Here is a 57671-nt window from a genome sequence, read left to right on the forward strand (position 1 = left end):
CCAGGATCAAACTCTCCAATAAAGTTAGTTTGTCTAGCATCTAAAAATAAAAATTGACGTTCACGTTGTTTGTTTCGTTCAGTTTTCAAAGAACTTGTCCGCCGCTTCAGAAGCGACTTCATCATATTAACATCTTCATTTTTCGATGTCAACTATGTTTTTTAATTTCTTTTTTGTCGTTTTCTGCGTTTCCGCATCAGCGACATTTATTAATATACCATCATGGTTTTTAAATAACAAGTGTTTTTTATAAAAAAATACAAAAAGTTATCTATCCTACTTTCTTCTATAGAAAGAACCATTATCCTTTCTACTGAAAACATTCATTTTGATTGTATACAAATTACTATACACTATCATCAACCAGGCGATATTTCACAATAAGTTCCTAACCTTTAGTCCTCTCCTTTTTAAATTTTACAATTACCACAGTTCTACTTAAGAAGGACAAATAACCATTTAAATGTAGAGTAACAAAAAACGAGACCACTATACTAAAGCAAAACTTTAATTAATGCTTTTTCTCGCCAATCAGGAACTTTACTTCCACAAATAACGAACTTCCCCTCGAAATATTAACTTAAGATTATTGTTAGAATTTTTTTACATTTAATTAATGAAAGATATCCAATTTTTGTTATATAGTAAGGAAGTGCCCACAAAACTATAAATAAACTAATGGAGGAATTATCTTATGGATAGGTTAACAAAATTTTCATTAAAAAACCGCGCCGCTATTATTATCATGGTTTTTCTCATTTCCATACTTGGCGTTTATTCCGGCTCTAAATTACCTATGGAATTTTTACCAAGCATCGATAGCCCCGCAATAACTGTCACGACATTATCTCAAGGGCTCGATGCTGAAACGATGGCCAAGGACGTAACTGATCCCCTCGAAAAACAATTTCGCAATTTAGAACATATCGATGGCATCACTTCTTCCACAAACGAGGGATTATCACGCATCGACATTGCATATACATCCAAGGCAAATATGAAAGACGCGGCACGCGAAGTCGAAAAAACAATTAATACAATTAAATTACCTAAAGATGTAACTAAGCCTGTAGTTAGCCAATTAAATACTTCTATGATTCCACTCGCTCAAATTACCATCCAGAAGCAGAACGGATTTTCAAAAGCTGACGAAAAACAAATCGAGAAAGAAATCGTACCACAACTCGAAAGTATTGACGGTGTTGCCAATGTTATGTTTTTCGGAAAATCAACTTCCGAATTATCCATCGTACTTGACCCTAACCAACTAAAAGATAAAAACGTAACATCAGAGCAAGTATTAGCTGTTTTACAAGGAAAAGAAACTTCCACTCCAGCCGGAGCAATTACTGTTAATAAGGAAGAATACAACCTTCGTGTCATCGGAGATATAAAAAATGTAAATGACATTAAAAATATTACCGTTACACCTCAAGTAAAGTTACAAGATGTCGCTCAAATTGAACTAAAACAACATCATGATACAATCTCGCACATAAACGGAGAAGAAGGAACAGGATTAATCATCATGAAAGAGCCGAGTAAAAACGCGGTTGCAATTGGAAAAGAGATTGATAAAAAGATTAAAGATATAAGCAAGCAATATAAAGATCAGTTTTCTATTAAACTTCTAGCTTCAACTCATGAGCAAGTTGAAAATGCTGTTACTAGTATGGGCAAAGAAGTAATCCTTGGGGCAATTGCTGCAACTCTCATTATCTTAATCTTTTTACGCAGCTTCCGAACAACACTCATCGCTGTCGTTAGTATTCCGCTATCTATTTTATTAACACTATTTTTACTCCATCAATCCAACATCACACTTAACATTCTAACTCTTGGTGGCTTAGCCGTTGCTGTGGGTCGTCTCGTCGATGATAGTATCGTTGTCATCGAGAACATTTTCCGTCGTTTACAAAAAGAAACCTTCTCTAAAAATATTATTCTTGAAGCAACGAAAGAGGTCGCAGTCGCAATTACCTCTTCTACTTTAACAACAGTCGCCGTTTTTTTACCTATCGGTCTCGTATCGGGAGTAATTGGAAAACTAATGTTACCTATGGTATTAGCAGTTGTATATTCTATCCTTTCTTCTTTAATCGTTGCGTTAACAGTTGTTCCACTTATGGCTTTTTTACTACTCAAAAAAACAAAACGTCGCAATTCTCATTCTTCACCGCGATATGTCGCTACATTAAAGTGGGCTCTTTCTCATAAGTTTATCATTCTACTCACTTCTTTTTTATTGTTTGCAGGATCCATTGCAGCCTACATATTACTACCGAAAGCGAACATAAAGTCCGAGGACGATACAATGCTATCCGTTAACATGACATTTCCAACCGATTATGATTCTGAAGCTAAAAAACAAAAAGCCTTTGATTTTGAAAAGAAACTACTCTCTAATTCTGATGTAACAGATGTTATTTTGCGAATGGGATCTAGCGCAGAAGATGCTCAATGGGGACAGACAACTAAAAACAATCTTGCAACTATATTTGTAGTCTTTAAAAAAGGATCTGATATCGACCAATATATTAAAGAATTAAAAAAAGAGCAAAATGCTTTTGAACCAGCTGAACTTGATTATATAAAAACTAGTTACTCTGACTCCGGAGGCGGCAACAACTTACAATTTAACGTAACCGCTACTAACGAAACAAATTTAAAAAAGGCCGCTAACATCGTCGAAACAAAACTAAAAAGTATGGACGCTCTCTCTAAAGTAAAAACAAATATAGAAGACTCTAAAATAGAATGGCAAATTCATATCGATCAAACAAAAGCGGAACAACTCGGTTTAACACCAGAATTAGTAGCAAAACAAGTATCATTCCTTATGAAGAAATCTCCTATTGGGGAAATCTCAATCAACAATGAAAAAACAACTATTATGATAGAACATAAAAAAGCATCCATTAACAAACAAGAAGATATTTTAAATACAAACATACTCTCACCTATTAACGGACCAATTCCTTTAAAAGACCTTGCAACTATTTCAGAAAAGCAACTTCAAACAGAAATCTTCCATAAAGACGGGAAAGAAACGATACAAATTACTGCAGAAGCTTCAAGTGAAGATTTAAGTAAAGTAAGCACAGAAGTAAACAAGGCTATAGCCGACTTAGATTTACCTAACGGAGCAAAAGTAAATATCGCAGGTGCTACCGAGTCTATGCAAGAGAACTTCACAGATTTATTCAAAATTATGGGTATTGCAATTGGGATTGTATATTTAATTATGGTTATCACCTTCGGGCAAGCACGTGCTCCTTTCGCGATTTTATTCTCTTTACCATTAGCTGCTGTCGGCGGTATTTTAGGATTAATCATTTCAAGAACACCTGTTGACGTAAATTCATTAATCGGCGCATTAATGTTAATCGGGATTGTCGTTACAAATGCTATTGTATTAATAGAAAGAGTGCAACAAAATCGAGAAAACGGTATGGAAACAAGAGAAGCCTTACTAGAAGCCGGATCTACTAGATTACGTCCAATTATTATGACAGCTATAACAACAATCGTCGCTATGCTACCACTCCTATTCAGTCAATCTCAAGCAGGAAGTATGGTATCCAAAAGTCTGGCCGTCGTTGTAATCGGTGGTTTGGCAGTCTCAACCGTTCTTACATTAGTAGTCGTTCCCGTTATGTATGAACTATTAGATAAAATCGGGAGAAAAAGACGCTCCCGCAGAAAAATAAGTACTTCTACAGAAACACCTGATATTTAAACTAAAAGGCGTTATCTTCTCGAATGAAGATAACGCCTTTTTTATTTATCTACCGATATAACTCATTATTTTTGGGGCATATTGCTCTAGTAGCTTACCAGAATCTACAAGATATTCATCATTCGAGGGTCTCTTACTGCCATATAGCCACTTTTTTCAAACGCTACTTCTGATTCTACTGACTTATCTTATATTCACGTGTTTGTAACCTACGATTAATTTCTTCTATATTATTAAGATAACATTCAATATATTTATATGTAGCACCATACTTCCGATATAAACCTATTCCCTTTTCAACCATCCCATCATAGAGACATGGACTATCTAATATAACACTATGTTCTTGTTCTAACAAAAAAACCTATCAGTTCCCACTCAATATAATAGGAGACTCCCCCCAACAACTGTTGATTCACTTCCTTTTGCCGTTAATGATTTTAATAATGCTGATTTCACGACGTCATGACCTACAATAACTGCACCTGTTAACTTAGCGATATACTTAGAAAGTATCGATTTACCTGATCCAGGAAATCCCGACATTTGCAGAAAGAACACTTTCACCCCGCCTCTCCCATTTTCATCCCAACATCCGTATATCAAGTTGCCTATTCACCAACTCTCCTTCTTTTCCTGCTAACATCAAAATGGCCGTAAAAAAACTCCCTGTTTATAAACAGAGAGTTCTTACCTTCAATTTATGCCGCATTTACTTTCTTCATCGTTTTACTTTTTCTTTTCGTTCCTGTAAAACGTTTGTGTAATACAGATGCTACGAAACGAGAAATGATATTAAAGAGTAATACCATAATAATTAATACAGCTGCAGATTTCGTTGCAATTAACTTCGCATCCGGGATAATCCCTTCAGAGTTTAATTTCCAAATGTGAACAGCTAACGTTTCAGCTGGTCTAAATGGATTTAAAGGATGCGAGGGGCTCGAGAAGTCCGCTGCTGAATTTAAAATAGGTGATGTTAAACCCGCTGTATAAATTAACGCCGCAGCTTCACCGAATATACGGCCTGCCGCTAAAATAATACCTGTAATGATTTGTGGTAACGACGACGGAATAATGATACGGGCAATTGTTTGCCATTTCGTTGCACCTAGTCCAAGACTCGCCTCTTTTACATTATGAGGAACTTCAGAAATCGCATTTTCACAAACACGTGTTAAACCAGGCAAATTCAAAATAGTTAAAGCAAGAGCTCCACCCATTACTGTATATCCCCAGCCTGTCATTGTAACAAATACTAATAAGCCAAATAGTCCAACAACAATAGAAGGTAAAGACGCCATTGTTTCAATACATAAACGAACAAAACTTAAAAAACGACCTTGTTTTGCATACTCCGCTAAATATATTCCAGCACCTAATCCAAGAGGAATAGATATAATAAGCGTTATAACAAGCATGTAGAAAGAATTGAATAACTGTGGACCAATCCCACCACCAGCTCTTGTATTACTCGGTTCTCCGAATAAGAAACTAGGATCCCAAAATCCCCATCCTTTTTGTAGAATTTCGTACATTAAAAAAGCAAGTAAAGCTACAACTAAAGCTGCAACCGCATAAAAGATACCTGTCCAAACTTTATTTACCGTTCTTGCATTCATTATTATCGTTCACCTCTTTGACCAATCGCTCGAATTACTAAAATAAACAGGAATGAAATAACAAGTAAAATCATCGCTAACGTCCATAGCGCATTGTTCCAAGCTGTTCCGTTCAATGTATTCGTCATATCCATTGTCAGAATACCAGTTAACGTTGCTGTTGGACTATATATTCCTTCCGGTAATTTAATCGTGTTCCCGATTACCATTTGAACCGCTAACGCTTCACCAAAAGCACGCGCTAACCCTAAAACTATACCTGTTAAAATCCCTTGTTTTGCAGCAGGAACAATAACTCGGCTAATCGCTTGCCATTTCGTCGATCCTAGACCGTAAGAAGCTTCCAAGTAATCAAACGGAACAGAGCGTATTGCATCAGAGGCAATACTAGCAATAGTAGGTAAAATCATAATACTCAGGACAATAATACCCGCAATTAAACTAAAGCCCACTCCACCAAACGAATCCCGTAATAGAGGAACCAAGATCGTAACCCCTAATAATCCGTATACAACTGATGGAATACCAACTAATAATTCTAAAACAGGCTTTAATACTTTATTCCCAAACTTCGGCGAAATTAAATTCATGAATATAGCAAGAGCTATAGCAATTGGTGCACTAATGACAACAGCACCTAACGACACAAGCGTCGAACCGACAATAAAGATTACAGCACCATACGTACCTTGATCAGCATTTGGATTCCATTTGGTCGAAGTTAACACCTCAGAAAATGAGATACCACTTTGCGTGAAAGATTGAATTCCTTTGCCGCAAATAAACGCAATAATAGCTAATGTAATAAAAACAATAAAGATACCGCAAAACGTAACAAGTGATCTACCTATATATTCACTCTTTACGTAATTAATTTGTTTTTTCCCCTTCATCACAGGACAGACCCCACTTCATAGATTGAAATGAACAGGACTGGCCTTGCAGCCAGCCCCATAAAATTTTATTACTTATTTAATTTAGACATTGGGATGTAACCCATATCTTCTACTTGTTTTTCGAAATCTTTACCTTTTACATAGTCAATGTAAGCTTTTGTCGCTTCTTTTGCCTCACCTTTAGTTACCATGTACTCGTAAGACCAGAATGGATATTTACCAGCAGAGATGTTTTCAACTTTCGGTTCAGCACCATCAATTTTCACAGTTTGCAATGCACCTTTTTTATCGCCAACCATGTAAGACATTGCTAAATAGCTGATTGAACCTGGAGTAGAGTTAATTGCTTGCTCTACTGCACCGTTAGAATCTTGTGTTGTACCAGTTCCATCATTAATTTTAGCTTCTTTCATAACTGTTTTTTCAAATGTAGCACGTGTACCAGATGAAGCTGGACGATTAATTACATTGATTTTCTCATCTTTTCCGCCTAACTCTTTCCAGTTCGTCACTTTTCCAGTGAAGATATCTTGTACTTGTTTTGCTGTTAAGTTATCAACTTTTACATCTTTATTTACGACAAGCGCGAATGCGATACCCGCTACCTTGTTATCTACTAATTCTTTCGCTTTTTCAGCATCTTTTATTTTATCTGAAGCCGGAACATCCGAATTACCAATTTGTACTGCACCAGATGCTACTTGGTTAATCCCAGTTCCACTACCGCCACCTTGAACTTGAATAGAAACTTTTGAATTTTTCTCCATGAATTTCTTTCCAGCTTCCTCCGCAAGAGGTTGAAGAGCTGTAGAGCCAGCCGCTGCAATCGTACCTGATAATTCTTGTTTTGCATCGCTACCTTTAGCAGCTTCCTTATTATCCGTACTTTCTGCTTTTCCACATCCAACTAATGCACCTGCAACAACTAAAGCCGCTAAAGAAAATTTAATACCCTTTTTCATAATCATGTCTTGTACCCCCATTTGGATTATCACTTTTCGAATTCATCTTCTTTCGAACACAAATTCATTGTAGGACAACAATATTATGTGAGTGTTAAGCAATTTTTAAGTTTAAGTAAATAGAGATAACATCCCATAAAAGCTAGACATTCCAACATTTACAGTTGAAAAAGCCAACAAAACCCACACTAAACACGCAGTATTGTAAATTTATTCTTAACAATGTAAATCCAATGTAAATATTTTTCTTTATTTTGCCCTTTAAGTTAAAACTATATTTACAAATCCACTATATTTTTAAAACTTTACACTCTTACTTTATTTACATTAAGAAGAATTCCAGTAATATTTTTCGGTACAACTCAATAAATTGGAACAATTCTAAAAATAATTGAATATTTTTAAAGTACTAATTGACAGCATCATTCAATGTAGTCTACTATATTAGTATCAAAAAGTTTACCTAAGGAAACTTTTTAAACTAAAACTAAAAATATAGAGATGAGGTAACTTTTATGGTATCGGCTAATACTAAACCCCTTTCCGAATTCAGAACAGGGGAATTTGTACAAATTGAGAAGATACAATTAGAAGGAACTATGAAACGACGTTTATTAGATTTAGGCTTTTTTCCTGGAGCGACAATTAAAGTATTACAACGCAGCCCACTTGGAGACCCAGTCGCTTATCAAGTAAGCAACACAACTATTGCACTGCGTAGTGAAGAAAGCTCCCTTATTTTCGGGGTATTAATAGGAGATGATTTCAGATGAGTAACCATCGCATCGCGTTAGCTGGTAACCCGAATACCGGGAAAAGTACATTATTTAATACTTTAACAGGCTTAAAACAACATACTGGAAACTGGACGGGGAAAACTGTTTTAAAGGCTGAAGGGGAATATAAGCATAGCGGAAATATATATACAATAATAGATTTACCTGGAACTTACTCACTGTATTCAAATTCGGCAGATGAAGAAGTCGCACGAGATTATATTATATTTGAAAAACCAGAAGTAACTGTAGTTGTTATAGACGCAACTGCAATGGAAAGAAATTTAAATTTAGCACTCCAAGTGATGGAAATGACAAACGATGTGGTCATTTGTATTAACTTAATTGATGAAGCGGAGAAAAAAGGAATCATTATTGACGAAAAGAAATTAGCAAAATCACTCGGTGTACCGGTAGTTAAAATTTCAGCCCGAAACCGAGTTGGTATCGGACATTTACTAAGCGTCATTGCTAAAGTAGCAACTAAAAAACTCATTCCAACACCAATTAAAATTACTTATAATGAAAAAATTGAAAATATGATTCAAGAATTAGAACCACAAATTTATAAAGTGTTCGGCAATACGTATCCAGCACGTTGGATTGCGTTACGTATTTTAGATGGAGATAAGAATTTCTTAACTGCACTTCAAAAACATCATAACGAACCACTTGTAAGGGAGGTCGTAATAAATGGAATCTCACTCAGCCAGTAAGGATCTTCCGCTGGACTATATTGTTCAACATGCACAAGCACTTTCAAAAGAGGACATACGAGATGATATTGTCGGAGATATTTATCGAACCTCCGCAAGTATATGTAAAGAAGCTGTCCAATATACGAATACTGATAAATTATATCGTTCAGAAAGATTAGATAAGATTTTCACTTCTCCTATTTGGGGATTTCCAATTATGCTCGGTATTTTATCTATTATTTTTTATCTTACAATCGCCGGTGCTAACGTGCCATCCGAGATGATTGCTGAATTTTTTGGCTGGGTCGAAGGATATTTAACATCTTGGTTCCAAACAATACATGCACCAGAATGGCTACATGGCGTTTTAATACTTGGTTTATTCCGTGGTACCGGAGCCGTTATTAGCGTTATGTTACCACCTATGGCAATCTTCTTCCCTATGTTTGCCCTATTAGAAAACTATGGATATTTACCACGCGTTGCGTTTAACATGGATCGTTTATTTAAACGCTCTGGTGCGCATGGGAAACAATCTTTAACTATGGCAATGGGGTTTGGATGTAACGCTGCCGCTATTATGTCAACACGTATTATCGAATCACCACGTGAGCGTATGCTCGCCATTTTAACAAACAACTTCGTCCCATGTAATGGACGCTGGCCTACATTAATCTTAATGGCTTCATTATTTATGGCTGCTGGATATACAGGCAGCATGCAAACACTTGTTACTGCCGGCGTTGTCGTTGGAATGGTTGTAATTGGCGTTATTGTAACTTTAACTGTTTCTTGGGTTTTATCAAAAACTGCTCTAAAAGGCGTTCCAACTCACTATACGTTAGAGTTACCACCATACCGTAAACCAAAAATTTGGAATACAATTGTGCGTTCAACGCTCGATAAATCAATATATGTTTTAAAACGAGCTGTAATTGTAGCTGCACCTGCCGCTGTATTAACTTGGATACTTGCTAATATTTTCGTCGGTGACACGAGCTTACTTATGCATTTTGTGAACTTCTTAGATCCATTTGCTAAAATGTTAGGACTTGACGGATTTATTCTAGCGGCTTTTATTCTTGGACTACCAGCTAATGAAATTGTTATTCCGATTTTATTAATGTCTTACTTATCAACTGGTGCTTTAACTGAAATAGATGATTTTAATCAAATTAAAAATCTATTCTTAGAACACGGTTGGACTTGGTTAACGGCGTTAAACACAATGTTGTTCTCACTTCTTCATTTCCCATGTGGAACAACACTGGTTAACATATATAAAGAAACAAAAAGTGCAAAATGGACATTTTTATCGTTTGCAATCCCTACCGTTATTGCCATTGTTGTTACATTCCTCTCTACACAATTGGTACATTGGTTAGGGCTTGTATAAAGCAAAGCATACATAGAAGGTATCCCCCTTCACATATGCTTTGCGCGAAAGAAACCTGAAATTATTCAGGTTTCTTTTTTTGCACATCAGTATTCCATGGCTGCGCTCCATACGTTGTCAGTTTTTTATGAATGAAGTATATAGCTCCCGGAAGAACCGCCATTAATATCGTGCAACTAATTCCTAATCCAGTAAACAACTTTCATCACCTTATTTCACTCTCTTCGGTAAAGCTGATCCTGAATGTTCAATTGTCGGATGAACATGAACAATAACCTCAGCATTACTAAAATAATTTTCACCTTGATCCCAATTCTTATCTATCTTCTTCCATTCTTTATAATTATGCCGCTTATATACTTCCCCTAATGCTAATACATCTACCTTATATTTTTTTTGAACAAGCTTAATCGATTTTTGGATACGCTTCTCCATTTCCTCCGCGATGTTTTTCTTCAATCGATTTTCATTCATAATTTGTTTATGATCACTAAAATGCAACTCTGCTAAGGTCCCTTCCAAAGATAAATAAATATCAAACTTCGGTTTTGTGGCATTTTCCGTAGATACTTTAATCTTCCGATGCATCTTATGAATTTCATATGTAATAAGCTGGTCTTTTTTGCGAATGGTAAAGAACCCTCCAATTTTCTTACCTATTACATAATTCATCCCTAATGTTTCCTCTCCATTCAAACTACCTACACACTTATTATCCTTCCCACGAAATAACGCCGCCCCGTTCATTTGCACCCCTTGTTTTGTTAGTTCAAGAATAGGTAATACGAAACTTCGGTTAGCAATCATTTTTTGCTGCACCTCACCAATTCTTGCAGCCTCAATCATTTGGGCATTTTTCGGAGGATGTTCAGCTAACATATCAATATACTGCGCCGGTAAATTTTCAGGCTTAGCACTCTGCTTCAAAATAGCTTCTGCATCTTTCTGAGAAACGAACAAACGAATATTTCGTCTCATCTCATGATCACGAATATATACATCTAACGTATTTTGTAAAACATATGGATTCGCTAATAAATCTTTAGAAAAAATTATCACTTGTATATGCGGAAAGAATAATGAGCGACTAATTTTTTTAGCGATAATTCGTATTTGCTCAAAGACACTATCTGCTTTCGCACTAACATTAATATAATTTTCGCTATCTCCACCACCTTGTCCACCTTGCTGTGCTAGCTTACTGGGAAGTACCATCTGATACGTCCCTTTCATAATTGGATTCGATTTCTTTTTTTTCACAATATCATAGGCTGCACCTACTACAAATCCTCTTTCTTCTATTTCTTCTAGCTCAGAGCACCCACTTATAGATCCAGCTAAAACCATAAGCATTATAATTTTAAGAAGGTGTTTCATTTCTACCATTCCTTCTTTTTATTTTATATACAATAAAAACTAACAAAGGCGCTAACACAACAAAGCCCATATCTATCCAAGCTAAATACGTTCCGTAATTTGATAAAGTATCTAAATTACCAGGGATCATATTCAGCATAAAAATCATAGGAGCACTTACGAAAATAAAAATATGTTTCTTAACTTTCGGAAACATAGCACAAAACAATAGAGATGCAACATCATAATACATTGCTGTGGTGTTATAAATAGTAATAATCCAAGTAGTAAAAAAGATCGCATCGAATCTTTCTAAAAACCCCCCACCAATTTCAATCTCCTTCCCCAATTCAATCGTTGGATATGTTAATCCCCGGGTTGTCATATATGTAAAAACACTAATACAAGTTAAATAAATTAAAATGTAAGACAATACGTTTACCATCACAGCTTTTGCAACTGCCATCGGCGCCTTTTTTGCTGTCTCGTTTAACATCACTGCATAAAATAGCGCTACCTCAAATCCAATAAACGTAAAAATAGAATTTTTAACTCCAACAGCATATCGACTTACGTCCGTTTGAAAAGCAGGTAGTAAATTATCTATTTCCATTAAGTTCACATTCAATAAAGAAAGAAGCACGATCGCAATTAAAACGATTGGTAAAAATAAAACATTTAACCTTAATAAAGCAGCCCTAGATCCAGCAATCCCATAAACAACAACTAACAAAAAAAAGAAGGATAACAATTGTATTGGTGTATCACTAAATAAATAGGTTTGTGAAATAATTGAAATTTTCCGGGCCTCATATGCTGTCAAAGCAACGAATGTTAACACTAAAATGATACTAATCGTGTATGAAACAGGCTTCGTCAAGTGCTCACTCGTATATTGAACAAAGTTTTGTTTTGGGAATAAAATAGCTACCCTCGTTACAAACCAACCTAAAGCCGCACATATCAATCCACCCAAAAGCAAAATAATCCAACCATCTGAAAATAAAGTTTGCATAGCGATATCTCGCGGCATAGATAATGCACCTATCCCAATAATCGTCGACGATACCGCAAAGCCAAGTTCCCGAGATCCAATTTCTTCATCCCCATATTCAAATGGCTTCAATTACTCTCGCTCCTTTGGACGTAGTGTAGAGTCTTTCGTTTGTAAATATTCTGGTCTCTCTTTTAACATTGATTTTGGTAGGCGAACCAATTCTTCTTCCCAATCTTTATAAAAAGCAGGAGCAATAGGCGTTGTATACGGAACTCCAACACTCTTTAAATTTGTAATATGAACCGCAAGTGCAATAAGAGCTAAAATGATTCCGTACAACCCAAAAGCAGTTGCAGCTAACACGAAGACGAAAAGTAAAATTCGAAATGTAATCGTAATGCTATATACAGGAAGTGAAAATGTAGCAATTGCGGTAACCGCAATAATAATTACTAAAAACGGATTTACAATCCCCGCATTTACTGCCGCTTCTCCAATTACAAGACCACCTACGATGCCAATCGTTTGCCCCATCGGTTTCGGAAGCCTAATCCCAGCTTCTCTTATTAATTCCATCGTTAATGCCATCATTAACGTTTCAATATAAGCCGGAAACGGGACACCTTCCCTTGCACCTGCAATTGAATAGGCTAATTTAGAGGGAATAAGTCCTTGGTGATATGAGACGAGCGCTACATACATTGCTGGCATTAAAACCGCAATTATACCCGACCACATTCGCAAAATCCTTAATAACGTCCCGATTAACCAGCGCTCATAATGATCTTCTACAGATTGAAAAATATCAACAAATACTAGTGGAGCTATAAGAGCAAACGGTGATCCGTCCACTAAAATGGCCGCCTTTCCTTTCACCAATGCAGCCACTATATTATCAGGCCTTTCTGTATTCAAAAATTGTGGAAAGGGCGATAAATTATTATCTTGAATTAATTGCTCAATCGTTCCTGTCTCAAAAATGACATCTGTCACTATTGATTGAAGACGCCGATCTAGCTCTTTTACGATGTAAGGGTTAATAATATCCTCTATATATACTAGGGTTACTTCTTTCTGCGATCGCTTCCCCATAATATAAGATTGAAACCGTAACTTCGGATCACGTAAACCACGGCGAATTAACATTTTATTCACATTAATATCTTCATTTAATCCAACTCTCGGCCCACGTATTAAATCTTCTGTCACTGGCGGTTCTAGACTTCTTTTCTCCCAAGCCCTACTATTAATAACAATAGCGGTTTGAATATTATCAATTAATATAACTGTGTCTCCTGCTAAAACCGCATTTATAATATCTGGAAAAGTTGTCTTCATACCGACTTCTGCAATAGAAATAAAACGATCCAATAATGTCTGAACCACAGCTGCTTCATTTGGTATTTCTTCATACTGAAGTGTACGAACTACATATTTATAAACATTATCCTTATCTGTCAATCCACATAAAAAAACAACCGCACAACGTGTAATGCTACCAGCAAGAGCAACTTCTCTAATTGTTAAATCATTAGGTGAACCTAACTCATCTCTAATTTCCTTCATAACTTCAAACAAGTTACCTTTTAGCTCTAACAATTTCCCCACCTAACTTCCTTTTCAACAAGTTTTTAGTTAGATTCCGCTAATAGAAGAAAATATATACAAAAAAAGAGCTATCTCTTTTCGAAGATAGCTCTAACACGCGGGTTACTTTTCTACTATTATATTGTCTGTCTTTATAGATACACTTTTCGTGAATCCACTAACGATAAACATCACAATCATATTCATTAACAATGCGACTATACCTACATTTAAATCTTTTATATATTGCGGAAAACTCGGAAACATCGTTGCTATAGTTGAACCAGATAAGGTAATATATGCGACAATTAACAACCCAATCCCCATCCCCGCAATCGCACCTTGCTTCGTAATAATCTGCCGTGGAAACAAACTACATACAAGTGCAGGGAAAAGTTGCGTAACTATACTGTACCCCATTAAAAGAAGAGCCCCTATCGTTTCTCCTCCTTTAAATGTAAACAATACTGCTACGAGCGTTACTACAGGCACAAATAATTTTGCAGCTTTAGCAACTTGTCTATCTGAAGCAGATGGGACCATCGTACGGTAAATATTTTTCGCTAACAATGTAGAAGCGGCCATAACAAGCATAGATGCTGGAACTAATGCCGTTAATACCCCAGCACTACCAATAATTCCGATAAACCAAGGATCAAAAGTTTGTAAAGCAAGACGGAATAATGAAAGATCTACATCTGCTCCCTTTAATCCTGGAACTTGCAGGATAGCAGCAAACCCTGCAAAGAATACGAAAAGCAAAACTAAAGAATACAGTGGCATGATTGCCGCATTTTTACGAAATACTTTTTCATTTTTTGCAGAGAAAGCAGAGGCAAATGTATGAGGCCACATGTAGAAACCGAGGGCCGTTAATATAATAGTAGAAACAAACCAAGAAATACTCATTCCTTCTTCAGGTAAAGATAAAAACCCTGGTTTCGCAGCTTCTACAGCTTCGAACATCGGCTGAAATCCTCCATAATAATGATACGGTAAATATATACCTAAAAACATAACGATGAATAGGATCATAACATCCTTCAAAGCAGCCGTCCAAGCCGAACCATGTATACCCGAAACCATTACATATATAGTTATAACAATAGCACCAATCCATACCGCAATAACAGGTGTCACTCTTCCATAGGAAGCTTCCGAAACGATAATTCCTAATCCCTTTAACTGTAAAACAAGATACGGGATAATCGAAATAACACCAATAATTGAAACAATTATCCCAAGCGTCTTACTCCTGTATTTCTTCGCAAAGAAATCTGATTGTGAAACGAGGTTATGTTCTTTTGCATACTTCCAAATTGGAGGTAATAAGAAATACGATAAAATATAAGCTAATGCACCATACCCTAAAATATAAAATGTAGGAGCTCCTTTACTATACGCCCAGCCACTTCCTCCTAAAAATGTGAACGTCGTATAAATTTCCCCTGCCATAAGGAGAAAAACAAAAATAGTTCCAAATCCTCTTCCCCCAACTGACCATTGTTCTAAATTCATATCTTTTCCATGTTGTGCACGAATCCCTAAAAATAGTGCTAGAAATAAAAATGAAATAATGATAAGTAATGCTATCATCCTATTTCCTCCTTATTAGCCGGATCTAATAAGTACACAAGACCCATACAAAGAGACGTAATAAGCACTGATAATAGTACCCAAAATAATAAAAATGGCATCCCCAATACGTAGGGAGTGACCGAATTTGCAAATACTGGTCCAATCACTAAACAAAGAACTGGAATAAGTGCTAGCACGTGTATTTTCTTCATCTCATTCTCCTTTACTTATAAAATTCATAATGGATGATACAAAGACTTCCACTCCAATTGGTAATGCGTCTTCGTCAATCGCAAAACGAGGATGATGGTGAGGGTATATAATTCCTTTCTCTTTATTTCCTGCTCCGATAAAAAAGAATGCCCCTGGTGCCTTTTGTAAAAATGCTGAAAAATCTTCCCCAGCCATCGTTGGCTGTAAACGAACAACTTGTTCCCTTCCATAAAGCTGTAATGCCGTCTGTTCAATAAGCTCTGTAACTTCATAATCATTTACAACTGGTCGATATCCATATTCATAAGAAAATGTATACTTAGCACCGTAGGATTCTGTAATATGTTTTACAATCCTTTCAAGCTTCTTCTTTGTTTCTTCTCTTAATTCATGCCTTAAACTTCTCACTGTCCCTTCAATCTCCGCTTGTTCCGGGATAACATTATGGGTTGTCCCAGAATGAAATTGCGTAACAGATACTACGAGAGAATCTAACGGGTTCGTGAGGCGAGATACAATTTGCTGGATTTGCGAAACTACTTGCGCACCAATGGCGATACTATCAACTGTTTCGTGCGGAATTCCAGCATGCCCACCTTTTCCCTCTATCGTAATTTTAAAAACATCCGGTGCAGCCATTGCAGGACCATAAATTACACCTACTTTACCAACCTCTAAAGACGCCCACAGGTGAGCACCAATAATATAATCCACATCTTCCATTACCCCCGCCGCAACCATTTCCTCTGCGCCACCAGGAAAGTTTTCTTCTGCATGTTGGAATAGAAAACGAATCTCCCCTTTAACCTTCTCTCTTTCCTCAACTAACTTATGTACTACACCAAGCAATATCGCCATATGACCATCGTGACCACACGCATGCATCACACCTGGATATGTAGAAATATAATCAAACTTATTTTCTTCATGAATAGGAAGGGCATCCATATCGGCACGAACCGCAATTGTTTTACCAGGTTTCTTACCAGTTAACTTTGCCATTACACTATATTTAGTAGGGCGCGAAACTTCTAAATGCGGGATATTCCGAAGTATATCGAATACAAATTGAGATGTTTTTTCCTCTTGAAAAGATAACTCTGGATACTTATGAAAATGCCTTCTCCACTCAATCAACTGATTCTTTGACAAAATAAGTTCCTTTGCAACATCCATTTCTCTTCTCTCCTTCTTCACCAAGTTAAATGTTATTATAACTTGAATTGTTAACTTTTGAAAGAATCTTCTGAATTTTCTATATTATAAACTTAAAAATAAAAAGCCATCCAAAAGATGACTTTTTCATTATTACAAAATAGTAATTGCTTGTTTTCCCATTTGCTCCCAAGCTTTCTCAAATTCTGCTCGTGGAACAGCGAAACGCGGATTGTTTTTTAGAGGATCATTTACATATACAAAGTTTTGATCATATCCAATTACTACTGCACTATGTTCATAATATGTAATTTTCACTTCACCTGAGTTTGTATTCCATGTTTCAAAACTACTTTCAGCTAGTGGTTTAAACGTTGTATTAATAATGACCCATACTGGAGAACCAGAACTAATCACTTTATATATATCTTGCATGTCTCTACCTGTTAAATTAATTACTTTTTCAGGAACATATTTTTCTGCTAAATTAAAGATCGGTTGATTATATACACCATATCCAAGTTCAGCCTTCGTATAAATATTTCCAACAAATCCCTCGTAAGGATTTCCACGCAAACCATTTTGTTCAAATGGAACACGATGAATTTCGCTAGCAAGCTGCATCTTATCTACTTGTACACCTTTATATTGCAGCAACATAGCTAAACTTGTCACTTCACATCCACGGGGTAATTCTGGTAATTGTTTAATAAACGGAACATCTTCAATCATAGCTGCTTCTTTCATTTCAGATAGAAAATCTAAGCGTAATACTTGCGCCTTTTGTATAATTTTATCTTTCCCTATAAAAAACGCCATAGCAAGTATAATCCCAAAAACAAAAAGATATTTTAACTTTTTCATTATAAACAAAACTCCATTAATTATTATTTTACAGACACAACTCTTATCATTGTACCCTTCTTCTTACTAGTTTACTAGAAAGATTCTGTGAATTATTGTTCACGCTTTTAACATCTTAAAATTCTAATTATTTTTAATAAAAAGAAAAAACAATATACTTTTTCGAAACATTTTGCTAAAATCGAAATTATTAACATGGTGAAGATATCACCATGTTAATAAACATTCTTAGAGTATTTAATCATAGTTCGTTTTTTACATACTCCTATTTCATAACAAAATAAACTGAGTATGTGTCACATCCCCCACTAATGATTAAAAACTCAGAATGAAACGAAGTTCACACATACAAGAAAAATACGGGGTGAGGGGCATATGAATCAACAAGTAGAACAAACAGATTTAAAACGAACAATGAAAAGTAGACACTTATTCATGATTGCACTTGGTGGAGTCATTGGAACAGGATTATTTATGGGTTCTGGACAAATCGTCCATAATGCCGGACCAGGCGGAGCTATTCTTGCATTTTTAGTCGGTGGTTTCGTTATGTATTTAACGATGTTATGTCTTGGTGAATTATCAGTAGCTATGCCAGAAGCAGGTTCATTCCAAAGCTATGCAAGCAAATTTATTTCACCTGGTTTTGGATTTGTTGTCGGTTGGATGTATTGGTTAAATTGGGCTGTTACAGTTGGAGTAGAGTTAACAACTGTAAGTATTTTAATGAAACGTTGGTTTCCAGACGTTTCTTCGTGGATTTGGTGCGTTACATTTGCAGCAGCACTCTTTCTTGTAAACGCTTTATCAGCGAAGGCATATGCAGAAACAGAATTTTGGTTCGCTAGTGTAAAGGTTGCAACAATTGTTATCTTTATTGTACTTGGAGGCGCAGTTATGCTCGGTTTTCTCGACTTTAATGGAAAACCAGCTCCAATGCTTCATAATTTCACTGAAAATGGTGGACTATTTCCAAACGGTGCACTAGCGGTTCTTCTTACAATGATTACGGTAAATTACTCATTCCAAGGAACCGAACTTATTGGTATTGCTTCAGGTGAAAGCGAAAATCCTGAAAAAACAATTCCAAAAGCAATTAAAAACACAATTTGGCGAACTCTGTTCTTCTTCGTCCTAGCAATATCAGTCGTTGTAGGTTTACTCCCGTGGCAAGAAGCTAATTTAGTCGAAAGTCCATTTGTACTTGTATTTGATGTAGCTGGTGTTCCATATGCAGCAGACATTATGAACTTTGTTATTATTACAGCTGTATTATCCGTAGCTAACTCTGGTCTATACGCAAATTCTCGTATGCTTTGGGCGATGGCAAAACAAGGAATGGCAAGTCCAGCTTTTACGAAGTTAACTAAAAAAGGTGTACCGCTAAATGCATTGATTTTCAGTCTAATTTTTGCAAGCCTTTCTTTATTAACAAGTGTGTTTGCGGCAGATACTGTCTTTTTAGTTTTAACATCTATTGCAGCAATGGCAGCTGTTGTCGTTTGGATGTCAATCGCAGCGTCACAGTTTTTCTTCCGTAGAGAATTCGTGAAAAATGGCGGTGACATAAAGGATTTAAAATATCGTACACCACTTTATCCAATAGTTCCAATCGTAGCTTTCTCACTCAATTTCATTACATTTATTAGTTTAGCTTTCATTCCAGATCAGAGAATTGCTCTTTATTGCGGGATTCCATTTATGATCATTTGCTACATTTTATACCAAGTTAAATATAAAAAAGTTGTCACATTTGAACAGCAACGAAATATAACTCAGGGAATAAACTAAATATAAAAAATATTCAGCTATCTTTCTTATGATAAGATAGCTTTTTTCTATTTCTTGGATATGTTGGTATAACTTTATTTATCTTAAAATTTCCACAATCACATTTTTCTCTGGAAAATAGTTTACAATGTTATCAAGTTACAAATGATATTCACCTTAAAAAGCGTGCATTTGTGTCTATTTTTTAACAATATGACAAAAACTATTGCCAACTATAAATTAATAGGTTTATATTGTTTTATTGGCATAGTTTCAATCCAAGGAGAAAGGAGATTTTCAATCGTGCAACTAAAGAAAGCATTTTGGAAGTTGGCTTCGCTTCTTCCGTTATCATTAGTTCTGTTCCTCGGTGGCTGTGATAAAAAACTAGCAGTATTAAACCCGCAAGGACCTGTTGCAAAGGCACAGTATGATTTAATTGTTTGGTCATTCTTGCTTATGTCATTAATTATCGCAATTGTATTCATCTTGTTTACAGTCATCTTGATTCGTTATCGTGAAAAACCAGAGAATATGGACTATGAGCCACCTGATCAACACGGTAACACATTATTAGAAATCATTTGGACGATTATTCCTGTTATTATCGTTATCGCATTATCGATTCCAACAGTTAAAGCAACTTATGCTTCGGAAGAGGTTCCGCAAGAGTCCAAACATATTAAACCAGTTGAAATTTATGTTACATCTGCAAACTGGAAATGGTTATTTAGTTACCCGGAGGAAAAAATTGAAACCGTTAACTATTTAAACATCCCAGCTGGTGTACCAATTCAATTTAAACTGACTTCTGTAGGTCCAATGAATGCTTTCTGGGTACCAGAACTTGGTGGTATGAAGTATACAATGGATGGCATGATCATGGACTTATATTTACAAGCTGACAAACCAGGTTCTTACCTAGGTCGTAGCTCGAACTTCTCTGGTGAAGGATTCACTCACATGGAGTTCGAAGTTGAAGCAAAAACAAAAGAAAAGTATGACAAGTGGGTAAAAGAAGTACAAGAAACTGCTCCTAAACTAACAGAAGATAAGTACAACGATATTGTTAAACCTGGTGTAGTTGGTCGTATGACATTCTCTAGTCATCACTTAAGTTATGTAGATCCAAAATCACTTGAATATTGTGATTACAACTACTACAAAAACAAAAAATAATAGCTATTATTCCAACAGATTGGAGTGAACACAGTGAAGCTTGATGAATTTTTTGTCACAGGTGACCCGATTATTTACGGAGCTGACGCATCTATCGTTCTTGTGACATTAGCGATTCTTTTCGTACTAACAAAGTACAAAAAATGGAGATGGCTTTGGGATGAATGGTTAACAACTGTTGACCATAAAAAAATAGGAACCATGTATATTATCTCTGCCGTTATAATGTTATTCCGTGGTGGTATGGACGGTTTAATGATTCGTGCCCAGTTAACATTCCCAGATACAACATATTTAAACGCTGAACACTATAACGGAATCTTTACAACACATGGTACAGTTATGATTCTTTTCATGGCGATGCCATTCGTTCTAGGATTAATGAACGTCGTTGTACCATTACAAATTGGTGCTCGTGACGTTGCATATCCGTTCTTAAATGCTTTAAGTTTCTGGTTATTCTTTATTGGAGCAATGTTATTCAACATCGCTTTCGTAATCGGTGGTTCTCCAGACGCTGGGTGGACTTCTTACTTCCCAATGGCGGGTACAGAGTTTACTCCTGGTGTAGGAAATAACTTCTACGCAATCGCCTTACAGATTTCAGGTCTTGGTACGTTAATGACAGGTATTAACTTCCTAGTTACTATTTTAAAAATGCGTACACCTGGAATGAAATTAATGAAAATGCCAATGTTTACATGGTCTATTTTAATTACATGTGTAATCATTATTTTCGCTTTCCCAGTATTAACAGTAGCTCTTGCATTAATGACATTTGACCGTCTATTCGATGCTCACTTCTTTACGATGGCGAGCGGCGGTATGCCAATGTTATGGGCCAACCTATTCTGGGTATGGGGTCACCCTGAAGTATATATCGTTATTTTACCGGCATTCGGTATTTTCTCTGAAATCATTAGTACATTCTCACGTAAACGTCTATTCGGTTACAGTGCGATGGTATACTCAATGGTTGCAATTTCTTTACTAAGTTTCGTCGTATGGCTTCATCACTTCTTCACGATGGGTGCAGGTCCAGCGGTTAACTCGTTCTTCTCGATTTCGACAATGGCGATTTCTATTCCAACCGGTGTTAAAATATTTAACTGGTTGTTTACGCTGTATAAAGGACGTATTCGTTTTACAGTTCCAATGCTTTGGTCATTGGCATTTATTCCAAACTTCGTAGTTGGTGGAGTTACAGGGGTTATGCTTGGAATGGCAGCAGCTGATTATCAATACCATAACAGCTACTTCCTAGTCGCTCATTTCCACTACGTATTAATCGCAGGTACAGTATTCGCTATGCTTGCTGGATTCACATTCTGGTATCCAAAAATGACAGGTCATATGCTAAATGAACGCCTTGGTAAATGGACATTCTGGATCTTTATGAGCGGATTTAACATCTGTTTCTTCCCAATGTACTTCCTAGGTTTAGATGGTATGACTCGTCGTATGTACACTTACTCTGAAAGCCTTGGATGGGGTTGGTTGAACCAAATCGCATCTGTCGGCGCAGTAATGATGGGTATTGGATTCGTAATTCTTTGTTACAACGTAATTTGGAGTGCACGTCACGGTGAACGTGACACAACTGGAGATCCATGGGATGGCCGTACACTTGAATGGGCAACTCACTCTCCTGTACAACATTACAACTTCGCGAAACTTCCTGAAATTAAAGAAGCTGATGCTTTCTGGTTCATGAAAAAACGCGGAGAAACAATTACACCAACAGCAGATGAATTAAAACCAATTCACATGCCAAGTAATTCTGGTGTGCCTATTATTATGTCTGCATTCTTCGGTCTTGCAGGTTTTGCATTAGTATTTAGCTGGTTCTGGATTGCAGCAATCGGTGGTATTGGTATTTTAGGTTGCTTAATCTATCGTTCATTCGATTATGATGATGGCTACTACGTAAGCATTGAAGAAATTAAAGAAACAGAACATATAGCATGAGAGGTGAAATGACATGGCGGCTTTAGATAAAAGCTTACCTTTGGAATATCAATCTGAACAAAGCAGATTGAATATCCTAGGATTCTGGATTTTTCTTGGGGCTGAAATTATGCTGTTCGCAACACTTTTCGCCTCTTATCTAGTCCTTGCTGGTCGTACGGCTGATGGCCCAACACCAGCGCAATTGTTTGAAGTTAAAACACTTTTAATTCAAACACTGTTACTTTTAACAAGTAGTTTTACATGTGGTATCGCAATTCACGAAATGCGTAAACACAATCAAAAAGGAATGTTAGCTTGGTTTATCCTAACTTTACTTTTAGGTGCAGGTTTCCTATTCTTCGAGATTGAAGAGTTCATTATGTACATTGGTGAAGGTGCAACAATTCAAACAAGTGCTTTCTTATCTGCATTCTTCGTTCTTCTTGGAACGCATGGTGCCCACGTAACAGGTGGTATCATTTGGGCAACTTGTGTTATTATCCAAATTTTAAAACGAGGTTTAACACCAGTTACAGCTCGTAAAGTATTTATTATCAGCTTATACTGGCATTTCCTTGATCTTGTTTGGGTCTTTATTTACACACTAGTTTACTTGAACGGGATGGTGGCGTAAATGGGTCAAAATAACAATCAAGCAAATGCGCATAGTGGATTCCCATGGTCACACGTTTTCGGATTTATTTTATCGCTTGCACTAACGTTTCTAGCTTTATACGTGGCACTTTATACAACCCTGCCGCTTTCAACGATATTAACAACTATTATCATAATGGCTGTTGCGCAAGCTTTATTACAATTAATTATGTTCATGCATTTAAAAGAAGGAGAAGGAAGAGTTCAAATTCTTACAATGATATACAGTTTCTTCGTTGCAACTGCAACAGTTGGTTTAACTGTATGGATCTTCTTCTCAATGTAATTTGCATAAAAAAGACTGCTGAGATTCCTCAGCAGTCTTTTTTTATTCTCTCCCCTATTACATCCACATTACGGAATTAACAACAAAATCATGAAAAATATACTTATTATGACAAATGTTAAGAAAACTCTTTCTTTATGAAATCGAATCCATATGCGTTGCTTTTCTACCTATTATATGGCTAAATAGGTACTATATTTATTTGAAGGGAGAGAACGCAGTGGAACATCATTCTTCTGTTCTATCACTGATGGTTGTTGTCGCAATCACGTTTTTCGTTCCCCTTTTGTTACAGCGCTTTAAATTAAAAGCACTTCCTGTCGTTGTTGCAGAAATTATCGCAGGAATCTTTGTAGGTAAAAGTGGATTTAACATCATTGAGCCAGATATGTGGCTTCAAGTCTTATCAACACTAGGGTTTATCTTCCTAATGTTTTTAAGTGGTTTAGAAATTGACTTTTCGATCTTTAAGCAAAAAGGGAAAAAGAATACGACAAACGAACCAAACACATTCCAAGCAGCAAGCATTATCTTCTTATTTATTTTCATTTTATCTTATGCCCTATCATTAATATTCGTATGGCTAGGATTCGTAGATAATGCAATGTTCATGACTTTAATTATTTCAACTATTTCTTTAGGTGTTGTCGTACCAACATTGAAAGAAAATAACTTAGGAAAAACCGCAATCGGGCAAATCATTTTATTAGTCGCTGTTATTGCAGACTTAGTTACAATGATTTTACTCGCGGTATTCGTCGGATTAAATTCCGAAAGTGGCCAAAGTATGTGGCTTCTACTTCTTCTATTCGGTGCTGGTATTGTAATTTACTTTGTCGCAAGACGTTTTAAAAATATTCCATACCTAGAAAGCCTAAAAGCCGGCAGTGTACAAATTGATACACGAGCTGTTTTTGCACTCATCTTAATATTAGTTGGATTATCTGAATCTGTTGGGGCAGAAAATATTTTGGGAGCCTTTTTAGCAGGTGTACTCGTATCTTTATTATCACCAAATGAAGATATGGTTGAAAAACTTGATTCCATCGGATATGGTTTCTTCATCCCTATTTTCTTCGTAATGGTTGGTGTAAATCTAGAAGTATGGTCTATTTTTAAAGAGCCTTCTAGTATGCTAATGATCCCAATTCTAATTGTGGGACTCTTTATTTCAAAACTGTTGCCATCACTCGTCTTACGAAAATGGTACCCACGCAATATCGTACTCGGAAGTGCTATTTTGTTAACATCAACACTTTCTTTAGTTATTGCGGCTGCACAAATTGGTGAAAAGCTAGGCATCATTAGCCCAAGTTTATCAGCATCTCTTATTTTAAGCGCAGTTATTACTTGTATTTTTGCACCTATATTATTTAACAAGATGTTTCCAAAAGTGGAAACACCAAAACCTAAAGTCTCTATTATTGGTGCAAGCAGAATTACCCTTCCGCTATCACTTGATTTAAAACGTGAAGAGTATGACGTAACACTATATATGATACGTCAAAATAAAATAAATGATGAGGAAGCGAAATCTCATGACTTCCCTATTATAAAATTAGATGAGATTACTATTCAATCTTTAATGGAGCAAAAAGCTTTCGAAGCAGACCGTGTTGTTGTTGCGACAAGTGATGATGAACAAAACTTATTATTAGCAGAACACGCGAAAGAATTAGGTGTTGAACACGTCATCGCAAGTGTAGAAGATCCCCTTCTACAAGAAAAGGCGACTCAAGAACATATCGCTGTATTCTCGACTATTAACTCTACACGTATTTTATTACGTGCACTTATTGATAAACCAAGTCTCGTTCGCTTAATTACAACAGCAAATGAAACGGTGCGTGAGGTTGCACTACGAAGTAATAAATATAACGGTTTAGCACTTCGTCGCCTTCCGTTTTTAGGTGATGTACTTGTCATTCAAATTTACCGTGGTAATAAAGCATTAATACCACATGGTGATACGAAGTTACAGTATGGCGATACTTTACTTGTAACGGGTTCAAAAGAACATATTGATACAATGAAAAACATATTAGAATAGAAAATGCTCCTCACATAAATGAGGGTCATTTTTTCATTTCCATATGGTAAAATGTTACTATCACATATTATGGGGATGAATAACATTATGTCTATTTCAACTTTAGCTCTCTTATTATTAGCAGAAGTACTCGTCGCCATTATTCTCATCGGTATTAGCATTGAAATTTGTAGTTACGGATGGAAAAAATCGAATGGAATTAAGTACTTTTGTCTCTTACTTTCACTCCTTCTCGGAACCGCTAGCATACTAGGACTTCTCGTTGCACCCGCATATTTCTTCTTACAACTTATAGAAAAAGGATGATAAGAAAGGATGATATTATGATTACCGTGAAACAGATTGATGCGTCTGAAACATATTTATTTCGTCAAACGATTTTGCGTCCCAATCAATCATTAGAAGATTGTAAATACGATTCAGATTACAAAACAGACGCCTTTCATTTAGGTGCATTTCTACATGATGAACTTGTTAGCATCGCCTCCTTCTCTAAAGAAATACATCCTGATTTACAAGCTGGTACCCACTATCGTCTACGAGGAATGGCAACATTACCTAATTTCCGAAACCAGCATGCTGGCACTTCCTTAATCCGTAAAGCTGAACAAGTCCTCCAAGAACGCGAAGCAAATATTCTATGGTGTAATGCCCGAATTACCGTAGCGGATTATTACAAACGATTAGGTTTCCATGAGCATGGTGAAATCTTCGAGATTGATCCAATAGGACTACATAAAGTAATGTATAAAGAAATATAAGAAAAGCTTTCTGCATATTGCAGAAAGCTTTTCTTATATCTCATCTTCACTTTTTATTTTTTTCATATATATGTATATAAACAAACTAGGAACTAAAAAACAAGCAAACATAATAAGTCCTGTTATACTAATTTCCTTCATTGAAATATTCGGTGTTACAATAATACAAATACCTAAAATACCAATAACAATCCCTACTGGAATGAATAATAGCTTCATGAAATAACTACGAGATACTCCCCCTGTATGCTCATACACTTCCACCGAATTTTTTAAGTTTAAAAAGTTAATAACTATTATCCCACCCATAAATACCATTAATAAATCCGAAACACTTTCATATCCTGCCCCTTGCAAGACATAGCGGTAAAAAACAATACTTAATATTACGATATTTTGTAAGATGAAAGCCAATCTAACATGTTTTAATCCCTCGATCATTAAACGTTCATCTTTCACGATTTTCACCCTATCACTCCTTTTCCACCCAAAACAAATCATTCAATGTTTTATCTACCGCATAACAAATTTTCAAACATAAATCTAAAGACGGGTTGTATTTCCCCTTCTCAATTAAACTAATCGTTTGCCTTGTAACGCCTACTTTTTCTGCTAATTGTTGCTGTGTTAAATCTAACTGAACACGCGCGACTTTTATTTTACTTACAGCCATTCATGTTCCTCCTCTGCCTTTATTGTAACATATATATTCCATTAAGTAATTTATATTTTACGTAATTAATTTGATTTTCACTTTATCCCGCTATTTGTGGGCAATAAAACCCCCACTGATTATAGTTTCACTTAATTATACACAAAAAAGGAGCCTCTCATAAGAAGCCCCTCTCCTATCTATATTATAAGAATAAATGACATCCAAATAAAATTGTAAATAAGTATAGTAACGGATGCACTTCCATCCCTTTCCCTTTCACAATCTTTAAGACTGGATACACTAAAAATCCGATTGCAATTCCATTCGCAATACTAGATGTCAAGGGAATACCAACGAAAATTAAAAATGCCGGTAATGCGTCTTCAAATTCATTCCAATTAATATCCCGAATGCTTTGTGCCATTAAACTACCTACAATAATTAATGAAGGAGCTGTAATAGCGGCTACACTTGATAAAGAAGCAATAACAGGGCTGAAGAATGCCGTTATAATTGTTAGACCAACAACTACAATACCTGTTAACCCCGTTTTACCACCCGCAGCAATACCAGCTGACGATTCAATTGTCGCTGCTGTTGGACTTGTTCCAAAGATAGAACCTGTCGTTCCGCCAATCGCATCTGCAATAAACGCTTTACCAAAACGTTTCTCTGTATTATCTGTAATTAAACCTGCTTGTTTAATTAAACCGAGTAATGCACCTGTCGTATCAAATAAAAGTACAAGTAAAAACGAAAATACAACACCATATAGTCCGTATTCGATTACATCTGAAAATGCATTGATTGGATTCGAAACGATAATTCCCTCTGGTAAATGAGGCATCGCTACAATTTTATCCTCAAACTTCAGTTGCCCTGTAAAGAAGGCGATAACTCCTGTCACAATCATACTAATAAATAATGCACCACTCACACGTAATGCCATTAATACCGCCGCTAAAATTAAACCGATTAAAGTTAAAATAACGGCTGGAGAATGAAAATCACCAATCGTAACTAAATTAGATGGATGATCAACGATAATTCCAGAAAGGCGTAATCCAATAAAAGCAATAAATAGTCCAATTCCACCTGCAATTGCATGCTTTAAACTATCAGGAATTGCTAAAATTAACTTTTGCCTAAACGAAGTAAAAGATAATAAAAGAAAAATAATCCCTGTTACAAATACCGCTGAAAAGGCAATTACATATGTAATCCCCTCTGCCTGTTGAACAACAGAATACGCAAAATATGCATTCATTCCCATAGCTGGAGCAATAACAATTGGATAGTTAGCTAAAAACGCCATACATAGCGTTCCAACAACTGTCGCAATAATAGTTGCTGTAAATGCTTGATCAAATGGTACACCTGCATCAGATAATATTTTCGGATTGATGACAAGAATATACGCAAATGTAAAAAAAGTTGTGATGCCAGCTAAAAGCTCTTGCTTCACAGAAGTGTTATATTTTTGTAATTGAAACATGCTTATGTACCCTTCCTACATCTGAATTATTATCACACATTCTTTTCTTACTAGTATGTGAGAAAATATAATACTTAATCTTAACAATCAATAAAAAGAAGAGTCAATATATTCTCTAATAGTGAGAATTTTAAGTTTAAGTCTGACAAGTACAGATGTAGTACAGTTCATTTTGATTATTTTTGTAGCACAACAGATGGAAATGTTTTATAATTTGAAATAGTTAAATATTTAGTAAACGCATTCAAATAACGTTCACTCAACAAGGGGGATTCTTCTTATGCAGCACACAAACAAATCAGGAACTTTAAATCGAGGTTTAAAAGAACGGCATATTACTTTAATGTCTCTCGGTTCAGCTATTGGCGTTGGACTATTTTTAGGATCAGCTTCTGCTATTAAACTAGCTGGTCCATCCATTTTACTAGGCTATATGATCGCCGGACTCGTTATTTTTTTCATTATGCGTGCACTCGGAGAAATGGCAATTGAACAACCGGTTGCTGGCTCTTTTAGTAAATATGCAAATGATTACATCAGCCCACTAGCTGGATATATTACAGGCTGGAATTACTGGTTTTTATGGGTTGTTACTTGTATGGCGGAAATTACAGCAGCAGGCATTTACATGCAATACTGGTTCCCAGATATCCCGCGCTGGCTTTGGGCGTTACTTGCTCTTTTATTAATGAGTGCTTTCAACTTCTTATCTGTAAAAGTATTTGGAGAACTTGAGTTTTGGTTTGCTCTCATCAAAATTGTCACAATTATCTGTATGATAGTAGTCGGCACTGGTATTATTCTATTCGGATTTGGAAATGGCGGCGTTGCAACTGGTATTTCAAATCTTTGGGAACATGGGGGCTGGTTCCCAAATGGCTTCTCTGGATTACTACTTTCCTTACAAATGGTATTATTCGCTTATTTAGGAGTCGAACTTATCGGTGTCACAGCTGGTGAAGCTCAAAATCCAAAAAAGACACTCGCAAAAGCAATTGATAACGTATTTTGGAGAATTTTACTGTTCTACGTTGGAGCTCTATTCGTTATGATGGCAATTTTCCCATGGAACGAACTTGGTGAGAAAGGAAGTCCGTTTGTATTAACGTTCCAACAAATCGGTATCGCAAAGGCAGCAGGTATTATTAACTTTGTCGTATTAACAGCAGCTCTTTCTTCTTGTAACGGCGGTTTATTTAGTACAGGCCGTATGCTATTTACATTAGCTCAGCAGAAGAAAGCTCCTGAAAGATTTGGTCGTTTAAATAAAAATGGCATTCCAAGTCAAGGAATTGTAGCAACTACTATCGTTTTACTCATTGGTGTTATATTAAACTATCTCGTACCTGCAAAGGTATTTACATGGCTCACTAGCATTTCAACTTTCGGGGCAATTTGGACTTGGGGCATTATATTAGTTGCACAAATTAAGTTCCGTAAAGGTTTGCCCACGCAAAACAAACAAAAATTATCGTATAAAATGCCTTTATTCCCATTAAGTTCATATTTCTCACTCGCTTTCCTTGCATTAGTATTGGGTATAATGGCGTATTCAGAAGATACACGAATTGCATTGATTGTCGGCCCAATTTGGCTTATTGGCTTAGCTATCGTGTATTACATGAAAGGATTTCATAAGATTGATGAAACACCTAATTCAAAAATTAGTTAAACAAGCTATCCCTTCCTTATTAATTGGAAGGGATTCTTTATTGTCTATATAAATATTTCTCAACAAAATTAACGGTATTTTTACAATTTTTTAATATTTTTTACGTTTTCTGTCTTTATTTTTTCAGAAAAATAAATTACATTATTAATGCACTTATATTTATTATTAGGGGGATTCTTCTATGAAGAATAAAAAATGGATTCAATTTTCTTTAGCAACAGCAATCACACTTAGTATAGGGAGTTCTTACATTCCGTCTACTTACGCCGAAAGCTCCGTAGACCCAGCTCCTGAAATTACTGCAAAAGTTGTAAATCAAAACAATGGTAAGAAAGTATTATTCGATAATACACACGGTCAAACGGCTGGGACAGCTGATTGGGTTATTGATGGTGGTTTTTCTGATTTCGGAAACGGCATTGCCCAAAACGGATATCATGTAAAAGAACTGCGTAAATCAACACCTATTACATATGACGATTTAAAAAATTACAATGTGTTTATCGTTCCCGAAGCCAATATTCCTTATAAAAAATCTGAGCAAGACGCAATGTTACAATACGTGAAAAATGGCGGCAGTATTTTCTTCATTGCCGATCATTATAATGCAGATCGTAATAAAAACCGCTGGGACTCCTCAGAAGTATTTAATGGATATAGACGCGGGGCATGGGATAATCCAGCAAAGGGTATGTCTAATGAAGAAACAACATCACAAGCTATGCAAGGAGTAGAAAGCTCTGATTGGCTATCCGATAATTTTGGCATTCGCTTCCGTTACAATGCACTTGGTGATGTTTCAGCTAAAAATATCGTCTCACCTGCACAATCATTCGGAATTACAGAAGGCGTTTCATCTGTAGCAATGCATGCCGGCTCTACTCTTGCGATTACAAATCCAAAACTAGCGAAAGGTCTTGTGTATCTTCCAGAAAATCCATCAAAATGGAATAATGCTGTTGATAGTGGGGTTTATAACGGTGGTGGCGTTGCAGAGGGTCCTTATGCTGCTATTTCGAAAGTTGGCCTTGGAAAAGCAGCCTTTATTGGTGACTCTTCCCCCGTTGAAGATGCATCTCCAAAATATGTTCGTGAAGATTCCGGTCAATCAAAGAAAACATACGATGGATACAAAGAGGAAAACGATGCTGTTTTACTAGAAAATATCGTAAATTGGTTGGCTAAACAAGAGACATTTACTAGCTTAGATCAAGTTACTGGGTTACAGCTTGATGCACCTACACCTTTACAAACATTTGAACAACCAAGCTTATCAACAGAACCACAACCAGAACCTTGGAGCGCACCAAATCAAGGTTACCAATGGTTTAATACAAATACTTTCAAACCGGGTTCATACGGCTATAACGGCGCTGTGACAGCAAGTGATTACCTACTTACGCACCCTAGCATTCTACCAAATAATGAAGTGTTCCAAATGAAGATTCAAGTAAATAACTTATTACCGAATACAACTTATAACAACTATTCTTTAGGTATCTTCACTACTGGCGGAACACAAGTAGCAAAAGTACAAAATACAAACGGCACTTGGCCATCTACTTTCGGATATAGTAGTACGTTCTCTTTCATAACAAACAGCCTAGGTTCTGCTGAAAAAATTGTAAATGTACAACTTGATTCAAATACAACTGGACAAGCAACACTTCGTCTACGTCAAAATACAACAGCGAAATATAGTGAAACTGTAACGATTGGTAAGAAGTAAAGTACAGTAAAAGGCAATCCGTAAATGGATTGCCTTCTTTTCACTTCTCTTCTTTTGAAAAAAACATTCTTGAAATAACGATACCTATACTACCGACAATTAAGAATAACACCGCCCTAATCATCATAGACACCTCTGGTAAGTCGAGAAGGAACAACTTCCCTACTGTTACTACTAATACGACTAAGCCAGCATATAATATTTCATTCATCTGTCTATAACGACCAAACCAAACTGCAAATAACGCATATATCATCCATAATAACGATACAGATACGCTAATTATACTTCCATCTGTAGAAAGAACTTCACCGATCCTAGTAATTGTAATAAATACAATGACCATTAACGAGTAGAGCGCTATGGAATAAACATATTTACCAAAACTCGCTAACACTTCTTTCGCTTGTCTCATGCAATAATAGAACGTTCCTATCAAAATAACATGAGCGACAAATCCTGCCGAAATGAACTCATCAAACGGACTGAAAATCGTCTGCACCATTCCAATGGCATAAATCGTTACACTTACATACAATTTAATATTTTGCTTTACTTTAATAGCAGTAACCATACCAAGGAAACCTTGTAACAATAATACGATTGCTGCATTCACTAAACTGTACTCGTATAAAATCGCTAAACTAAATGACCCCATTGCAAAGCCAAATATTAGATTTGTAAATACAGAATGTTTATTCTTCCTATATTCAAGTGCGAACATAACAGCATGCACAAATGCACTTATAACTAATCCCCACGTTGTAAATTCAGGAATTTGAGAAATGGCTACAATAAAGAAAACTGCACTCGCACTAAATATCGCCAATCGTGCTTCTTGTATAAAATTTCTCTCCGAAAACATATGCCAAAATAATAGCAAGTGAATTGCGCCGTATACAACTGTTAACTGTACTTGCACATTCTCTACTAATATTGACATAACAGCAAAGAAGACAAATAGGACAATTGCCGCCACAACATAAGAAATCATATACAAGTACTTATAACGGTTTCTCAATGCATACCATAATAGACTAATTGTTAATATCGTCTCATAACTAAAGAAAATATACGTATTAGGAGTCGTACTATTTAACAAGAAAGGAACAAAAAATGCTCCCACCGCTACGAAAATAGCGAGGTATTCCGATCTATATCTTTTCGCTAAATAAACCCCTGAAATTACCCATATAATGTTGCAAATAAACGCAATACTTGCAGGAATAAATTCATATAAATAATGTGCCGCAAACGTTGTTAAAACAATTCCCGTAATACTTCCTCCAGCTAATACTAACCCTAACGCTTGCCGCTCTCTTTTAATTTGTATATCTCCTACATAATACAAACCGGCAGATAGTACGACACCAAACACAACCCGTATCGCTGGTGTTAACAATCCTGCATTTACCCCTGCTTTAAATAACCAAATAACGCCAAGTAGCATAATACCGACAAATATGCGTGGTAACCATGTTTGACAAAACTTTATAATATTAAATGGTTCTGGTTTAAATACAGATATATCTACTTGTTTCACCACTGGCTCTTGCATGGACTCCCTCTTCTTAACAACATCTTCTTGTAACTTTTCATTACTTACTGCTTCAATATATTCTTTCTTTTCTTTATTAACATTTTGTTGAACTTTATCTACTTCTATTTTTCTTTGTTTCGCTTTCAATTCATAAAGTGTCTCTTGCATCGTTTCAATTGCCGTTTCGAGCGCTTCTATTTTCTTATTTAAATCCTCCTTCATACAATCCCCCCTCATCAGCGACTTTTCGCTTGACCTATATATTACCAATTACCTTTATCATACTCTTAGTCTATTCATTTTCAATACTATTTTTCCAAAAAAAGAAAGGTGTTTTCCGAAATAGGAAAACACCTCTTACTTATTTATTCTTATTTATAGCAATACTAACAATTACACCGAGGCAGGCACCTACAAATGCCGGAACAATCCAACCTACACCTTCTGAATAAAACGGAAGCATTTTTAGTAGTGGTGTCCATTTATTCATCAGTACACTTTTGTTTAAAATATCAATCGCACTAAATAACGCTACGATCCCAATCGTTACCGAATATACGTATACATACTTACCAATATACTTATGGAATAACCCTAAAATAATAAGCGTTAGTGCAATTGGATAAATAAATCCAAGAATCGGTACCGATACTTTTAAAATTTGCGTTAATCCTAAATTAGCTAAAATCATACTCACAAAACTTAATATAAATGCCCAAACTTTATAAGACACTTTCGGAAATACACTTGCGAAAAATTGACTACAAGACGTAACAAGTCCGATTGAAACACATAGACAAGCAACAGTAAAAATAAGACCTAATAAAACTAACCCGCCTTGTCCAAATAATGTCGTCATAACTTGCGCTAATACTTTCGCACCGTTATCAAATGTACCCAATGAACCGCTAATTGAGCCAACATATCCAAGAATGACATAAATAATAGATAATAAAAGCCCTGCTCCAATACCAGCAATACTCATATATTTCGCTAAACCTTTATCATCTTTTACACCTTTTGCACGCAGAGCATTTGCAATAACAATCCCAAAGATTAAAGCTGCTAATGCATCCATCGTTAAATAACCATCTAAAAACCCTTGAAACATAGGAGCTTGGCCATAATTTCCTGTAGGCTCTTTCACACTGCCTACTGATGTAAACATACTTTTTATAAATATAATGGCAATCATACATAATAATAAAGGCGTTAACACCTTTCCAAACAAGCCCATTAATTTAGACGGTGATAAACTTAACCAGTAAACAATACTAAAGAAAATAGCCGTGTACAATAACAAAACTACACTACCCGCTTCTGGGAACAACTGACCTGGTCCCATTTCAAAAGCTAAACTTCCTGCACGTGGTATACCAAGACCTGGTCCAATAAATAAGTACACAATACATGGAAAAATAATTGCAAATGAAGAATGAACCCTGCCCGCTAACGTTTGAAAGCTTCCCGCTTTCGCAATAGCGATAACCCCTAATATAGGAAGCCCTGTTGCTGATATAATAAAACCTAACAATGCAATCCATACATGTTCTCCTGCTTCATATCCAAGGAAAGGTGGAAATATAAGATTTCCCGCTCCAAAGAACATAGAGAATAACATAAGACTAATAAGTAAAATTTCTTTTTTCTGTAACAATTTCATTTCTTTCTCCTTCTTCAATTTCATCTCGCATGAGATCTATTCCACACGTAGGAAAAACGCGATAATCCGCTTCCTTACAAAGAAAACATAGTCCATAGTCTACCACAAAAGAAACACCCATTCTATATCTACTTCCCTTTTCCAATTTCTTCTGAAAAATCAACCTTTATTGACTTCCAATAGTTAATAAAGTAAAATATTAAATATACAAAACTATTAACTTTGTTTTTTGTTTGTGTCAGGAGGAAAAATCACATGGAATCAACGATACAACTAGAAAGAGAACAACAAAGAAAAAAGAAACATCCTCCAGGTTTGTACTTACTCTTCTTTACAGAGATGTGGGAAAGATTTAGTTACTATGGATTACGAGGATTATTAACATTATATTTAACAACAGCTTTAGTAAGCGGTGGTCTTGGGTTTAGTCCCGCATGGGCACTTTCCATTTACGGATTTTATACTGGAGCCTGTTACTTCACCCCATTAATTGGTGGATACTTAACAGACCGTTTCCTAGGTAAAAGGAAAGCCATCACAATTGGTGGTATAACGATGGCAATTGGTAACCTTACACTATTTGCCTTGCAAAACCAAGTCGGTCTATACCTCGGATTAGCGCTTATTATTATCGGTAACGGATTCTTTAAACCGAATATCTCTACACTTGTTGGAGAATTATACGAAGAAAATGATCCAAAGCGTGATAGTGCATTTACAATTTTCTATATGGGTATTAACGTTGGCTCGTTTTTAGCTCCACTCGTTTGCGGATTTTTATCAGAAAATTTATTCAAAACAACAGTAGATGGCGTTGTTCATTTCGGATTCCGTTACGGCTTCTTAGCCGCTTCAATCGGAATGATCATTGGACAAATCTTATTTACAACACTATCTAATCGCTTCCTTGGTGATGTTGGTAAAAAACCAACCCGCGATTTACAAACAACAGATGGACAACCAACAGTAGGAAATACACCATTAACAAAAAAAGAAAAACAACATACAGCAGTTATCGTCATTTTAACGTGCTTCGTTGTCTTCTTCTGGGCTGGTTTTGAACAAGCTGGTAGTTCGTTAACATTATATACAAATAAATTCGTTGACCGCTCCGTATTCGGATGGGAAGTACCAACGTCTTGGTTCCAATCGGTCAATCCGTTATTTATTATTTTACTTGCACCAGCCATTTCAGCATTATGGGCGAAACTGGCAACTAGAAAAAATGGTGACATGAAAATCCCAACAAAAATGGGACTTGGTATGATCTTACTCGGTATCGGTTATATTGTTCTTGTTATCGCTACATTAAAAACAGGCAGTGACGAACATAACATTACAGAAAAAGCAAACTTACTATTTATCGTCTTTACGTATCTTTTCCATACGTTAGGTGAGCTATTCTTATCACCTGTCGGGCTATCAATGGTTAGTGCTCTCGCTCCAGTAAAACTAGCCTCTTTATTAATGGGCGTATGGTTAGCAAGCTCAGGTATTGCTAATATTTTAGGCGGACAGCTTGCAAGCTTCACAACTTCACTTGGATATGCTGAAGTATTCACAGTTATTGGCGCTGTGGCGATCGTTTTAGGTTGTGTTTTATTATCAATTTCTAAGAAATTAGTGAAATGGATGGATTAAAAAAAGATGAGGAATTTTCCTCATCTTTTTTTACGCTTTCTTTCCCTTTTCTATTGCTTGTTCATACAAGCCTTTATGTTCTTTATATTCCCTTGGCACGAAACTCTTATAGAAGAACGAAAGCCAGCTGTCTCCTTTTTTATATCCTTCTTCTCGAATTTCCGCTGCCTTTTTATTTGATTTAAATCCTTCAGTAAACCATTTCTTTAATGTTTCATTCTTTTCATACTTAGCAGGAACTTTTAAGTCGTAGTTTTCAAATGCATATGTATATCCAGCTTTTTCCGCTGCCTTTTTAGCAGACTTATATCCCTTTTCATACGCAGTTTCATATGCTTTCACATATGTATCCTTTTCGGTATTTCCAGGTTTCTTTTCAGCTAATGCTTTACCAGCCTTTTCACCAAGTTCCGCTTGTTCTTTTTCAATCTTTTCGGTTCTCTCTTTATTCCCTACTTGGAAACCTTCTGCAAAGTTCCCCTTAAACTCAGGAGTAATTTGACTATCTTCCATTGCCTCTTGTGCTAACCCTTGATCTTTACCTTTTGCAAAATGTGCTTTTTTCTGTTCTTCTAAAGACCATGCCGCAGCATACGCAGTTGTAAATGCTTGTTTATATGTATCAGATTTTCCAGTTAAATACCCTTCCACATTATTTTTCCCTGCTTTAAAATCTGTCTCTCCACTTTTTTGACCTTCAAGCTGTCCTTTTTCCATGTCAGCTTGGCGCTGGGCTTCCTCTTGCTTACGTGCCTCTTCTGCTTTTCTTTGCTCTTCGGCTACACGTTGTCTCTCTTCTTCAGCTTTACGTTGTTCTTCTGCAGCTCTTTGTTTCTCTGCCTCCGCCTTACGCTGTGCTTCTGCAACACGTTGTTTTTCAGCCTCAGCATTACGCTGTGTTTCTGCTTGCCTTTCAGCTTCTACAGCACCATTATTATTTTGGCTAGGAGCTGGATTCGTTGCACCGCTACTAGAAGCTGGTTTATTGTGATAATGATATTCCCCGTACTGTAATCCCCATTTTTCACAGTTTGTACGACACGTATGTCCACCATTAGCATCTGTACGTCCTGGATGCGCATAAGCAGAAATTGGAGCTACCAATAACGCTACACTTGTTGTTAAAAGAAGTTTCTTCACCTGTTGTCTCACTCTTGTTCCTCCCAAAATCTAGAATTCTAACTTCATTATACATAAATAGAAAAATACTTAAATACCAACTAAAATATTCTATTATTTCTCAACATTAGTAAAAAAAGAAGGTGAACTCTTTAAAGAGTTCACCTTCTTTTTTTACTTCTTCGCCTTCGTTCCTACTAAATCACCAGCAACAACATAACGCTTAGAATTATCCTTCACAGATACACATGTAATAAGCGTTATTTCATCCTTCCCATGATCCTCTACAACTTCCCATTTATCAGGAGTTACTTCAGATACACCAGTAACCGCATACTCATATTCATTTTCATTGTCATACAAATAAATTTTATCGCCTTTTTTCAAAGAGGATATATCACTAAATAAAACACCTTTTTTAGACATGTTATGTCCTGCTAGTGCGTAATTCCCTTTTCCCATAACTTGGTTTTCCTTTACTGTCGCTGCACCTGATAATAGATTTTTTTCAGTAGAAGCTTTTAAAACAGGAAGTTCTACTGACACACTTGGAATCGAAATACGGCCGATTACTTGCTTTTTATCTAATGATGCATCCGCTACCTCTGCCAAGTCTGGTTGATTAATTTTGGAAGCATCTACAAATTCCGTCTCATGCTTTTCATAATCCATCTTTTGAACAGTCTGTACATTTTCAGTCTGTTTCTTTTCAGCCTGATATCCATCATAAAATGGCTTTCCGATTAATACACCACCTACAACAAATAGAAGGATTGCTACTATACTATAAATTCTTTGCTTATTCATATACAATTCCTTTCCCTTACAAAATCTTACTCTATATAAAATGATAAAATAATATTGCTATATGTACAAGTAAAAGCTGAAAGAAACCTTCTTGCTGGTGCAAGAAGGTTTCTTTTTAAGCTAATTTATTTCTGTATAGTGATACATGGAATACTGTCATTTGAATAAAGAAAATAGAAAATAGAATATACAGTGGGTATCCAGGAAGATATTCATTAATAATAGGCGAAAAAGTTAAAAATCCTACTGCACAAGGTAACACATACCATAACGAAACAAAAGTTGTTCGACAAGCTTTCTCCGTAATCGCTTTTTCACGTTCATCTTCTAGTGGAAATAATAATGGATACATCCAAAAAGATAAATTTTTATATTTTTTCTTTTGAATTCTATAAAAAATTGTAACTATAATAGCTCCAATAAATAATAAAATGAATGGCACTCCATTAAACCACACTTCAAATGGGAACTTCTCATTTTTAATTATATCTGCTAGCTCTGTAGTAACACTATAAAATTCAACAAATGTCCAGCATGCTAACGCAGTATAGAGTACATTTATGATATAAGAAAAACCAATTCTATTCATCCTCTTCCCCCTCCTTATTTAAAACAAACACATCTTCCATCTTTAACTGGAACACATCACAAATCGTAAGTGCTAATAACAATGAAGGAACATAATCCCCTTTTTCAATTGCAGCGATTGTTTGTCTCGTCACCCCAACCTTTTCTGCTAGTACACTTTGCGTAAAATTAAAGCGAGCTCTTAATTCCTTTACTTTATTACAAATGGTCAATTTTACCACCTCTCACCATTATTGTATGCTATCCTTAACAAAATGTAAATTCAACTTAACATTATTTTTACAAAAAAATCCAACTTTACGTATTGTAAAGTTGGATTACGTGTTAGTTTAAAATTGTAACTTTAACATTTTTTCTGCCCCAATTACTAGATGAAGCTTTATCTGGCATTAAAACATCAATTTTATGACCTTTAATCGCGCCACCAGTATCTGCTGCAATTGCAACTCCATATCCTTCAACATTTACAGTAGATCCTAATGGAATAACAGCTGGATCCACCGCAATTAGTTTCATTCCTGGGTTTGTAGTTAAATTATAAGGGTTACCACCTGGTCCCCATGCAGAAAATACGTGTTGGCCTGCTGCATAACCATTCTCAGATGGATCTGCTGTATAAGCTGTAGCTTCTACATAGATTTCTCGTCCGCCAGCAGTTGGCTTAGGTTGTACAGGTTCTACCTTCGAATTATTATTAGCAACAGGTTCAGCTGGTTTATTAGCTTTTTCTTGCTTTTGTTTTTCAGCAATTTCTGCTTGTGCTTTCGCTAAAGCTTCTTGCTCAGCCTTTGCAGCTGCTTCTGCTTTCGCACGCTCTTCCGCTGCAATTCTTGCTGCTTCTTGCTCACGAGCAATTGTTTCTTGTACCGCCTTCATATTTGACTCAATTTTAGCTTTCTCTTCCGCTGCTAAATTAAGTTGGCTTGCAACCTGATTATATTTAGCTTGAACTGCTTGTAAGTTATCTTGACGTTTTTTCAAGTTATCTTGCAGTTCAGCTTGCGCTTTTGCTAATTTTTGTTTGTCTACTACTAAAGATGCTTCTTTTTCATCAATTGTTTTCTTATCTTCTTCAATTTGACGAAGATCTTGTTCTTGTAGACGTAAAATTTCTTTATCTGCTTCTAGAATAGTAGTAACTGCGTTCATACGTTGTATGAAATCTGCAAAGTTTTTTGATTCTACAACAACTTCTACTACTAAACTTGTATTTGAACTGTTTTGAACAGAAACCATACGTTTTCTCATAATATCCTTACGAGCAAGGACTTTATCCTCTAAAACGACAATTTCATTCTTTTTTTGTTCAATCTGCTTATGTGTTTCATCGATTTTACGTTGAATAGCAGCTTGATCCTCTTTATTTTTTGCAATTGTATTATTTAAATTATGTAGTTCGTTTTCGATACCTTGAATTTCTTTAGTAACAGCTTGCTTCTCTTGCTCTTTCTTCTGCATATCTGCATCGTTTTGCTGCAATTGCTGTTGCATGTTGTTAAGTTTTTCGTCGTTTGACTCTGCTTTTACAGCGACTGTACTAGAAAGAACAATAATTCCTGCTAATAATAGACTACTGATTCGCTTAAAATAGTTCATAATCCGACTCCCTTCTTATACAGTTATACATGATTTATTTTACAGTTTGTTTACAATACTATTAAATACAGTTTATTTTTCATGACAAAAAATAGGGAATTATAAATAAAATGTAATAGATTCTTAAATATTTAACAATTCCTATATTTAAAAATTATAAAAGATGCTAAAATCCAAATATAGAGAAAATATAACTTCCAAAGGCGGTTGAAATAAATACATGTTTACTCAAAAGAAATCACTCCAACATAAAATTGATCAATTAGAAGATCATATAAAAGAATTAGAGGCAGAATTAAAACAAAAAGATATTGAAAAACAAAATATGATTTCTTCTATCCATGACCGTGTGCAGAACGTCGTTCAAGAGCATCAACTTGTAAATAACCAGCACCATACACTCCAAAATTTAATTCAACAATTAAACTCATGTTTTGAAAATGTTTCAACACGTACGACAAATTCTAATGAATTAAATAGTGAAATGTTACAAAAAGAACAAAGCTTAATTCAGTCTATTGCAGAGATTATTGACTGCTCTAATGAAGGAAAAGAATCTGTTCACCGTTTACTTATTGTAATTAATAAATTAGGTGAACAATCTCAGCGCACGTCTAATAGTATGAATCATTTAAGTGAACGCTCAAAAGAAATCGAGCAAATTGTAGAAGTCATTCAAAACATTGCAGCACAAACAAATTTACTTGCGTTAAATGCAAGTATTGAAGCTGCGCGTGCTGGAGAGCACGGTAAAGGGTTTGCGGTTGTTGCCAATGAAGTAAGAAAACTAGCAGAAAGTACGGCAGAGAGTACAAAAAATATCGGCAACTTAACGAAAAAAATTCAGGAAGAAATTGAAAAAGCATACGAAAACACAAAAGATAATTTACATTTGGTCGATGAAGGTGTAGAAATGAGTGCCGATACAAACGCTAGAATCGAAAATATTTTAATCATGATTCAAACGTTACAAAATGGTGCTACAAACGTTATTCAAGCAATTGAAAACCAAAAATCTTGTAATGATGATATATTAAGAGAATTTGCAAACACTCAACAAATGTTCCAAAAATTAAATACTACTATTATGAACCATATTCATGATGCTGAAAAAGTCGATGTTCAATTGACTAAAGGTCTTCAAGAAACAGTATCTTCTCATTAACAATAAAAGCCCCTTATATCGCTATAAGGGGTTTTTATTATATTTCGAATATTTATTCCTTCACAATATTCATCTATATCTTTGTTATAATGGAAAAGTTGTTTCTTTAGACTAATTAACAAGGAGGATGTTATGGAACAATTTTACTACATTTTAAAATACTTAATTCTTGGTCTGTTCCAAGGACTAACAGAACCAATTCCGATTTCTTCAAGTGGTCACCTCGTTTTAGCACAACATTTGCTAGGACTAAAAATAGAAGGGTTTAGCTTTGAGCTACTTGTTAATTCAGCTTCATTATTAGCTGTATTACTTATTTATAGAAATGACTTAATTCGTCTAACAAAGAATGGTCTATCTTATATATTCACAAGAGCAGAAGACGCAAAATCAGATTTCTTCTTCATTATTTACCTTGTTATTGCAACCATTCCAGCAGGTGTAATTGGAGTTTTATTTAAAGATTATATCGACCACTATTTAAAAGGTGTTAAAATGGTTGGGATTTCCCTTCTAATTACTGCTATCGGCCTTTGGATTATTCGAAACTTACGTGGACGTAAAAATGATGGCGACCTTTCTATGAAAGATGCAATCATTATTGGTCTAGCACAAGCTTGCGCACTAATTCCTGGTATAAGCAGATCAGGTGCTACAATCGTAGCGGCAATGTTACTTGGTATGAAGCAAGAAACAGCTCTTCGCTTCTCCTTCTTACTATACATTCCTGTTAGCTTAGGTGGTTTATTGTTAAGTATTACAGACATTGCAAACGATCCAAATTTAGATACATTACTTGTACCTTATATTGTTGCTTTCATCGCAACATTTGTCATGACATATATTTCATTAAAATGGTTTATGAACATTATGGCAAAAGGAAATTTAAAATATTTCTCTTTCTACTGTATTATCGTAGGTGTGCTAACTATCATTTTCTTATAAAGTGAAACTTTAATCAGTGGGGGTTTTGTTCATCCCCCACTGATTATTAGCCCTCACCCATCGGGCGTTTACGGGCAGCAGGGCTCCCACCTAACTTCTTTGCTCCGGCCGAATTTTTGGGTGGGAGTTTTACTGCCCACAAATAGCGGGATAAAATGATAATTAACACTCTTTAAAGCAGGTCATTCTATTTAAATAGAATGACCTGCTTTTTTATATTTCAATTCCAAATACATTTTATTATTTACTTTAAATTTTCTGAATAGTATAATATTAATCGTTATCATTACTTTTTCTCGCATTTATAAAAAAATAAAATGAAACTTTATTTAGCCCTCACCAACCGGGATTTTACGTGGGAAAACTTCTCTCTTCTATCCTATTTTTTTACTACTATCGAAAAAAGAGGTGTTCGCATGTTTATTGTTACTAAACTTATTCATATTAAATATGGCTATGAAAATGAAATATTTCATTCGCTTAGACAGCATTATCCATCGTCTGGCACACAAGGTTTTATTAACATAGAATTTTCGCACATGCATCGTACAGATGATGGCGCTGAATATATGGTTCGTATGTTATGGAAAACACAACAATATTATCATGAGTGGATTTCAAAAAGAAAGAGCGGTGAAACGTGGAAACACCAAATGCAACATTACATCCTTTCTTCCAAATCCAATGCTACCTATATGAAATAAAAAACCTCTTACTGCCCTCATACAGTAAGAGATTTTTCCTTATGCATAAACTTTCTTTTCCTGACAATACAGGCGAATAACATGTTTATTATTTTGAAATACATCATGTGTTAAGCGAATAATAATAAAGTTTCGTTTTTTGTTATCATCATGGACAAAAACCTGTTCCCCCTCTTGAAAACGCCATGCGCTTTCAAAAGTCGTAATATGACCCCCGCTTACTGAAAAAAGCTCATATTGCATATCTAGTACCCTCTCTCAACTTATATAATCACAATATCCTTATATTAAATTTAGTATAACTTAATTTCGATAAAATTTGTAATTCTTTCTATTTCGAAATATTTTAACTTTGTTTTATACTCTTTTTAGCGCTATAATGATAAACGAATTTTTATTGAAAGGAGCTTCATTTTGACTGCATATTTATTTCCAGTAAAAACAGCATTTATTTTATTTCCTATTTTAGCAATGTTTCTCTTAATCCCTTTTTTAATATTTAATTATCGAAAATACGGTTATTTAAATAAATGGCGTTCATTTATTTTATATTCATTATTACTCTATTTATTAAATGCCTATTTTCTTGTTATTTTACCTTTGCCACAAACATATGACACATGTAGCCTACAACCGGCTAATACACAGCATATGCAACTCTCGCCATTTTATTTCGTACAAGAGATTAGTAATCATACATCAGCAATTTTGACGAAGCCAGCTACCTATTTCTATTTATTAAAGGAATCTGCGTTTTTACAAGTCGCTTTTAACGTTCTACTAACCGTTCCATTCGGTATTTACTTACGTTATTATTTCCGACGTAGTTTCTTCCAAACAGTGTGCATTTCTTTTTGCCTTTCACTGTTCTTTGAATTAACACAAGTAACTGGATTATATGGTATTTATAATTGTGCATATCGCTTATTCGATATCGACGATCTTTTTTTAAACACACTAGGCGGCGTAATCGGTTTTATCATCGCACCAATATTTACGTACTTCCTGCCAAAAACAAGCGAATTAGATAGTCATATTGATTTAGAAACGAAACCAGTCGGATTCGTTCGTCGTCTCATCGCTATGCAAATTGATTGGATTTTCTTATCTATCGTTGTACCTTTTATTAAAAACAAAGGAAACTCACTATTTATTTCTAACATCCAATCTTATACAAATGTATACGAACTCCTTTTCATTGCATGTTCAATCTTAATTTACTTTATTATCATCCCATACTTTACAAATGGAAGAACAATAGGGAAAGCGTTGCTTCGTATTTACATTAAAGGACAAGCAGAGCGTATTACACTAAAAGAATTATTCATTCGTTACGGTATATTCTATTTCATTTTAGGTGGAATCAATTATATTCTTTCTAGTAGCTCTATCTTAAATCATACAGAGCCTTTAGTATTACTAGTTATATTGTTATTCCAATTCGTAATTAACGGGCTATTTATTATTCATGTTTTATTACATGTATTTAGCAGTGATAAATTACTATTTTACGAGCGTATTAGTCATACAAGAAATGCAATTACACTTAAAAAAGCTGACAAATAATAATTTGTCAGCTTTTTTTCATAATCGTAAATAATTTTTCAGTGTAAGGGTTTAAAAACATTCCTGTTTCATCTAATGACTTCCTCACCTTTAGAAACGAATATAGTTCTGGATATATATTTTGTAATTTCTCGTACGTTAACGTATGCATTTTCCCCCAATGTGGGCGACCTTCATACTTTAGAAAAATTTTCTCCACTTCACCAAAATAAGCAGCATACGTCATACCTTTATACATATGAACAGCAATATACGCTGAATCTCTTCCGTACGCTGGACTGAGCCATATATCATCACCTTTCACATAACGGCATTCAATCGGGAAGTGTACCTTATACTTTTTCTTTTCTATAAGATTTGAAATCTCTTCTACAACAGTCCTCATATACTTTGAAGGAACACTATACTCCATTTCATAAAATGGAACTGTACGTGATGTAGCGAACACTTCATAGCTTGCGCCAATTATTTTCGTGTTCGGTACAGCCTTAGCTGATAATCGACTTACTCCTTTACTTATAGAAGGAAACCATTTACACCCTGTAGATAATAAAGAGAACATCCTATTTTCCAGTAACTCCACCTTTAGTTTATGCCATTTCAAATCACTTTCTTTACTCGTTGTTTCGTTTGTAAATTTCACTTGCACTTCATCTGAATAAGGAAAAACGAAAAATTCAAAATGACGATTCTTCTTATATTCTTCTAGTTTGTTCATTACAGTAGATAATGCTTGTTTTTCACTTTCATAAACAAGCGAATACGCTGAGATAACCTTCAATTTGATCTTTACAATGATACCTAGCATTCCAAGCGATAACTGAAATGCTCTCCAATATTCGACGTTCTTGGTTTCTGAACAAACTATACTCTCGCCTGTAGATAAAACTGCCGTAATCTCTATAACTTGTGTTGATAAACTCCCAAATGTGACACCCGTCCCATGAGTCCCCGTACTAATCGCTCCTGCAATAGATTGCGAATCAATATCCCCTAAATTTTCTTGCGCATAACCTTTTTCCTCAAGTAACTTCCCTAAGTCATGTAACTTTGTTCCTGCCCACACTTCAACAGTCATCTTCTCTGCATCAATATTCGCAATGCCATTCAATTCATCTAAAGAAACTAAAATTTCCTCCGTTTGCACAAGAGGTGTAAAAGAATGCCCTGAACCAACAACACGAATTTTCTTCCCTCTTTTTCGTGCAAGCCCGACAACTTCTACTACATCTTGTATACTTTCTGGATACATCGTATAATGCGGCGTTCCTTCTACATTCCCTGTCCAATTTCTCCATTTTTGTCCCTTTATAGAAAGCATTGTCCATCCCCCCGATATGTTGAATACTCTCCAACAATTTCCCCTTGTTTAATGCGATACAAAACCGGAAAACGCTCACATAACTCTCCAGCTTTACTATGGCGAAACAAGATAGAATCTCCTATATTCACTCGTTCCTCACCGTTATAAAAAATTGGCGTTTGTACTTCACCAGCACCTTCTAAAGCTAATAGTTTTGCACCATTTGGTCTCCAAACCTCAGGCTCTTTATCTTTACCAACTGCACCTGATGCAATATATCCACCACCTAGGCAAGTATAAATAAACGGAGCTGGTTTACGCACAACTGGTAAAGCAAATCCGGCAGCTGGCTGAAATTTTACTTCTTTATAATAATCAAATAGTTTAGGAGAGTAAAAGGCGGATCCTACAGTAATCTCTGTCACTGATTTATCTTTCTCGGTTGTTTTTATACTTCCCGTTCCTCCTCCATTTACAAATCTTAGTTCAATGCCCAGGTTGTGTATTTCTTTTACGATATTCCCTCTTCTTTCGTTAATTTCTAACACTGATTTCTTTTTTAAATACGAAATCACTTTACTTTTCATCCATTGATTCGGTATATGATCCCCCACCCCGGCAATTTGAGCTTCATATCCCATTACACCATCTAGTATTAAATATGATGAACCCTTCACCTTTTCTACTATTTTCAAAGCGCTCTGCACATCTTTTACCGGGGATCTTTTTACACCAAAATGAAATTTCAAAAAACGACTACTCATATCAATATCCAAACAAACGCGAAAACACCCTTTAGACTTCCCTGCAATTTTTTCTAAATAAGTAATATGGTCTTCACAATCCACCATACAAGTTATAATGTGCCCTTGCTTTGTCAGCAAACTAATTTCATGTAAAGCTCTTTCATCATAAACAGGATATCCGAGCAATAAATCATTAAATCCTTGTTCAATTAAAAACAAAGCTTCTCTAGGAGAGAAACACATAATACCTTGAAACCGATTATTTGCAGCTAAAATCTTTTTCATAATTGGAACAGAGCGTAATGATTTACTCGCTATACGAATCTTCTTATCTCCACTTAACTCTATAATCGATTGAATATTTCTCTCTAAAGCCACTTCATCTAAAAATGCACACGGTAATGGAACTTCCTTAAAAATTCCTCTATCCACATTTTTCTCTCCTCTTCTATATATGTCTTATACATATTGGAAAGAAAGAATGATTTTCCTGTTTTCAAATAAAAAAAGTTTCTTCTTTACGAAGAAACTTTTTTAAGGCTACTCTACTTCATAAAAATAGTCGCCTCTACTGGATAATGATCAGAGTAATCATTATACGTATATTTTTTGAGCCATGATGTAACAGTCCATTGTGGAGATTTCGGCTGTAACACTTTATTTTCTATATACGATGGATTCGCATGATCCTTACTTGCAATAATATAATCTAAATACTCAGCCGGGCTATCGGGGAAATTGTATTTTGCAATACTGTTTGTCGTCGCATCCCAAGTCGCTGTATGTCCAGTATAAGATGGAATAGAAGCATGTAATGTTTTAAACATGGATGCATACTCTGAATCACTATTGTTCTCAGCATTTATTTTATTCACGTTCATATCCCCACCAATTAACACATACTCGTTATTTGGTATATTTTTATTTTGAATAAACTCTTGCATTTCTTGTAGCTGTTTCGTACGTACAGATGCAGGTGAAGTTTTTCCGCACATACTATCTTCAGCCTGTAAATGCGTCCCAATTACATGAACGAAACTATCATTTTTCTTAATTTTTGTGTATACAAATCCTTTATTTGATAAGTTATCTGGTCCGCATCCTTTTTCAAATACATATTGAATCTTTTCAACGATTGGCCATTTACTCACGATCGCAACACCCCCATCTTCAGGAGTCGAAGCTGAATAGTTCCCTAATGTTTTATCCCATTCATTTCCACTACTACGACCTAATACCGCCGTTTGATTTGGATATTCTCTCTTCAAATTTCCTAACAAACGATCTGAGGCACTATTATCAAACACTTCATTTAATATAACAACGTCCTGATTCTTTATATAATCTGCCGCACCAATTAAATCAGCACGCTCATTTTGTCCCCAGTTCGGATATAAGTTTGTTGATAGCATGTACACATTATGCTTCATCACTTTTAATGTATTATTTTGATTTACAGACGTTTCTGCTTGAGCCGAAGATCCACTATATAAAGCTCCTAAACCAATCCCAAAACTGAGTGCGCCTTTTAGCAATTTACCTTTCACGTTTCATACCTCCATGTACTGTATAGTGATAAAAAGGCCAAATACTCTATTCTGAGATTTGACCTTTTTCAAATACTTAACGATTTCCGTACGTATCAAACCAAAGCTGGATGTATCCAGCAGTAACACGTTGTGCATCCATTAAACGCTTACCTGTCATTGGTGTAACTTCAGCGCGCCATTTATCTGCGTAGTCTTGTGATACAGCTGCTTTTACGAACCAATCTGTCGTATTATCATTTACAATACCAGAGTAATCTTGTTTCGCAGCTACTGCCGCTCCGTGAATCCAATCTTCTGGATTTGTACCTTTCCAGTTCCAATATCCATCTCCATCCGTTACTTTATAATTATCTTTTATCGTATCTACAAAGTTTTCATATTTAGAATGGAATCCTTGTGGATACGAAAGATTTGTAAAGTTTGCCGCATGCATCGGTTGATTTACATCTCCTAAATAATGAAGAGATAATCCTAAATAGAAGAATGCTTGTTTCATATCTTTATTTTTGTATGACTCACCAGCTAGTTTGAAATATTTAGCACCTGTTTCCTTTGCCTGCTTTGCAAATGGAATATAAGTCTTCCCATTGTCTGGGTCATAGAAGTGTGAAGCAAATGTGCTATTATCATAATAAGGATTTTCATAGTCAGCAGCATAAATACCGTTCTCTAACTCCGTACGCCATTCATTTAATAGTGCAACTTGATCTTGTTTTACAAGTGTCGTATTACGAGACATAATATCCATTGCACGGTTTACAATCCATAAATGAGAGTTTACACCTTCTTTATGTTTATCTTCAGCAGACCAGCGTGGAATAACTCCAACTCTCTGTCCTCCATCGTTTTCATGAGCAAACGCAACGCTTTGTAATGGCGCTACTAACGTAATAGCTGCTGCTAAAGCAAGAACTTTCTTTTTCATCTGAAATCCTCCATTTTATAATTGAATTATTGTTCATATTTTGTTAGGATCCTATGATGGCTTCCGGTTAACCTATGACTAGAATATCCCACCTTTCACAAAATTTCTATCAATAAATTAAAATATGCAAATGTTCATATTACTATAACTTTATACATAGTGAACGTAATGAATGAATACACTTACATTTTAATAAAGTATTGTTAAGCTACTGCAAATACTTGTCTAAATTAATGTAAAAAAAGAGTAAAGCGATTAACCGCCTTACTCTTTTTTTCTCTTCGATAGTATACTTGGCAATTGCACGTTAACTGCCAGCTTATGTATAAATCCAAACACTAATCCGATCCCTATAAATATGTATAATATTGTAAACATTTTCCCGAAGTCAGTTTGAGGACTAAATTGCCCATCACCAACAGTAGTCAGCGTCACAACGCTAAAATATAAAGCATCAAGAGGACGTAATCCCTCCACTGTGCTATAAAAGATTGTACCAGATAGTAATGTCAAAATTGTTAATACGAATAACACTTGAAATTCTTTATCGTTCCACGCTCGTAAACAGGCTCTTAGCATTCGTTTCAAAGTTAATAAAAATGAAAGCACTGGACTCCCCCTTCCAAACAAAAGTACATTTAGTCAAAGGAAAGTCTATCACCTTTCAGTATAGAAAAAAAGTAGCCCTCTTCTATTTCTAGAAAAGAGCTACTTTTTACTATTCTATATTATTTAGGTGAAACAAGAATTTTCACTTGTGTTTTATCTTTTACAAGTGCTTCAAATCCTTCTTCAACAACTTGGTCCACTGTGATTTTTTTCGTAATTAATTTCTCTGCTTGAATTTGACCAGAGCTAATTAATTTAATAACAGCTGGGAAGATGTGACGGTATCCAAGAATACCGATAACCTCTTTTTCTTTTAATACAAGGTTGTTCGGAGTAATTGTCGCATCTTTTTCCCACACACTAACAATTACAGTTTGGCCTTCAAAGCTTGTACTTTCAATTGCTTGACGAAGTACAACTTCAACACCTGTTACTTCAAAGCTAACATTTACACCTAAACCATTTGTTAAGTTACGAATTTCTGCTAGTACATCTTGAGCTGCTGGATTTAATACGTAATCCGCACCTGCTAATTTAGCTAGCTCTTGACGTTCTTTAGAAAGTTCCACTGCGATAACAGGAGTTGCTCCTGCTGCTTTAGCTGCTTGGATGACAAGAAGGCCAATTGGACCACAACCAAATACTGCTACAGCTTCACCCTCTTTTAATTTACTTTGACGTACTGCATGAACTGCTACTGCTGCTGGTTCTACAAGTGCACCTTGTTCATACGTCATTTCATCCGGAATATGATGAACCATACCTTCTGGTACTACTGTATATTCAGAGAAACCACCGCCATCTCCACCAAGACCGTGGAAAACAAGTTGTTCACAAACATTGTAATGTCCATGTTTACAAGCCTCACATTTACCACAAGAATAAATTGGTTCTACAACAACGCGGTCTCCCACTTTATGGGATGTAACGCCTTCACCGATTTCTACTACCTCACCGCTAAACTCATGACCTAAAATAACTGGTGCTTTCACATGTGTTAATGGATGCTCTTCTGTTGGAATAAAAATTGGTCCTGCTAAATATTCATGCAAGTCTGTCCCACAGATACCACACCATTTAACTTTAATTTTCACTGCTCCTGGTCGTACAGTTGGTTCTGGTACTTCTTCTACTCGTACAACACGTTGATTATGCCAAAGTAATGCTTTCATTTTAAACATCCCTCTCTATGTATATACTTAACCTGGTGAAGTTTACAAATCTATTATAATACTTCTATCCATATATTTCAAAAAAACAATCTCATTTCCACTAAATTTTAACAAATAACGTTCAATATTTTGTCACTTTGTACTTTTTTCCACATCTGTTAATGCTAATTTCATTGCAGTTGAAATTAGCATTATGCCATAATAGCATAGGAGAGGTGAATATCGCTTGAAATATTTTATTTACTTTATTGTTATCGTAGCGTTTTTAGATACATTTTCACAATTACCTATTATGAGTACTTTCGCTCAAAGCCTTGGAGGAACACCTCTTGTTATCGGGCTAGTTGTCGGCATGTACTCATTCGCTAATATGATCGGTAATATTATTGCTGGAGCGGCTGTCGATAAATTTGGTGCAAAAAAAATCCTTTATATAAGCATGGGAATTACGAGTTTCATAGTCTTGTTATACACCGTTGTTCAAAGTGGTGAACAACTATTAGTTGTGCGCTTTATGCACGGTTTTAGTGACGGATTTTTAATTCCTGCTGCCTTTACATTTTTATCAAAGCAAACAAATTCAGCAAGGCAAGGTAAAGCAATGGCTCTATCTGGTGCTGCTGTTGGAACAGCGGCAATCGTAGGACCTGCTTTCAGCGGCATTATGAAAGCAACAGCTGGTATAGAGTGGGTGTTCATTACCATTTCTATTTTAATGGTCCTTGGTACAATCGTATCTCTATTCTTCTTACCAAATAACGTATCAAGGAAAGATACATCAAGAACACAAATGATGAACAAAGAAGATATGATTGAACTATTGAGATCTGAACCATTATTACAAGCATATATTGGTGCTTTCACACTAATGTTCTCACAAGGGATTGTCACGTATATGTTACCAGTAAAAGTTGAGGCGTTAGCACTTAAAGCATCTACAACAGGCATGATGTTAAGTGTATTCGGAATTACCGCTATCCTCTTCTTTTTACTACCAACAAATCGCATTTACGATCGATTTAATCGTTCAAAACTAATGCTAATCGGGATTGCAGTAATGGCACTAGCGTTATCTTTACTCGGATTATTTGCAACAAAAGGCATGCTCTTTATCGTTATGATGATTTATGGAATTGGATTCGCTATCCTCTTCCCAGCAATTAATGCTTTACTTGTTGAAAATACGACAGATGGTAACCGAGGGAAAGCATTCGGATTGTTTTATGCATTCTTCTCGTTAGGAGTTGTTGCTGGCTCCTTTACAGTCGGAGCAATCGGAGCATCTCCTAGCGCTAGCTTTGTTATCGGAACAGCATTCTTATTAACATTTGCCGGAATGATTTATGTAAGAAGCAAAGTAAAAAAGACAATGATGGGTTAATTCCATCATTGTCTTTTTTAAAATGCATATTGATATAATCCGTAATATAACGGAAAAGTTGGGATAATGCCAATTAATTTAAATATAAAAGGTAATGGCTCATCTTTCTCTTCATATAATCGTAAAACAAAAACTGCAGTTAAAGTCCAAATGATGCTAAACACAAAGATGCATTGCCAAACGATCGGCGTCAATATTTGTACATCAAAAACAAATCCAAATAGTCCTATCCATGTAATAATAGACACTACAAAATCAAACTTTTGAATCGGTGTTTGAAACATCCCTCTTACTAACGAAGTAATAGCTAATATCGCTACAATTACTAAATAAATTTTCCACAACATAATGATAATCTCCTATTCAATTCAACTTTTAACTTTCAACAAACCATATTTAATGAATAATATGGCATTATATTTTTCATAGAAATAATACAACGGATAACAAAATAAGAAGAAAATAAGTACGGTTGGTACATGATCTACAATAGAAAAATGTTTTCCTAGCAATTCTTTAATACTCTCTCCAATAATAATAAACAGTGGGATAATACAAATTGCCGCTAATATTAAACATGGTGTTATCCTCATTTCTTTCAGCTTTACCTTACAATGCGGACACCTTAATGAAAAAGGATGTGGGATATCGATAATATGTTGTGCAGTAATAATCTCTTCACATTGTGGACATGCAATTGTTTCTTTCATTTATAACTCACTCCTTTCTGTCATTAAAAAGGAGTTCTATCCAATAGAGCTCTTTTTTCGCCTAATATATTACTTTTGTGTATAGCCAAATAACAATGTAAATAAATTGCACTGTAAAAGCAATGCTACATCTCTTCTTTTAAAAAGAAAGTTTATAAATACCAACGATACTTCGACAATTTCCTCGGAAATATTTCCTTTCCCCACATAATTTGATACACTACACATAGATAAACAGTTGTATTACACAAGCTAAAATAATAACTTAATGTACAAAAATAAAAGCACACTCTTCATATGAAGAATGTGCTTTTATTTTATTAACGTCTAATCCAAACAGCACCTGCGGACTTATCATCTGCTTGTCCAACAACTTGGAATTTAAGTCCAAGGTTTGGAACTTTTCGTCCCGCATCAGCAATTTGTTTATTACTGTATACTTTTGAATCATCAAACGTTGTAACACCTTGTAATCCAGTATAATTAAACTGTCCTCGTGTAAATGAATTCATACTCCATGAAGGTGTTTGATCAAACGAAAATGCAGCATCTGCAATTTGAATTCCAGTATTACCGTATGCTGGTTTCCCGCCTAAATTTCCAACAATCGCTTCTGGATGAGAATCTACAACACCAAGGAAGCCTTCACCTGGATGCACCCCAACCCAGTTATCTTTGAAACTATCATCTGCATACCAAACGACAAGACCTGTATTATACACCGGACCTTTTCCCGCTTTTAATCCATTATCTGATCCAGCATAGTTTCTCCACTCTAGATAATAATAATGAGGTTTCTTTTCTGTCCCATCAGAAACAACGAATCCAGTTAACTTCATTTTCGATTGTCCTTCTGCATCATCTGAAAATACTACTTGTCCATCAACTGTTACATTGACATTATCCATTGCGAAACCTTTATATGTTAAAGCTGGATCTGTAATATAGTCGAATTGTAGTTTAACTTTCTTCCCTTTAAATTGACTTAAATCGTATGATTTATCAATCCATTTCCCATCTGTTGTATCTTTATCATCTTGTACTATCTTTTCTCCTAGTCTATCAATTAATGTTTTCGTTCCATCTTCAGTTACAGCATGTACTTCGATGAAATCACACTCTGCTTCTAATTCATAGTTTGCTTTATAATCAAACTTAGCATTTGTTCCCTTCGTTAAATCGAAGAACGGTGTTTCTAATGTCGTATGCATATCATCGCCTCTTGTACTATAATATGCATGCTTTCCAAATCCAGGTTTAATCGTTTCAATACTCTTATCTGGTAAGTTAACACGTACAACACCTGGACGATTTGATTTCGTAACACTTTGATCAATATATGTAGGAATTCCTACACCACGCTTAATTTTATCGTAATCTACTTCTAAAATTTTCGCCCAATTTCCACCCATGTTCTTTTGCAAAAAGTCTTTATTTTGTGGTGAAAAACTTGTTGGCTCTGTTCCTGCAATCTTTCCTGTCCAACTACCACCACTCATTAATGACCAAGCTTCAACAGGAGATCCATTTCCTGTGTATTTCGTATCATATTCATCTGGTAAACCAAGGTCATGTCCAAATTCATGTGCAAACACACCTACTGCACCGTCTTCTGGTTCAATTGTGTAATCATGCGCTGCTACTTTTCCACCAAAGTAATCTACCTTTGATTTTGTCCCTTCAATCGCTACTGGATCTGTAGCTAATTTTGAACGATGTGACCAAATTGCATCATCACCTAACTTACCACCACCAGCTTCTTGACCAACACCAGCATGAATTACCATTAAATGATCAATTACACCGTCGGATTCATTTTGATTACCATCACCATTTGTATCATATCTGTCAAATTGATCAAATTGAGATAAATCTAATCCCTTTTCAGCTGCTGCATTTAAAGCTTCCTTTACTAAATCACGTGCGCCTTTTGGTCCTTTATTATCATGACCACTACTGCCATCAGCACCGTAATCAGCAGCTTTTCCTGGCACAGTTAGCCACTCCGTTACATATCCGTCTGTCGTATAACTACCACCAGACTGCTCTTCATAGTATTGTTTAAATGTTTTTACTTTCGAACCATCAAATAATGTGTAAGGTTCATTACCAAATAGCATTTTTTGATAATGTTCTCTACTAAAATCTTTCGAATACATATAACCTGGTGTTTGCTCAATATTATTATGTTTATAATCACTAAATTCAACGAGTAACACTAACACTTTATCATTGCGGACAGGTCCACTATATGGAGCTTGTTCCGCTTTAGAGGTTGGAACTTTCCCATCTAATTGCTTTTTATTTGGCTCTGGCTTTTGCTCAGGGCTAACATTTTTTTCAGCTTTCTTTACTTTTTCCTTTTCTTCCATCTTTTTCTCTTTTACCTTTTTCACGAAATCAGATGCTTCTTTTGCCGTATCCTCTGGAAGAATTTCTTTATTTACCTGATCCCCTTGTTTCTTTTCAATATATTGCTCTACAGCCTTTTTTGCCTCTTCTTTAGACGATGCTGGATTAATTGTTCCTCTTTCTTTCAACGCTTCCGCTAAACGATCTTCTTGAATTAAATTATGATCAATTGGCGTTGTAGACATACTTTCTTTTGCTGGCGTTTCTGCATATGCTAACGGAGCACTCATTACAGATGTGCATCCGATGATTGTCGCAATTGCTAATGACGACAACACTTTAAATGGTGTTTTTCTTCTCATTGTATTTCTCCCCTTTTACAAATCTTAAAATTCTGATAATAGAACATAAACTAACCGCTATCCTCCCTTATATAAAAAAGACATAATTCTATAAACGATAAACCTTCTGTTATAGAATCATGCCCTCCAGTTTTCTGGTCAGACCCTCTATTTTTTTATCCCGCTATTTGCGGGCAGTAAGACTCCCACCTCAAAATTCGGCGAATGCGAGGAAGTTAGGTGGTAGATAATTGCCCGTAAACGCCCGATTGGTGAGGGCTGATAATCAGTGGGGGATGGACACCCCCCCCATTGATTAAAGTTTCACTTTATATCGAAATATAAAAAATAAAGAGTGATTTGTATATATTAAATAGCTTATATTAAAAATTTAAAAGACAATATGCAAAATTGCATGAAAATTCCCTTAAATAAAAAAAGAACCCTAGTCAATTAAACTAGGATTCTCGATTTCATATTATTTCTCTTGTGTTTTTTCCCAATCAGCTAAGAATTTCTCAATTCCTTGATCTGTTAATGGATGCTTAACTAATGAAGCAATTACGTTTGCTGGGATTGTTGCAATATGTGAACCGTTTAATGCTGCTTCTGTTACGTGAACGCTGTGACGTACAGATGCTGCAATGATTTCTGTTTCAATGCCGTGAATTGCAAAGATTTCTGCGATTTGACGGATTAAGTCCATACCGTTATGACCGATATCATCTAGGCGACCTAAGAAAGGTGAAACATATGTCGCACCAGCGCGAGCTGCAAGTAATGCTTGAACTGCTGAGAATACTAATGTAACGTTTGTACGAATTCCTAAATCTGAGAATGCTTTTACTGCTTTTAAGCCTTCTGTTGTCATTGGAACTTTTACAACAACGTTTGGAGCGATTTTTGCTAACTCTTTTCCTTCTTCAATCATTTTATCAGCTTCTAAGCTAATTACTTCTGCACTTACAGGTCCTTCAATAAAGCTGCAAATTTCACGAATACGCTCATGGAAATCTACGCCTTCTTTTGCTACAAGTGATGGATTTGTCGTTACTCCAGCTACTACACCTAATGCATTTGCCTCTTTAATTTCGTTAATGTTTGCTGTATCAATAAAAAATTTCATTTGTTATTCTTCCTTCCTAATTTTCATTTTATATTTATTTATTTTTTCTTAATAAGCTCTAATTCAATCGGAATAAATTTGT

General features: G+C 35.5%; 53 protein-coding genes and 1 pseudogene (1 of these 54 running past the window's edge). 20 read left to right on the top strand and 34 right to left on the bottom strand.

The genetic code is table 11. The annotated features are described in order from the left end of the window. The first annotated feature begins 694 nt into the window (after nucleotides 1–694). Complete coding sequence (locus tag ACFVQC_RS23540; RefSeq protein WP_377899406.1) at nucleotides 695–3739, top strand: efflux RND transporter permease subunit; 3045 nt, start codon at nucleotides 695–697, stop codon at nucleotides 3737–3739. A gap of 45 nt (nucleotides 3740–3784) precedes the next feature. On the opposite strand, the pseudogene ACFVQC_RS23545 reads toward ACFVQC_RS23540, so the two are convergent. From ACFVQC_RS23545 to ACFVQC_RS23560, 4 genes and pseudogenes are all read right to left on the bottom strand, one after another. After that, nucleotides 3785–4300 (bottom strand): annotated as a pseudogene (locus ACFVQC_RS23545) (P-loop nucleotide/nucleoside kinase family protein). Between the two features lie 140 nt (nucleotides 4301–4440). Next, the gene (pstA, locus tag ACFVQC_RS23550; protein ID WP_377899407.1) at nucleotides 4441–5361 is read right to left on the bottom strand and encodes a phosphate ABC transporter permease PstA; all 921 of its coding nucleotides are present in this window, start codon (nucleotides 5359–5361) and stop codon (nucleotides 4441–4443) included. Between the two features lie 2 nt (nucleotides 5362–5363). Then, nucleotides 5364–6254 carry a phosphate ABC transporter permease subunit PstC gene (gene pstC, locus ACFVQC_RS23555; protein WP_002090872.1) on the bottom strand — a complete coding sequence of 297 codons (891 nt, stop codon included), beginning with the start codon at nucleotides 6252–6254 and terminating at the stop codon, nucleotides 5364–5366. A 71-nt stretch (nucleotides 6255–6325) separates the two neighbouring features. Next, complete coding sequence (locus ACFVQC_RS23560; RefSeq protein ID WP_002114243.1) at nucleotides 6326–7225, bottom strand: phosphate ABC transporter substrate-binding protein PstS family protein; 900 nt, start codon at nucleotides 7223–7225, stop codon at nucleotides 6326–6328. A 509-nt stretch (nucleotides 7226–7734) separates the two neighbouring features. Here ACFVQC_RS23560 and ACFVQC_RS23565 point away from each other — a divergent pair. From ACFVQC_RS23565 to ACFVQC_RS23575, 3 genes are read left to right on the top strand one after another with little or no spacing between them, the layout of a single operon-like run. Beyond that, nucleotides 7735–7992 (top strand): FeoA family protein, encoded by a 258-nt coding sequence (locus ACFVQC_RS23565; protein ID WP_002090873.1) that lies wholly within the window; start codon nucleotides 7735–7737, stop codon nucleotides 7990–7992. Continuing rightward, nucleotides 7989–8711, top strand: coding sequence for a FeoB small GTPase domain-containing protein (locus ACFVQC_RS23570; RefSeq protein ID WP_377889989.1), 723 nt, complete (start codon nucleotides 7989–7991; stop codon nucleotides 8709–8711). Before ACFVQC_RS23565 ends, ACFVQC_RS23570 begins: the two co-directional genes overlap by 4 nt. Further along, nucleotides 8689–10089 carry a nucleoside recognition domain-containing protein gene (locus tag ACFVQC_RS23575; RefSeq protein ID WP_377899408.1) on the top strand — a complete coding sequence of 467 codons (1401 nt, stop codon included), beginning with the start codon at nucleotides 8689–8691 and terminating at the stop codon, nucleotides 10087–10089. Before ACFVQC_RS23570 ends, ACFVQC_RS23575 begins: the two co-directional genes overlap by 23 nt. 61 nt (nucleotides 10090–10150) lie before the next feature. Here the strand turns inward: ACFVQC_RS23575 and ACFVQC_RS23580 are convergent, their stop codons facing one another. The 8 genes from ACFVQC_RS23580 to ACFVQC_RS23615 all read right to left on the bottom strand — a co-directional run bounded on the left by ACFVQC_RS23580 (nucleotide 10151) and on the right by ACFVQC_RS23615 (nucleotide 17839). Further along, entirely contained in the window at nucleotides 10151–10288 is a 138-nt protein-coding gene (locus tag ACFVQC_RS23580) for a hypothetical protein (RefSeq protein ID WP_000493991.1), read from the bottom strand. Nucleotides 10289–10299: 11 nt separating this feature from the next. Then, complete coding sequence (locus ACFVQC_RS23585) at nucleotides 10300–11466, bottom strand: Ger(x)C family spore germination protein (RefSeq protein ID WP_002204386.1); 1167 nt, start codon at nucleotides 11464–11466, stop codon at nucleotides 10300–10302. Further along, entirely contained in the window at nucleotides 11450–12571 is a 1122-nt protein-coding gene (locus tag ACFVQC_RS23590) for an endospore germination permease (RefSeq protein WP_002204387.1), read from the bottom strand. Before ACFVQC_RS23590 ends, ACFVQC_RS23585 begins: the two co-directional genes overlap by 17 nt. Beyond that, a complete protein-coding gene (gene gerLA / locus ACFVQC_RS23595) occupies nucleotides 12572–14050 on the bottom strand; it encodes a spore germination protein GerLA (protein ID WP_377899409.1) in 1479 nt (492 codons plus the stop codon). Between the two features lie 102 nt (nucleotides 14051–14152). Next, nucleotides 14153–15625, bottom strand: a complete 1473-nt coding sequence (locus ACFVQC_RS23600) for a sodium:solute symporter family protein (protein ID WP_002204391.1) — start codon at nucleotides 15623–15625, stop codon at nucleotides 14153–14155. Next, nucleotides 15622–15819, bottom strand: a complete 198-nt coding sequence (locus tag ACFVQC_RS23605) for a DUF3311 domain-containing protein (protein ID WP_002204392.1) — start codon at nucleotides 15817–15819, stop codon at nucleotides 15622–15624. The genes ACFVQC_RS23600 and ACFVQC_RS23605 overlap by 4 nt, the downstream gene beginning before the upstream one ends. Nucleotide 15820: 1 nt before the next feature. After that, entirely contained in the window at nucleotides 15821–16996 is a 1176-nt protein-coding gene (locus tag ACFVQC_RS23610; protein ID WP_377889997.1) for an amidohydrolase, read from the bottom strand. Between the two features lie 132 nt (nucleotides 16997–17128). Further along, nucleotides 17129–17839 (bottom strand): C39 family peptidase, encoded by a 711-nt coding sequence (locus tag ACFVQC_RS23615; RefSeq protein ID WP_377889999.1) that lies wholly within the window; start codon nucleotides 17837–17839, stop codon nucleotides 17129–17131. A 375-nt stretch (nucleotides 17840–18214) separates the two neighbouring features. Here ACFVQC_RS23615 and ACFVQC_RS23620 point away from each other — a divergent pair, with 375 nt between their 5' ends. The 8 genes from ACFVQC_RS23620 (at nucleotide 18215) to ACFVQC_RS23655 (ending at nucleotide 26489) form a co-directional block, all read left to right on the top strand. After that, the gene (locus tag ACFVQC_RS23620; RefSeq protein WP_377899410.1) at nucleotides 18215–19630 is read left to right on the top strand and encodes an amino acid permease; all 1416 of its coding nucleotides are present in this window, start codon (nucleotides 18215–18217) and stop codon (nucleotides 19628–19630) included. Nucleotides 19631–19912: 282 nt separating this feature from the next. Next, complete coding sequence (locus ACFVQC_RS23625) at nucleotides 19913–20788, top strand: cytochrome aa3 quinol oxidase subunit II (protein WP_002159258.1); 876 nt, start codon at nucleotides 19913–19915, stop codon at nucleotides 20786–20788. Nucleotides 20789–20821: 33 nt separating this feature from the next. Continuing rightward, nucleotides 20822–22756, top strand: coding sequence for a cytochrome aa3 quinol oxidase subunit I (gene qoxB, locus ACFVQC_RS23630; RefSeq protein ID WP_002159259.1), 1935 nt, complete (start codon nucleotides 20822–20824; stop codon nucleotides 22754–22756). A 13-nt stretch (nucleotides 22757–22769) separates the two neighbouring features. Next, entirely contained in the window at nucleotides 22770–23372 is a 603-nt protein-coding gene (qoxC, locus tag ACFVQC_RS23635; RefSeq protein ID WP_377890004.1) for a cytochrome aa3 quinol oxidase subunit III, read from the top strand. Beyond that, nucleotides 23373–23678: a cytochrome aa3 quinol oxidase subunit IV gene (gene qoxD, locus ACFVQC_RS23640; protein ID WP_377890006.1), complete on the top strand. Its 306-nt coding sequence runs from the start codon at nucleotides 23373–23375 to the stop codon at nucleotides 23676–23678. A 220-nt stretch (nucleotides 23679–23898) separates the two neighbouring features. After that, nucleotides 23899–25728 (top strand): monovalent cation:proton antiporter family protein, encoded by a 1830-nt coding sequence (locus tag ACFVQC_RS23645; protein ID WP_377899411.1) that lies wholly within the window; start codon nucleotides 23899–23901, stop codon nucleotides 25726–25728. Nucleotides 25729–25746: 18 nt separating this feature from the next. Then, nucleotides 25747–26034 carry a DUF4022 family protein gene (locus ACFVQC_RS23650; protein WP_377899412.1) on the top strand — a complete coding sequence of 96 codons (288 nt, stop codon included), beginning with the start codon at nucleotides 25747–25749 and terminating at the stop codon, nucleotides 26032–26034. Between the two features lie 17 nt (nucleotides 26035–26051). Further along, nucleotides 26052–26489, top strand: a complete 438-nt coding sequence (locus ACFVQC_RS23655; protein ID WP_377899413.1) for a GNAT family N-acetyltransferase — start codon at nucleotides 26052–26054, stop codon at nucleotides 26487–26489. Between the two features lie 33 nt (nucleotides 26490–26522). Here ACFVQC_RS23655 and ACFVQC_RS23660 read toward each other — a convergent pair whose 3' ends face one another. The 3 genes from ACFVQC_RS23660 to ACFVQC_RS23670 all read right to left on the bottom strand — a co-directional run bounded on the left by ACFVQC_RS23660 (nucleotide 26523) and on the right by ACFVQC_RS23670 (nucleotide 28639). After that, complete coding sequence (locus tag ACFVQC_RS23660; protein WP_219917167.1) at nucleotides 26523–26957, bottom strand: hypothetical protein; 435 nt, start codon at nucleotides 26955–26957, stop codon at nucleotides 26523–26525. A 4-nt stretch (nucleotides 26958–26961) separates the two neighbouring features. Beyond that, entirely contained in the window at nucleotides 26962–27162 is a 201-nt protein-coding gene (locus ACFVQC_RS23665) for a helix-turn-helix transcriptional regulator (protein ID WP_377890016.1), read from the bottom strand. 184 nt (nucleotides 27163–27346) lie between these two features. Continuing rightward, complete coding sequence (locus ACFVQC_RS23670) at nucleotides 27347–28639, bottom strand: NCS2 family permease (protein WP_377890018.1); 1293 nt, start codon at nucleotides 28637–28639, stop codon at nucleotides 27347–27349. 280 nt (nucleotides 28640–28919) lie between these two features. Between ACFVQC_RS23670 and ACFVQC_RS23675 the strand changes: the two genes are divergently transcribed. Together ACFVQC_RS23675 and ACFVQC_RS23680 are read left to right on the top strand one after the other, a co-directional pair. After that, nucleotides 28920–30311, top strand: coding sequence for an amino acid permease (locus tag ACFVQC_RS23675; RefSeq protein WP_377899414.1), 1392 nt, complete (start codon nucleotides 28920–28922; stop codon nucleotides 30309–30311). Between the two features lie 181 nt (nucleotides 30312–30492). Next, nucleotides 30493–32040: a DNA-binding protein gene (locus ACFVQC_RS23680; protein WP_377899416.1), complete on the top strand. Its 1548-nt coding sequence runs from the start codon at nucleotides 30493–30495 to the stop codon at nucleotides 32038–32040. Between the two features lie 40 nt (nucleotides 32041–32080). Here the strand turns inward: ACFVQC_RS23680 and ACFVQC_RS23685 are convergent, their stop codons facing one another. After that, entirely contained in the window at nucleotides 32081–33802 is a 1722-nt protein-coding gene (locus ACFVQC_RS23685) for a DUF2339 domain-containing protein (RefSeq protein ID WP_377899417.1), read from the bottom strand. 139 nt (nucleotides 33803–33941) lie between these two features. Next, nucleotides 33942–35243, bottom strand: coding sequence for a branched-chain amino acid transport system II carrier protein BrnQ1 (gene brnQ1 / locus ACFVQC_RS23690; protein WP_377899418.1), 1302 nt, complete (start codon nucleotides 35241–35243; stop codon nucleotides 33942–33944). A gap of 255 nt (nucleotides 35244–35498) precedes the next feature. On the opposite strand from brnQ1, the gene ACFVQC_RS23695 reads away from it, so the two are divergent. After that, nucleotides 35499–36884, top strand: a complete 1386-nt coding sequence (locus ACFVQC_RS23695; protein ID WP_377899419.1) for a peptide MFS transporter — start codon at nucleotides 35499–35501, stop codon at nucleotides 36882–36884. A gap of 30 nt (nucleotides 36885–36914) precedes the next feature. Here ACFVQC_RS23695 and ACFVQC_RS23700 read toward each other — a convergent pair whose 3' ends face one another. From ACFVQC_RS23700 to ACFVQC_RS23720, 5 genes are all read right to left on the bottom strand, one after another. Beyond that, entirely contained in the window at nucleotides 36915–38036 is a 1122-nt protein-coding gene (locus ACFVQC_RS23700) for a YHYH domain-containing protein (RefSeq protein WP_377899420.1), read from the bottom strand. A gap of 141 nt (nucleotides 38037–38177) precedes the next feature. Continuing rightward, nucleotides 38178–38810 (bottom strand): class A sortase, encoded by a 633-nt coding sequence (locus ACFVQC_RS23705; RefSeq protein ID WP_219917159.1) that lies wholly within the window; start codon nucleotides 38808–38810, stop codon nucleotides 38178–38180. 115 nt (nucleotides 38811–38925) lie between these two features. Next, nucleotides 38926–39399, bottom strand: a complete 474-nt coding sequence (locus ACFVQC_RS23710) for a DUF2178 domain-containing protein (RefSeq protein WP_377890034.1) — start codon at nucleotides 39397–39399, stop codon at nucleotides 38926–38928. Continuing rightward, on the bottom strand, nucleotides 39392–39619 hold the full coding sequence (locus ACFVQC_RS23715; protein ID WP_377899421.1) for a helix-turn-helix transcriptional regulator: 228 nt from the start codon (nucleotides 39617–39619) through the stop codon (nucleotides 39392–39394). Before ACFVQC_RS23715 ends, ACFVQC_RS23710 begins: the two co-directional genes overlap by 8 nt. 103 nt (nucleotides 39620–39722) lie before the next feature. Continuing rightward, on the bottom strand, nucleotides 39723–40994 hold the full coding sequence (locus tag ACFVQC_RS23720) for a 3D domain-containing protein (RefSeq protein WP_377899422.1): 1272 nt from the start codon (nucleotides 40992–40994) through the stop codon (nucleotides 39723–39725). Between the two features lie 484 nt (nucleotides 40995–41478). Between ACFVQC_RS23720 and ACFVQC_RS23725 the strand changes: the two genes are divergently transcribed. The 3 genes from ACFVQC_RS23725 (at nucleotide 41479) to ACFVQC_RS23735 (ending at nucleotide 43808) form a co-directional block, all read left to right on the top strand. Next, entirely contained in the window at nucleotides 41479–42159 is a 681-nt protein-coding gene (locus tag ACFVQC_RS23725) for a methyl-accepting chemotaxis protein (RefSeq protein WP_377890235.1), read from the top strand. A 132-nt stretch (nucleotides 42160–42291) separates the two neighbouring features. Further along, nucleotides 42292–43104: an undecaprenyl-diphosphate phosphatase gene (locus ACFVQC_RS23730; protein WP_002114163.1), complete on the top strand. Its 813-nt coding sequence runs from the start codon at nucleotides 42292–42294 to the stop codon at nucleotides 43102–43104. Between the two features lie 416 nt (nucleotides 43105–43520). Continuing rightward, a complete protein-coding gene (locus ACFVQC_RS23735; protein WP_193647495.1) occupies nucleotides 43521–43808 on the top strand; it encodes an antibiotic biosynthesis monooxygenase family protein in 288 nt (95 codons plus the stop codon). A 39-nt stretch (nucleotides 43809–43847) separates the two neighbouring features. Here the strand turns inward: ACFVQC_RS23735 and ACFVQC_RS23740 are convergent, their stop codons facing one another. After that, nucleotides 43848–44051 (bottom strand): hypothetical protein, encoded by a 204-nt coding sequence (locus ACFVQC_RS23740; protein ID WP_377890045.1) that lies wholly within the window; start codon nucleotides 44049–44051, stop codon nucleotides 43848–43850. A 171-nt stretch (nucleotides 44052–44222) separates the two neighbouring features. On the opposite strand from ACFVQC_RS23740, the gene ACFVQC_RS23745 reads away from it, so the two are divergent. Beyond that, nucleotides 44223–45374, top strand: coding sequence for a VanZ family protein (locus ACFVQC_RS23745; RefSeq protein WP_377899424.1), 1152 nt, complete (start codon nucleotides 44223–44225; stop codon nucleotides 45372–45374). A gap of 7 nt (nucleotides 45375–45381) precedes the next feature. On the opposite strand, the gene ACFVQC_RS23750 is transcribed toward ACFVQC_RS23745, so the two are convergent. From ACFVQC_RS23750 to bdhA, 6 genes are all read right to left on the bottom strand, one after another. Beyond that, nucleotides 45382–46695 carry a D-arabinono-1,4-lactone oxidase gene (locus tag ACFVQC_RS23750; RefSeq protein ID WP_377899425.1) on the bottom strand — a complete coding sequence of 438 codons (1314 nt, stop codon included), beginning with the start codon at nucleotides 46693–46695 and terminating at the stop codon, nucleotides 45382–45384. Continuing rightward, nucleotides 46683–47855, bottom strand: a complete 1173-nt coding sequence (locus ACFVQC_RS23755) for an amino acid deaminase/aldolase (protein WP_377899427.1) — start codon at nucleotides 47853–47855, stop codon at nucleotides 46683–46685. The genes ACFVQC_RS23750 and ACFVQC_RS23755 overlap by 13 nt, the downstream gene beginning before the upstream one ends. Nucleotides 47856–47968: 113 nt before the next feature. Then, the gene (gene sph, locus ACFVQC_RS23760; protein ID WP_377899428.1) at nucleotides 47969–48970 is read right to left on the bottom strand and encodes a sphingomyelinase C; all 1002 of its coding nucleotides are present in this window, start codon (nucleotides 48968–48970) and stop codon (nucleotides 47969–47971) included. Nucleotides 48971–49046: 76 nt separating this feature from the next. After that, on the bottom strand, nucleotides 49047–49898 hold the full coding sequence (gene cerA, locus ACFVQC_RS23765; protein ID WP_215574408.1) for a phospholipase C: 852 nt from the start codon (nucleotides 49896–49898) through the stop codon (nucleotides 49047–49049). A gap of 264 nt (nucleotides 49899–50162) precedes the next feature. Beyond that, the gene (locus ACFVQC_RS23770) at nucleotides 50163–50507 is read right to left on the bottom strand and encodes a potassium channel family protein (protein ID WP_002204430.1); all 345 of its coding nucleotides are present in this window, start codon (nucleotides 50505–50507) and stop codon (nucleotides 50163–50165) included. Nucleotides 50508–50626: 119 nt separating this feature from the next. After that, entirely contained in the window at nucleotides 50627–51679 is a 1053-nt protein-coding gene (gene bdhA, locus ACFVQC_RS23775; protein WP_377899429.1) for a (R,R)-butanediol dehydrogenase, read from the bottom strand. A gap of 226 nt (nucleotides 51680–51905) precedes the next feature. On the opposite strand from bdhA, the gene ACFVQC_RS23780 reads away from it, so the two are divergent. After that, on the top strand, nucleotides 51906–53060 hold the full coding sequence (locus ACFVQC_RS23780) for an MFS transporter (RefSeq protein ID WP_002114139.1): 1155 nt from the start codon (nucleotides 51906–51908) through the stop codon (nucleotides 53058–53060). Nucleotides 53061–53077: 17 nt separating this feature from the next. Here the strand turns inward: ACFVQC_RS23780 and ACFVQC_RS23785 are convergent, their stop codons facing one another. The 5 genes from ACFVQC_RS23785 to rbsB all read right to left on the bottom strand — a co-directional run. After that, nucleotides 53078–53407, bottom strand: a complete 330-nt coding sequence (locus tag ACFVQC_RS23785; RefSeq protein WP_002159283.1) for a hypothetical protein — start codon at nucleotides 53405–53407, stop codon at nucleotides 53078–53080. Between the two features lie 21 nt (nucleotides 53408–53428). Then, nucleotides 53429–53770: a hypothetical protein gene (locus ACFVQC_RS23790; RefSeq protein WP_002201770.1), complete on the bottom strand. Its 342-nt coding sequence runs from the start codon at nucleotides 53768–53770 to the stop codon at nucleotides 53429–53431. Between the two features lie 320 nt (nucleotides 53771–54090). Then, the gene (gene inhA2 / locus ACFVQC_RS23795) at nucleotides 54091–56484 is read right to left on the bottom strand and encodes a M6 family metalloprotease immune inhibitor InhA2 (RefSeq protein ID WP_377890063.1); all 2394 of its coding nucleotides are present in this window, start codon (nucleotides 56482–56484) and stop codon (nucleotides 54091–54093) included. 457 nt (nucleotides 56485–56941) lie between these two features. Next, the gene (gene fsa, locus ACFVQC_RS23800; RefSeq protein WP_000667669.1) at nucleotides 56942–57589 is read right to left on the bottom strand and encodes a fructose-6-phosphate aldolase; all 648 of its coding nucleotides are present in this window, start codon (nucleotides 57587–57589) and stop codon (nucleotides 56942–56944) included. A gap of 38 nt (nucleotides 57590–57627) precedes the next feature. Then, nucleotides 57628–57671, bottom strand: the final stretch of a protein-coding gene (gene rbsB / locus ACFVQC_RS23805) for a ribose ABC transporter substrate-binding protein RbsB (protein ID WP_377890065.1). Its footprint extends 880 nt past the window's final position; only the last 44 of its 924 coding nucleotides appear in the window; its start codon lies beyond the right edge, outside the window — the gene reads right to left on this strand; its stop codon occupies nucleotides 57628–57630.

This window comes from Bacillus sp. NPDC057893 (genome assembly GCF_042796455.1).
Lineage (GTDB): Bacteria > Bacillota > Bacilli > Bacillales > Bacillaceae_G > Bacillus_A.

Bases quoted from the DNA above. Each gene is read 5' to 3' on its own strand.
- ACFVQC_RS23540 (WP_377899406.1), top strand. From the start codon at position 695: ATGGATAGGTTAACAAAATTTTCATTAAAAAACCGCGCCGCTATTATT.
- pstA (WP_377899407.1), bottom strand. From the start codon at position 5,361: ATGAATGCAAGAACGGTAAATAAAGTTTGGACAGGTATCTTTTATGCG.
- pstC (WP_002090872.1), bottom strand. From the start codon at position 6,254: ATGAAGGGGAAAAAACAAATTAATTACGTAAAGAGTGAATATATAGGT.
- ACFVQC_RS23560 (WP_002114243.1), bottom strand. From the start codon at position 7,225: ATGATTATGAAAAAGGGTATTAAATTTTCTTTAGCGGCTTTAGTTGTT.
- ACFVQC_RS23565 (WP_002090873.1), top strand. From the start codon at position 7,735: ATGGTATCGGCTAATACTAAACCCCTTTCCGAATTCAGAACAGGGGAA.
- ACFVQC_RS23570 (WP_377889989.1), top strand. From the start codon at position 7,989: ATGAGTAACCATCGCATCGCGTTAGCTGGTAACCCGAATACCGGGAAA.
- ACFVQC_RS23575 (WP_377899408.1), top strand. From the start codon at position 8,689: ATGGAATCTCACTCAGCCAGTAAGGATCTTCCGCTGGACTATATTGTT.
- ACFVQC_RS23585 (WP_002204386.1), bottom strand. From the start codon at position 11,466: ATGAAACACCTTCTTAAAATTATAATGCTTATGGTTTTAGCTGGATCT.
- ACFVQC_RS23600 (WP_002204391.1), bottom strand. From the start codon at position 15,625: ATGATAGCATTACTTATCATTATTTCATTTTTATTTCTAGCACTATTT.
- ACFVQC_RS23605 (WP_002204392.1), bottom strand. From the start codon at position 15,819: ATGAAGAAAATACACGTGCTAGCACTTATTCCAGTTCTTTGTTTAGTG.
- ACFVQC_RS23610 (WP_377889997.1), bottom strand. From the start codon at position 16,996: ATGGATGTTGCAAAGGAACTTATTTTGTCAAAGAATCAGTTGATTGAG.
- ACFVQC_RS23615 (WP_377889999.1), bottom strand. From the start codon at position 17,839: ATGAAAAAGTTAAAATATCTTTTTGTTTTTGGGATTATACTTGCTATG.
- ACFVQC_RS23620 (WP_377899410.1), top strand. From the start codon at position 18,215: ATGAATCAACAAGTAGAACAAACAGATTTAAAACGAACAATGAAAAGT.
- qoxC (WP_377890004.1), top strand. From the start codon at position 22,770: ATGGCGGCTTTAGATAAAAGCTTACCTTTGGAATATCAATCTGAACAA.
- qoxD (WP_377890006.1), top strand. From the start codon at position 23,373: ATGGGTCAAAATAACAATCAAGCAAATGCGCATAGTGGATTCCCATGG.
- ACFVQC_RS23650 (WP_377899412.1), top strand. From the start codon at position 25,747: ATGAGGGTCATTTTTTCATTTCCATATGGTAAAATGTTACTATCACAT.
- ACFVQC_RS23655 (WP_377899413.1), top strand. From the start codon at position 26,052: ATGATTACCGTGAAACAGATTGATGCGTCTGAAACATATTTATTTCGT.
- ACFVQC_RS23665 (WP_377890016.1), bottom strand. From the start codon at position 27,162: ATGGCTGTAAGTAAAATAAAAGTCGCGCGTGTTCAGTTAGATTTAACA.
- ACFVQC_RS23670 (WP_377890018.1), bottom strand. From the start codon at position 28,639: ATGTTTCAATTACAAAAATATAACACTTCTGTGAAGCAAGAGCTTTTA.
- ACFVQC_RS23675 (WP_377899414.1), top strand. From the start codon at position 28,920: ATGCAGCACACAAACAAATCAGGAACTTTAAATCGAGGTTTAAAAGAA.
- ACFVQC_RS23680 (WP_377899416.1), top strand. From the start codon at position 30,493: ATGAAGAATAAAAAATGGATTCAATTTTCTTTAGCAACAGCAATCACA.
- ACFVQC_RS23685 (WP_377899417.1), bottom strand. From the start codon at position 33,802: ATGAAGGAGGATTTAAATAAGAAAATAGAAGCGCTCGAAACGGCAATT.
- brnQ1 (WP_377899418.1), bottom strand. From the start codon at position 35,243: ATGAAATTGTTACAGAAAAAAGAAATTTTACTTATTAGTCTTATGTTA.
- ACFVQC_RS23695 (WP_377899419.1), top strand. From the start codon at position 35,499: ATGGAATCAACGATACAACTAGAAAGAGAACAACAAAGAAAAAAGAAA.
- ACFVQC_RS23705 (WP_219917159.1), bottom strand. From the start codon at position 38,810: ATGAATAAGCAAAGAATTTATAGTATAGTAGCAATCCTTCTATTTGTT.
- ACFVQC_RS23710 (WP_377890034.1), bottom strand. From the start codon at position 39,399: ATGAATAGAATTGGTTTTTCTTATATCATAAATGTACTCTATACTGCG.
- ACFVQC_RS23720 (WP_377899422.1), bottom strand. From the start codon at position 40,994: ATGAACTATTTTAAGCGAATCAGTAGTCTATTATTAGCAGGAATTATT.
- ACFVQC_RS23725 (WP_377890235.1), top strand. From the start codon at position 41,479: ATGTTACAAAAAGAACAAAGCTTAATTCAGTCTATTGCAGAGATTATT.
- ACFVQC_RS23730 (WP_002114163.1), top strand. From the start codon at position 42,292: ATGGAACAATTTTACTACATTTTAAAATACTTAATTCTTGGTCTGTTC.
- ACFVQC_RS23735 (WP_193647495.1), top strand. From the start codon at position 43,521: ATGTTTATTGTTACTAAACTTATTCATATTAAATATGGCTATGAAAAT.
- ACFVQC_RS23740 (WP_377890045.1), bottom strand. From the start codon at position 44,051: ATGCAATATGAGCTTTTTTCAGTAAGCGGGGGTCATATTACGACTTTT.
- ACFVQC_RS23750 (WP_377899425.1), bottom strand. From the start codon at position 46,695: ATGCTTTCTATAAAGGGACAAAAATGGAGAAATTGGACAGGGAATGTA.
- cerA (WP_215574408.1), bottom strand. From the start codon at position 49,898: ATGAAAAAGAAAGTTCTTGCTTTAGCAGCAGCTATTACGTTAGTAGCG.
- bdhA (WP_377899429.1), bottom strand. From the start codon at position 51,679: ATGAAAGCATTACTTTGGCATAATCAACGTGTTGTACGAGTAGAAGAA.
- ACFVQC_RS23785 (WP_002159283.1), bottom strand. From the start codon at position 53,407: ATGTTGTGGAAAATTTATTTAGTAATTGTAGCGATATTAGCTATTACT.
- ACFVQC_RS23790 (WP_002201770.1), bottom strand. From the start codon at position 53,770: ATGAAAGAAACAATTGCATGTCCACAATGTGAAGAGATTATTACTGCA.
- inhA2 (WP_377890063.1), bottom strand. From the start codon at position 56,484: ATGAGAAGAAAAACACCATTTAAAGTGTTGTCGTCATTAGCAATTGCG.
- fsa (WP_000667669.1), bottom strand. From the start codon at position 57,589: ATGAAATTTTTTATTGATACAGCAAACATTAACGAAATTAAAGAGGCA.